This window comes from Reichenbachiella sp., from assembly GCF_039944555.1.
GTDB lineage: Bacteria > Bacteroidota > Bacteroidia > Cytophagales > Cyclobacteriaceae > Reichenbachiella.
This window is the reverse complement of record NZ_JBDUYN010000015.1, coordinates 115,344-169,315: the sequence shown is the minus strand read 5'-3', so window position 1 is coordinate 169,315 and position 53,972 is coordinate 115,344. Positions and strand designations below refer to the sequence as shown.

Genomic DNA, 53,972 nt, shown 5'->3' with positions numbered 1-53,972 from the left:
TTGAGACCATGCACCGTTACATTTAGGAACTACGCGCCAGCTATAAGTAGCATTGGCTTGTAAGTTTTCAATCAAAACTGGAGTAGAGGTAATCGCATTAAGTGTCACCGTGGTCAATCCTACAGTTGAATATTGCAATTGATACTCTTCACCAATAGCCAGGTCATCCCAGCTTAAGTTGGCAGAAGCCGTCCCTGTCGTTTGATCTACAAAAGGTGATGAAGTATGACCTGTGACCAAACAACTTGCCGCATCTGGAGTGGTGAAATTACCATCCCAAGACGATGGCCAGGATTCCCAGACACCGTTGCACTTAGGTCGCACGCGCCAGCTATAGCTAGCATTGGCCTGTAAATTTTCGATCATTACCGAGGTCGAAGTAAGTGCATTAAGTGTCACTGTTGTCAATCCTGCAGTGGAATATTGCAGTTGATATTCTTCTCCGGTAGCCAGGCCGTCCCAACTTAAATTAGCCGAAGCGGTGCCATTTGTTTGGTCCACAAAAGGTGTGGCCGTGTGTCCGGTCACTACGCACTCCTGGCTAAAAGAAGCCAATGGCAAACTCGCTAAAAGGGCAAATACTAATATTAATCTTGTCATGGTTGACGGTTTATTATTCATTCTAATTCTCATTTACCCTTTACCAGAGGTTCAGGGTTATGTTCTCATTTTTGCACAATTGTTGTGCAACGGCTACAATCAAGTTCGTTTCTTTCATTTACTCTCAATTCACGCAACTTTCAATTTTTTTACTTATTCCAAATTTCGTACTCCTTCACTCAATTGAGTATCTTTTAATCACGGATTTTTGGGTAAGTCGGCGCCTGCTGAAAATACGATAATACCAACAATCAAAATTAAAATCGTAAATATTAGATCGTACACATTCTTACCTTCATGGTCACTGATAAAAACTAGGTCACAAAGCCTTCCACTATTATCAAAACAAAGTTTGTTTAACCCCCAATTAAGAAGCAACAGGATAAGTGTTATTGAATGAGTAAATAAAAAAGCAAATTCTTGTTCTCCAGATTCGTAGTTTAAATATGATATTACCACAAAGCTTGAAATTGAAAAACTCAAAAAGACCAAGGTTCTGTGAAAATAAGTTAATGTCTCTCTGAATGGGAACACGATTAGAGTCAAGTGACAAAATAATGTAGTGCGCCACACTATTATCTCTACCTCATTGCTTGAATCAAAAAAATTTAAAAGATCATGGTAGAAAGAAATTTCAGCACCTAAGACCGAGATTAAATTCAATAGTAACATCGAGACAATCAATATGGCGTATATATTATAGCCCAAATCTGATATTGTTGTTTTTTTATTCATTGCAAATCAATCTCAATTAAAGTGTAATCGATACAGCTCTATCATACGTTGATATATGGATTTATCTGTCCAAATATCCAGAGCTTCATTACTGTCAGAGACTCCATCATATATTTCCAATCCTTTGTAGAGTTTTGTAGCTCTTACACCTTTACCGCCCGGCAAAGGAGTTGTAACAATATCAATCGTTGGTGCAACGACTCTATCCCAAGCATCCTTCTTTTCATTCCCATTAAAATCTTCCCCTTCGATAATAATGTAACCTGATTCAACAGCCGATGAAGGTCCATAATTGTGGATAGTTCGTACCAATTTTTCCTGCCAATGATTTTCAAGGTTTTTTTCATGAATTTGTCTTCCCCAGAAATTCATGAAGTCATTAAATCCTTTATATTCGTAAGCAAGCCCGATTGGAATTGTATTCAATAGAGCTGAAGTCGAAACAACAACTTCATCAAGTCTTTGAAAAACACCCAACCCATCACTTGTTGTCATGTCATATACTAAATCTGGATCATAGCCCCAACTTGCACTAGATTGCCTATAAAAATCATATCTAGGATCATCTGGACAGCCTTTGCATTCACCACCATCGGGATCTATACCAATTACAGGATTATTACCCATTCCAATATAAGGTGAAGCGTATTGTCTATATGGGTCAATCACCATCCACCTACCCAATATGGCTTCATAGTCCCTTAGCTGAAAATGATTAAACCCAGTCTCCTCATCTTTTTCTGAAAACTCTGCCTGGTAACCTCTGGTGTAGCCATTGGTCGGGCTTGTGGGCAGCGTCATTCCGAAAGGATAGTAATCCAAAGACTCATCCAGTGCCAACTCCTCAGAAGGGAGGGCATTGCAGTCGCCTAGTGTTACAATTACTCTTGTAGAAACCGGATGCCATTGGTGCTTGTCTACATGACCTATTGGTAAATTGTTGTCCGTGATGCGTAGACGTAAGTACCACGTATCGCTCCTTGTGGCCCTAAAAAATTCGTCCTTTACCAGCAGCGCTTCACCATCCTCATGGTCCTGCCAGTAGTATCGATAAGAGTGACTTTCATCTCCATCATGCACGGTATAATCATTCTCTCTTCTCAGGATTACTTCCTTACACGATTGTGCTCCAACGCGAGTCACATTGTTATCTATATCTCCCCCAGTTGGGTTCAATATCTGAATAGACGCAGTGGAGGGTTGCTCCTCAGTTTCCGGTTTTGATATCAGTCCCCTTACGTTGCCCAAGTGGTCTTTGATTTCGAATTTGGCCAAGCCCTCATCCCAATTGAACTCACCTACTCGATTGGCTCCATAAAGTGTAAATCCTTGAAGTTCTGGTGGGTCATATTCAGATTCTCTTTTGTAAGTAGTCATAATATTTCCGGCCGCGTCCCGAACATAATATTCACCAACCAACTCTCCATACATCTCCTGAAGCTTGCGGTCTCTAAATCCTAGCGTGTTATAGGTAAAGTAGGTCGACATATCTTCATCCTGATTGGTGAAGGATTTCATTTTTCCAGTCACATCATAAGCCATACTATAACTGGTTCCCAGTTGAATTTGATCTGTGAGTTGCCCAATGCTATTGTATTCATTTTCCTGAAAAATGTCACCTCCCGACATAACCACCTGTGACAATTGATTTGGGCCGCTGGCTTCATATTTATAATCAAAATCATGCGTAAGGCTTGGTCCTCCCATATCTGACTCCAGCACAGCACCATCAATATCTTCACGTCTAAGTGTTTTGATATTGCCATTCAGGTCATAGGTCAGGTTTCGAACACCAAATGAGCCTGCATGGTCGATGTTGGTGCCGTCAAGGTTGCCAAATACTGCCTGACGCAACTGCCCCATTTCATCATAGTTGTACATAAATGCCTGCGCATTGTCAAAGGTGCTTTCTCCATCTAAATTGTGCGCCCAAACCATGGCCTTGATATTGCCAGTGTAGTCAGTTTCCAGGTCCAGGTTGGCCATATCCGCAGTTTGCGTTCCTCCACTGGCGGTACCTTTGCTGAAGGCACCTATGTTGTCATTGGCATTCAGGTAGTCTCCATTGAAATACTGAAGCTGCATGGCAAACGCGTCATCCAGTGCACCTTGTTGTGTAGCATCCGTGATGTCGTTTATACTCTTGAGCCCTCCGGTAATTGAATACACATAATCCAACTGCTGAAGATATACCTCATCTCCGGGGTTTTCAGAGCCTTCCGAGGCCAACCCTCCTAATTTTACGGACTTGAGTGGTCCATGTTTGTAATAGTCATACTCTGCAATCAGATGCTTAAACAAGTATTCATCTTTTCGCCACTCATCAATTTTAAGATAACGATAGTTGAGTAATGGGATCTCTGAAGCATAGGCTCTGGCCAACTGCCCGTTGTTGTTGTACTCATAGGTATGAAAGAATTTGTCTTCAACGTCCAGACCAGGTTGATAAGCCACTTCGATGATATTGTCCATTGGCCCGTAGATGTATCGAATGCGCTTCATACCAAGATCCGGAACATATTGGCTCAACCAGGCCACCCGTCCTCGCTCATCATAACTGTAAACGGTACGACTATTGGGTAATTCTTCGTCGGTATTGCTCTCGAACGTCTCCGACCAGGAAACGGCTCCACCCAAAAAGGACTGATGCTCCAAAAACAAAGGGATAGCCATCAATGCTTCGGTGAGGTCATCGGCTTCTTCTCCATTGATATAGAGGATTACGTCGCCATCGCCGCCGCCTTCACCTCCACCCAAGTCTCCTCCGACCTCAATAGTAGAAATATCCCCTTCATAGAAATGAGTGTACTCAGTATCATAATAGGTCCTAAGCATATCAAATCTGTCCGGGTCATTGGCTTGTTCGGAATAGCCGTCAGTTCTATCATTGGCCGCAAAGATCAATGCGGCGTCTGTAAAACCAGAGACACCATAGGCACTGTAGTTGGCCACGCCCGATTCAATGGGCCTGTTCAGATGATCATAATTCGTATAGGAAAACTGTCCATTCTCCAATTGCTTGGCATTTTGGGAGAAGCGAATCAAACCATCTCTACGGTATATATATCTGGAAGTACCTGCGTCAGGTTCTTCCATGCTCAGGAGCCATCCGCGACTGTTATAGTTGTACGTAGTTTGTTCTGCCGTGCTCGCTGTAGCTGCAGAGCTCAATAGGTCAGCGGTCCCTTTTGGCGTAAAGGCCACTCGCAGACGATTGGCATTGTCATAGACAGTGAAAGTAGTTATCTCACTGGTGCTTGCTCCACCACCCAATTGCAGGGGTTCAATATATATTTGACGGCTTACCAAAAGGTTATCATTAGCATCAAAATATGCGATATTTTGATTGCCTTTGTAATCGTAAGCTCGTCTCTTGTAACCATTTCGGTTGTAGCTAAAACTACCCCCATGCAGTGCATACTGGGTGTTGAGATTATCACCGGCAAAGACACTATTTCTTACTTGAAGATATTTAGTCATCAAAGTATGGTCCTGACCTTGATCCAGAATAGGTTCTTTTTGACCTCGGAGTCCCATGATCGGTGATTTGGTTCCCTCGGTGAAAGCTCCATCGCTGTAGCCACCATTTGCCGGAAGGGGTGCCGACTCATAGTCTTCACTATGGTTTACATAATTTTGTTGTGCATAGGTCAGTTGGTTGCTGTTGTTTCTCTTCGAACCATTCTTATCCTTCCAAACATAATCTCCTGCCGGCACTTGTGTCAAAGTCTCCCCGGAAGCGTCGTCATAATAGATTGTTCGTGAATATGGATACTGCGTTTGTGGTACATGATCCTCGCCCAATTCATGGCTGCTTCCTGCATTGGCTGAAGAGTAGTACCAACCTAAATATCCATTGATCAGACTGCTTTCAGCCGTAGCGTCAGTCACTGGTGACCTTGTGTCTACATAGGCGTCTGGATTGAACAATTTGTTCCCAGCAAAATCAGTGGCATTCAGCTTATTCCTATCCACAAAGGTAGGGGCGTATTCAAAGAAGGTATCGAATCCCGGAATCACTTCAGCATCCTCATTGTCATAGGTGGCACTTTCTAGTACTTCCTCTGGCACGTCTCGATGTCCATATCTGACTGGCGCGGGGAGTGTTTGCCCTACAGGGCGACCAAATTCATCTTTGATTACCTCAGAGGCCAGCACCAAATGATGATCAAAGTTTTTGGTTTGAGTTTGTAGAAGTTCTCCTGACTCTTCAAAATATGCCTTGCTGTCTTGTCGTATCTGTCCATAATCATCTCGAGCGATTGACCTTACGGTATTCAGGTTTTCAACATATTCCAATCCTTCATAAAAGATGTCGTTCGTGATTTCGTTGACAACTAGAACCGAGCCTTTTTCAAATCGAATTCCGGGTAGAACAATGATGGGCTGTGTGGTATTAACCTGAATCTTCTGTCCGACGATGTCATGATTAAAAAAGTGATCATTAAGTATTAATGGCTTTTCTACGACAGTTGGCACGGATAAGTCCGCCGGATCGTGATCATAGGTAAAGTTCACAAAGGCATAAGTATAGAGGCCTGAAAACCCATCGACCTTAAACTTTAACTTGAGATGACTCAAGTAAGAATGATCGTATTCTATTTTTACTTCGGAAATAGTGCCAACTCCTTCTTTCTCAATAGCCTCAATCACAATATCCTCAGGCTTTAGCCTACGCACTTCTGAGTTGGAAAGTCCAAGTAGGTTCAAATCGACACTTGCATAACCAGAAGTACGAGCTTCTTCATCCTCAATGTTAAAAATGGTTTTGACTACAGATACGTCCTCACTTGGGCTTTCATCAAACCGGATCGCGTCCTCTTTGTAGTTGATAGTAAGTTTAAGATGATCCAGAATGTCCTGAATGGGTTGGAATTCATTACTAGCCGGTGCCGTATACTCTAAGAAGTTTATGGTATAAGTCTTGTTATTACCTAATCTAAACTGGAATGATGGCGTGTTGAACGTAAGATTTTCAATATCAATCACGTACTTATACAACTTGCCATAGGTAACATCTGCCTCGTTGACTCTTAGTTCTCCGAGTCCGTCGTAATCAAAAAAGCCATCTATGGTGAGACCTTCAGGAATCGGTCGTGTTACCGTTATCCAATTGCGATTGCTCCCCCCACCTGTTAATATTTCACTATCGAAAGTAATATCAGTGTCTACTTGTGTAATATAGTCGGGTGTGTAAAAGTGAAGTTTAGTAGTCTCTGCTGAATTGATATTGAACGTCACATTATTGGGTTCCACATATATTTCCTGATTATTCGCAGGATCTATAACGATGGCGCGTGTATTGCTCGAGAAGAAGTATTTAGGTCCCAACTCTACCATATTGCCACCGCATCCTAATGTACTGTAGGAATACCTATGCAATCCTTCTTCCAAAGATTCATCACTTGGAATTTGGGCACCATTAGTAAGTGTGTTGAGCCAGGCCTCTACGGTAAACCAGTCCTGTTGTCCAACATTATATCTTTGTATCACGTCTTCTCTGAAAATTGTGGATTCGGATTCATACGTAACTGCAGTCACCTTACCGGTTTCATCATCATAAGATGGTTCTCCAGCCACATCAATCACATATTCTTCGGGCAATGTGGCTTTATAAATGATGTCATCATCTCCCATCTCGAACTTTAAATAACCACCAATGTTCAAATTATTAAATACCAGTTTTCCATTGACTATACTTACCTCTGGTTGGAATTGGCTGCTGAACTTATCCTGCTCTCTACACAAAACATGCGAATACAAGGCTACATAGTTCTTATCGTTGATCTTGGACGTATTGGCCATGACCCAGATACTCAAGTCTGTGTCTGTGCTATTCAAATTTTGATCTAGCACAATTCCAGGAGCTCCAAGTTCACAGTCAAACGGCAATTCTCGCTCTTCCAATCGATAAAATTCCAATACGTTGCCGTAGAAGGTGGTTAGATCTTCAGGAACATGCGTGCCTCCATGAAAAAAAGGTATAGACCCCGGAACCCTATCTATGTTATTGGCTTCATCGTGCATGTCAAAATCGTAAAAAGGTTTAGATACCCAATATTTTGTTACATGACTACTAAATATGTCGTTTAATCTAGCTGAGTGTTCATTGAAATTGAAGTTGGGGTGCATGAGCTCTCCCATCCAAAGAGAAGGGTATTCCTTCGTCAAGGAAATAGTAACGGGCACCATATACTCCTTAACTTCCATTTTGTGGAGATAGCCGAGATCATAGGATCGGAAGGCATCATCACAACTGAGATCACTTGTGCCGTATAGAAGCGGATCATCCAGATATGATCTCCAACCTCCATTGAGTTCTATGCCATTGGCCAAATCCTTTGGTATTGGATTTTTAAAACCTGCCTGAGTTCTGTAAAAATCCTCAACATGAAATGAACCGCTCATATCGCTGTTGAAAATATTGTTTAGATTAGGCATAATGGTATGATCTAGCACTTTACTACCGTCTAAAGGCTCATCATAATAGTTGCCGGTATTAGCTGTATGATAAAACCTGAAAAGTCGACTTTTAGGACTATAGCTATAGGTATCCAGTTCTTCATAGAACGTTCCTTTCGCTCTAAACAAGGATAGTCTGGCGTCAGTTAAAAACCTTGTCCCACCATGTGGCCACGCCGTCCAATGATCATAGGTTTCCTCGGGTTCGTAATCGTCGTAGCAATTCTCTTTGTAATAACTAGTAACTGTAACCTCATTGGCTCCATTTGGGTGGGCAATAATCTCAGGCGGATTGTCGTGTGGGGCGAATGCATCCGATCCGGTCTCATTGTACAGTCGGAACTTAATAAACCTCAGCTGATTGATCGGCACTATTTTGCTCGATTCTCCTGGGTTGATGTATAGTATTGACACCCCGTTGCCTGGCTGTCCATAATAAGGAGCTGTTTGAGCCATGGAAGCAGTGTACTGGGCATAGAACAAAAAGATAAATATTATCGCCTTTTTCATCCGATTGATCATTATTTTTTGTTTTGAGAGAATTTATTCCAATACCTGTAACTCGATTCATACCGCGGTACAGGTCCATTGATTTCCTTCACAATATCTGATAGTCTACCCATCGGGTCGTACTTGTATTGTGTATAAAAATTATTATTATCCAGGGTATAAGTTAGTCGCCCTGTAGTCTGGTCGTACACATAAGCCACCATCTGTGAGGCGAATGGTTGTAATCTGAAATCATCAAATTTCACCGCCCAGGCTGAACCCGTTTGATTAACGCACTTGACCGTAACTATTTCTCCGACCTCTGCATCAAAGACCAGCTCTATGGGTTGCCAGCTTCCGTAAGTTTTGATCGTGGTATTTAGTGTGGCCTCATGTGTCCCACCTGCTACTTCGGCTATCAACTTTATTTGTTCGTAGTTGACTTCAGCAGCTTGTGGCACATAGCACCAAACCATTGCTTTGTACCGCGATTCACCTAAACCACCTGGTTGTTCGGGCACGGTGAAGGAGTATAAGAATGTTTCGTCTCCGTCAAAAGTCTGCACGAAACAGTTGCCAGAATGACTGAAAAGTACGTCATCTACAATTTTCCCATCACCCAGCGCTACCCCATTGATATCTGTTGTTTCATATTTGTGCATCTCTTCTCCTCCAGAATATGCACTTTCTTCGTATTGACTATTGTTGGTAACACTTAAGACCCTGATCTGATCAGCCGTCATTTTTGTTGAAACATAGGTGCCAGAAACTTCATTTTTAGCTTCTAGCGCATGAGAATTCACATCGTATAGTGTGATTTCTCCATTTTTCTGCCATGGACTTGTTTCATCAACAAGCATCTCCTCATCATACCAATTGTTATCATTACCAACAAGAGTAGTCATGTCGGCCAGAAACTGGCTCAGCGGTGTTCCAAATGCGGTGGTTTCCTGCTGCAAATCGCCTAAATAAGTATAGGTTGCTTTTTTCCTCCATATTCCATGCGTGCTGGGTTGCTGGCCATGTAAGGGGTCAATCTTGGTGACCAATCCATTAATTCCATCTGACTTGTCTAGGTGTAACGCATCAAACTCATCATCCCAGGTCGTAATGGAAGCTTCTAGCACTTGATCTTCGCCTGGGTTGACCAAGTAAGATATCTGCGCGGCAGGTTGAGTGAGCATATTTTTGCCTCCGTTGATCTTTAGTCCCATGCCACCATAGTACCAGTAGGCCGGATCAGATTCAATCAGGATTGTTCTTCCATTTCCATCCTTAGTCTCAGTTGCAATGACATCTCCTGAATAGAAATCAAATGCATTATTTTTCATTTGCTTCATGGAACCAGTTCGATAATTGATGTGCGTCTCTCCAGTTTGGATCACAGGATATTCATCCAGCATCCCTATATTGTTTAGATATAGGGACTTATAGTAGTTTTCACCACGCTGAAAAATTCCTCTAGAATCACTGCCTACGAACTCCTGATGCATGACACTTCTGGAGCTTCCAAAAGTCTCATTCACAATGCCTTGCCCCTCGTAGTCACTCACTACCAGACCTTTGTATTGATCTATGTACGACTTCCCTTCAAAACCAGCCAAAGATTCATCCTCATGCAGGTAGTTATATATACTTTTTGAAATCGGAGTATGGTTTATGGGATCGACAGCACCAGTGGAAATTGAACTAGTCGGCATCTCATAGCTAGTAATAGATTTCAAGACACCCATTTGCGACAGCATCGAACTTACGGTTACTTCGTTTTTCTGCACCTCATATTGTCGAACCGAAGCATAGCCGAAAACAGGTGGGTTTCTAGTATCCCATTCTTCGGTATCCACTGCTCCAATCTCATGGTTCAGCATACGCTCATCGTACATCTGAAAATTGTAGGTAGCATAATTTGGAAGATATTTTTTAGCTCCTCCGGCAGGTCTTACATATGCCTTCTTCGTCACGTATTCATATAAAACTTCAGGTGCAGGCAATAGCCTGGCATTTTTTAACACCTTGGCATATGATTTCGTAATTGAGTTCAGGAAGCGGGCCCGAACATCATCGTCCAAATCCACCAGCTCTTTAGATGTGAAAGGGTACATGGCTCCCTCCTCATGCAACAATGTACCTGAGCTTAAATTTTTATCATTAAAGTCCACACGATATGGGTGTGTATAGTCATATTCCGTTACTTTTTCAAAGCCTGTAACCGGATTCTGGTTGATAACTTGTTGTACTCGTACACCACCACCGAACTTATCCATACTTACCATTTGATCACTGCCATTTTTAGGAATTGGCGTCAGGTCCAATTTGAACATGCCTAGGGTGAATTCGATCTTTAAGTGTTTGATTGAATTTAAATTTGGCGGTGGATCCGGAAAGAGAGGTGAACTCGATACCAATTCATAGTTGTCATATTCGGCAAGTGCATCAGTAATAAACGTGGGTATGTTCGCTATTCCTGCTCCAAAAGTTTCTTCGGTTTTGCCATCCTTGAATTCCATCAAGCTGATCAAATCTTGGGAATAGATTTTCAAGGTTTCGTCATTCAGGGTTCTCGCCGCCGAAACAGGAATTGCTTTTATTACACCACCTTCTTCATATCCCTGGAATTTGAATAGTACATAAGATTCTTTATAGGCCAATGAGCCAGTGAAGGGAAGATTGGTAATTAAGTTAACTTTGCCCAAAATGTTGAATTCTGCAATTGCACCTTTCTTCAGGTATTCCAAAACTTGAGTATTGCCAGAGCTTTCGATGATTGCGTTTACAGCATTATTATCTTCAGGAATAGTGTTAATATCTTTTAGCTTATAAAAGTTTTGATGTAAATCAACTTTACTGTAAACATCTGATTCATAGCCTATTTTAATGACTTGTCCTGTGGTACTGATGATCTTGTCTAATGACCACATGTCCACGTCTTCAGCAGACTCAATAGACGTTAGACGACCAATATTCGGGTTATCATACTCATCTTCATAGTCAGATTTGTACATTTGCCATGAGTCGTAGGCTTCTGAATTGTAAGCCCTACGTGAGCCTTTAGGAATGTCATCATTCAGTTCTTTGTATTTAAAAATTGTTGGAGGTATGATGTCAGCTCCACCTAGCCCTTTGCTCAAGAGTTGATCCAATCTCAACCGTCGATCGTTTCCATCAAAAGCTCCATAAGTAAATTCATATGTCTTTAACGCGTTTTTTTCAAGTGCTTTTAGGAGTTCCGGATCTACATTTTTTAGTCTATATCTTGGGCTAAACATTTTTTTATCTGTATAAAAAGCATCGTTGACATTTTCGAGAGTAAGGTTATCCATCAGGTAGATGGCATCCAATTGTGCCTTATCTTTTGGATCAAAAATCCGGGATGACTTCGCAAATAGAGCGGTATGTGATGCTGTCGTTACTTTATCCAGATAGTATCGCTCACTTGTACCTTGCGTGTAAAATTTAATGCCCGGCTCTATATCCTCATTGTATCCTTCTTCCGGGCTTCTCCAGCTTTCAGATCTCCATTTATTGTAATCAAAAGCCACCCAATAACCAAAATCTTTCTCGTCGAGTCCATCTCCTCCTCTTTCTACATAGTCGGGGCCGGTTATGGCAGTCAGCAACCAGGTATAGGCATATGGTGCCTTATAAACATCATATTTATTATCACCTTCTATTTCTAAATTGACCGAATGAATTTGTTCCCCTTTAGAGTAAACAGGCAACATAAAATGATAAGTGATCCCATTACTATTGGTAATTTCAAATCCACCCACTTGATTATCTGGTAGTGGGCTCCTATTTATAGCATCTCCAGAAACTACCTGATTGCCCAGGTCCATTATTTCGGCATTGGTATAATACTCAATATGCTTAGACCCAGCTACTTGATTGGTCTCCTCGTTATATCCTTCAGCTCGGTAATCATAGAATTCGGTAGTTGCCTTATTCTTGCCTGTCCATTCTGAAATAATTAACCCATCTTCCAGAGGATAAAGACATGGGCAGTCAGGGCTTGGAGGAAATTTCGTCATAGGATCCAAAAAGGACGGAACCTGCTTTCTGATCATGCTATTAGAAAAGTCTCCGATAAACCTGAACCCTACCTTGTTTCGATCCTCGGTTGAAACCCAGTTGGTGACGATTCGTTCCCCGTGTTTCATGGGTCTCAGAAGTGCGTGCTGAACCATATAAGGTTGAAATGCTCCTCCCAGACCTTGCGTGGCTACACTATAATTATCATAATCTGGAAAGGTTCCCCCTAGTTGTTTTACAGGTGAATCGTCCTCACTAAACATACCATGTGAGTCATCATCCAAATCATCAGACAGGGCAAATAACTCATAAACGTCTGCCTCAAAATCTTTCTCATAAGAAATAGTAGGATGGTTATTTTTTTGAAAAAGAGAACCATAGAGATTGACATCGTTCTTTTCGTCTATCCAGTACCTTGTACTTGATTTACCAAACGAAATGGATATACCATAGTATACCGGAATCGAAAATGAGGAACTACTTGAACTTGTACTCACATGATTGGCTTGAGCAGAAGTGGATGAGGTCCTGCCTCCCCCAGCGCTTGCTTGAACTCCCACATGATCGGTTGATATATCTGCTCCAAGTAATGAAAGGTTGTTGCTCTTTAATCTACTTTGGTCGTTTGGGTTTCCCTTGGCTATACCAATACCTACACCCGCTCCAGCACTGGTACCATTATTGGTACTGGTTGATATTCCGAGGTTTCCAGCAGCAAACAGACCAGATTCTCCAATCGCTACACCATAACCAGCACTTAGACCAGCTGATGCGTAAGCACCGCCATAAGGACTTATGCCTACCACTGCACTCCCTCCAATACTAAAACTTCCTGCACTTATACTGGCAGTGGGCCCAATGTAACCACCCACACTTCTGCCTTTATACGTATCATCTGCAATTTGAATACCCGCCGTGATTCCAACGGAACCGGGACCTACGGCAAACCCAATAGTAATTCCGAAGCTCCTTGATGTGGTTTCTCCGCCTTCCCAGTAATTTTCATGGACGTCAGGATCTCCATTCATGTCATCCGCAATGCCATTGACTTTTCTATTGATCGCTCCAGGGGAGATGTTCCATCCTAATCCGACCCAGGAAGGCTCTTGACGCACTTTTATTCCGGCATGGTAAGAAAGCGCCATAGGATAATTTCCGGCTGGACCTGGTACGTTTAACAAGGGAATTGTATAGGCCAGATCACCCGTGAGGAGATTCACCATATCACTTGCATCAACAGGTTCGAAACTAGTGGCTTCAGGAGCAGTTGGACCAGCTGTAGAAGCACTTACACCAGACCCTGAAGAAGCTTGAACAAATGTCGGAATACCGATCTGAGCTACAATAGTCAAGATAAAGAAGCAGGCTATTTTTTTCCGATGGAGAAATAATTTTTGCATATGTGAATGATTCTATTCTTTTGTTTTTATCAGAAGTCTTGGTGTTCTTCGCAAGTCATTGCTATTGAAGGTGAATTTTTGAATTGGCATATTCAGTCCTAAATTTTTAACCCATATGTCAAATTCGTTACAAGCCAATAAATGTTGATTTTCAAAGACGAGCAAAATGTCAGTGCTCGTGCTATCAAAATTTCTAAAAAAGTTTGCTTGCAGTGTTGTAATGGTATCGCGGCAAGAAGTAATAATTCCGGTATATTCTTCCATTTTAAAAGACAGACCCTGCAAAACTTCGTAGTACCGTGGGTCCTGTGACCCCAGGGCAGTCAATAAGTCATTGTTATTACTGGCAATGGACAAGTTGAAATAGACTTGATCTTCATACTTAGCTGACAGGCTATCCCACATTTTTTTATTTTCAATTCGATCCGAAAAACCATATTCTTGCCATACTAAAGCATCAGTCGGTCGGTATTCAAGGGTCAACTCAAGGCCTCCCCACTCTTTATTTTTACGCAGTCCATTCTCCTCGTCCTGAAGATAGGCTCTCCAATCCTCAAGAATGAGGGGTTTATCAGCACATGCCGACAAAAAGAGTAGATGTATGGCGAAGATTATGGTTATTCTCACTGTCCCAGGTATTGTAAATTAAGTGCATCAATTACTTGCGATGTAATGTCCAGGCTCTCTTCGGCATAAACAATGTTTCCCGCGCTTGTTGCAGAGAGAATGATTTTATAGTCATTGGCCTTACCAAATTCCACCAAAAAATCATTCACCTCGTTCAGGACATTTTGTGTCATTTTTTCGTCCTCCGCCGCAGCATTGTTACGAATAGCCTCTTGGTATTTCATCAGCTCCCTCTGCTTTGCTTCAATGCCGGCTTTTGAGGCTACTACTTCCTTTTTAGTCATAGCCGGCATCCTTTTTTCATGAATTACGATCAGGTTTTCAATATCACTCACCAAAGAGTCAATGTTGCTCTGCCATTTTTTGCTTTTTATTTGGAATGCCTGTCTTGCCTTCTGCATGCCCTTGTACTCATTAAGGAGCTGAGCTGAATTAATGTATACCAGTTTTTCTTTCGAATCTTGTCTGACCAAAAAGCCAATAATTCCCAACTGAACAATGAAGGCGGATATAGATAATATGGTTGTTATTTTATTCATGATGCTACTTTTAATCGGGGTTAATCAAAGTGTATTGTCCACTATCGTCAGCCAGCCTTGCTCTCCCTGATCTACGAGTTCGACTCCCTTATATTCTTTTACCTCTAACTTGACAACGGCATTTTCTTGGTCATCAATTTTGCCAGATTCTGCCATCAAATATTCTGTTCTTTTTTTCTCTCGAAATTCTCCGTTCTCATAATAGACTTCATATTCAAGCACCTCATAGTAGTAGTTTGTTAGATCAACATCTACAACCTCACTCCTATAGGAGTACTCCATTTGTTCAACATTTTTCCAAGAACTATCATTGTTAGGCCCATAAGATTCTTCCTGAAGACCATAAACTGTCAAATGGGCTATTCGACCTTGGTCGTCAAATTCCTCAAGCGATTTTTTAATGCCCCTTAACTCTCCAACAGAAGGGTCATAGGCAAATAATCGTTCTATGATAGTGTTGGCAATCGAATAATCATAGCTATTATACACAATCTCAAACCACTCATCAGACCCTTCATCAGCTGTACCTTTATATTCTCTATATTCTACCAAATTCTCACCCTCATACACTGACTCTGTTCTCTTTTGCTTAAGCCACTCAAAATCATTACCAATGAAATACTCCTCAACTACAGAGTTGGCATTATAGATATTTACTACTCGTGAAACATATATCCATTTGCCGAAGTCAGCTGAGGACTCGTCAGCTTCTCTTATCAATTTGGTTTGTTCTACCAATCGATCAGAAAGATCATATCTTTTAAAAACACTATCCGTTTTTGTAAGCTCGCCTGAAATAATTCTGGATGTAACAGTGGTAGTATCCTTATATTCAGCCCCTAATTCTGAATGATTCTGAATGTGCCATCCTTTGAGTTGAAACCAGTCTAAGGACAATGTATCCCACGCATATTCAATATAGGACTCTTGCTGTCCTTCAGCAGAATATTCATTGGCAATTTTGGAGATTCCTGCCCATATTGAATGATCAAAATCGTATTGATAACTCTCGTCAAGGAGCAGCTTCTCATTAACATCATAGTGTTTATTGTGCTTTGCTACTGAATCCCATAAAACGGTCGTGCCAAGTTCAAAATTACGGTTCAAAAACTCATAAGTGTTCCAATATGTTAAATCTCGATAATGATGCTCCTTGTACTCTGCTATAAACTGGTCTTCGTTTAATTGAAATACTACAAGGCTGTCCAGTTGTTCTATATTTTCATAATAGAGATCGGCGTAAGCAGTTGTTTTCTCCAATTCATCAATAATTTCAACCTGATAAATAGTGGAATCCGGAGTTTGTCCAAATAAATTTGAAACACCGCTGCTTGTAAGAATTAGTAGTAATAAAAACGTGGATGTTCTAATCACCTTCGGATTCATAATAATTTTTTTAATAATCAAGTCCATGTAAATTGATCGAGGTTTCATTTTATTTATACTAATTAGCACCTTCTACTATCTCCACTTTACCCCCTGGTGAAATAAATAAATTGTTCATCTCTCCAGTACCAACAGGTTGCTCAGCCACTTCCAGGAATTCATTTACCATGAGATACCCTCCCTTATTAACAAAAAGTTCGCCTACCTGAGAATCTCCTGATTGCTCAATTAGGACAGAATTACATAAGGTTTCAGAATTAAGCTGGACAGAATATCCAGATATCACGACATCAAACTGTTCAAGAGGAGCTATTCCATAATTCCAAATTTCCCCATCTTCCCAATTCCCACTTTTGATAGGAAAGAAAGTTTTAGATAATCCACTTCCCGAACCCTGATAGGCACCAATGTTACTTTCATCTTGTGCCGCTCCAATGCACGGAGAATCAGGCAGTAACAGAGTGTCGAAGACCACCTGAGCACCTGTTTCACTAAAATTATCTAAATCGAGTATAAGTGTATTATCTCCAATATTATCGAATGCCCCATTGTATGAGGAGGATGGTATGGAAATATCCAAACTTGAGTAGGCAAATAGAAGTAGACTATTAGAAATGATAGCCCCCGCAGTTATCTTTATGTGGTTCTCCGCACTCAGATTGGGGTTTGTATTAAACACCGTAACATGATCAGCAAGACCCATCCCTTCATTGGCCGTTAAATTATTTGGATTGGTTGAAACGCTGTTCACGTTGTCATAAAGAAAGGAGTATTCTATCGTCCCATTGCCGCTGATAGATACTCCTCCACCAACAGTATTCTCAAATATTTTGCTCTTCGATACAAGTCCTCCCTCCAAAATAGTAATTGCCGCATCGTCCGGTCCTTGAGACGCATTGTTGTTAACAGAACAATGTCGCAAAACGCCGCCTGATGCAACTGCTAAATTAAAATCCTCATTATCGTAGATGTCTGTGTCATATATTTCAGAAGACTCCAATACTATGCTTATAATGTTCCCGTAAATCTGACTGTTCAATACTGAGCTTCCTTCTCCTATTGACATTTTTCCTTGATTATTATAGAAATTGCAGCCATCAAAGGTGGTATTAGATGCCCATACGAATGATCCTGTATTTGACTGATTTTGACTAAAAGAACTGTTTACTGCGGTCGAATTTTCTAGATTAACTACACCTCCAACAATTGAGTTATTATCAACAAAATTAGAATCTTCAATCAATAGATCAGTACCACTTATTGCTCCTCCTTGAGTACTGGCTTCATTTTCTTCAAATATGCAGTTGACTATATTACCTGATCCTGAAATGGCTCCGCCAAATTTTCCATAATTATTGTAGAAATAACAATTAGAAATGCTCAACTTATTTCCAACTATGGCTCCAGAAGTATTTACATCTCTCCCCATAACGAATGAAATTCCATCTATTACTGTCTCATTGGTAGATCCAACTATGACCATCAATGTTTTAGACAGTTCGGGCGGTACATCGAATAGTGAGCCATCAAGAATGGTTTCATTTGATCCTCCTTCACCGAAGTCTGTCCTGTCGTTGGCATTTGATTCATTTCCCGAAAACCCTCCATATAGCTCAATACCAGATTGTAATGAGATCGACTCACCACCTGATTGAGGCGAGACTAAATTTTGATTAGCATAATAAACCCCCTTTTTTACCCAAATCTGGTCCTCATCATCTGCAGCAGCTGCAGCTGATAGCAGATTGTTAAAAGCAGTTCCCCAGGTCAACCCGTCACCATCTAATTGCAACTCAGCGTCAACAAAAAATATCCCTGGTATCGGTATTTCCCCTGTAATCTGCAGTGTAGAATTACGCAAGGCAGCAATGGCGCTAAAATTTTTGTCTGTGAAAATACTAAAGCCATCAATGACGTTAGTAAGTACTTCACTCGGTTCAAAATTTAAATGCCCGATGACTATAGTTTCATTTTCACCCGACTCATCAAAGTTCATTCGCTCATCAATTGAGACCTCAGTGCCTTGAAATCCGCCATACAACCGCACTCCAGCAGCTATTGAATACATGCCAAAACTCCCTTCACCTAGGATATACCTACCATATCTCACCCAAATCTCTTGGCCCTCTGTGGCATTGACCAGGGCCTCGTCCAAAGACACATAGGCCTGTGCCCAACTGGTTCCGTTCCCCGGCTGAGAAACTTGTTGGTCAACAAAAATGGTCTGTCCTTTAGCCGTATTGAAGCCCATAGAGAGGCTTATCATGAGCCAGATTGAAACCAAAAGTTTTTTTCCGTAAAATTCCGACTGGAAAATATTTTTTTCAGCTTGCATATATTATTGAGAATAAGGCGAGTCTAACCAACCGTGAGGACATGATTAGGTAATGATTTTAGTAAAAAGTAGTACTTATGGCTATTTATATTCATTTAGTCTGCTCAGTTGCAGATGCTTAACAAATCGCTATGCATGATCAGCTAAGACCAAGCTCAGAATTAAGGCAGTTACAGGTGGGACTTTACTGCTCACTTTGCTAAGAATTCCGCAATGTTAAAAGATGTTTTTGACAACTAAAAATTTTTTCTCCGGTTGTGTAGGTAGTAAATATTTCTTCATTATTCTAATAAGGTTAATAGTTTAAAAACATATAAATTAGTCCTGATTCTTCAGATTTAATTATTCATTAAATCTTCTATCAGTCAGGTAGAAGAGGTAAGAATACACAAGATATTTATTGGTCAATCACATCAATCCACGTCTAAGACTGATGGAGCATTCTACTTCTTTTCTATTTAATGTCATTTATTGATTTAGGTCAACACTTAATATTAATTTTTTTCTGTGCTCTATGTTTTATTGTTGCTGTAAGTATCACAATGCAGAAACAGGAATAGAACTCGTCTTGCTGAAGATCTTTCAAAGTGAGAGCAAAAGGCTGTCCGAGTGGAAAATCGTTATACTCTATGAGGCTTAACCCTCTTGATCACGTAGTCTATTGTCTTTTCTTAATTCTAAAATAAATTTTGTTGATAGTATTCTTAAGCACCGAATGTTGAAAATTGAAGCGTTCACTCAAATTGCACAAAAGTCGAAAGAGCTTCGGAATATGATTTGATTAGGTTAATTTGGAATATGAGTAACTCCATTATTTGTACCGAAATCAAAAACCATGTACTGCACATCATTCTGAATCGTGTTGAGAAGATGAATGCTTTCACTTACTCTATGCTTCAGAAATTATCTGCAGCATATACCAAATTGGAAGCCGATCCTAACATCCGCTGTGGCCTTCTCTATGCCAATGGCACTCACTTCACCGCAGGGTTGGATTTAGCCGATGTATCCAAGCATATCCAACGAGGTGCTAATCTCTTTGAAAAAGGAAAAATTGACCCTTTGCAGATTTTTGACAAAAAAAGAACCAAACCAGTAGTGGTTGCCGTGCAGGGTACTTGCCTGACTATTGGTATTGAAATGATATTAGCCAATGATATTTGCATTGCAGGAGTTGATACAAAATTTGGTCAGATAGAAGTAAAAAGAGGCATTTTCCCTTTTGGAGGTGCTACCATACGGTTTCACCAGCGCTGTGGTTGGGGCAATGCAATGAAGTATCTGCTATCTGGAGACTTATTCAACGTCGAGGAGGCACTTAGAATCGGCCTGGTACAACAAGTAAGTACTACTCCAATAACCGAAGCCGCACAATTGGCAGAGCGAATTGCTCTGCAAGCACCATTGGCTGTACAGGCTACATTCAGTAATGCCAGAACGGCTATTCTGAAAGGACAAGAAAGTGCTGAACTACAACTGATGCCTACGCTCCACGATCTTATGCGGACGAAAGATGCAAAAGAGGGATTAACGTCTTTCCTAGAGCGACGAGAGGCTAAATTTGAAGGCAAATAATATTCCCTTTAAATTGCCTCTCTTATTGAAATGTTTGTAAGTGGTCATCAAATACGCATAACTTCCTTTATCAAGGGTTTTTCATTATTCACCCCATTAATAGTTTTCATACCTCCCCTCAATTTGAACTTATTCACCTTCCTTCTCAAATCCTCCACAATAGTCGATACCTGTTCCGTCCTTTGGGTGTACTGATCCATTCCACTAGACAGTTCTGCGGACGAACTTGCCACTTGTTCTGTTCCTGCTGCAGTTTGTTCAGCGATTACAACCACTCCGTTGATAGAGGATACAATATTTCCAATATCTCCGGTTTGCTGAATCGTTGCATTCAGGATTTGTTTTGAAAGATCAAGAGTTTCTGCATAAGAATTAGAAATTTCCTCAAAAGCAGTCGAGGCTTTTCTAGACGATTCATCCCCTCCTTCTATGCTAACATTCATTTCACTGATTAGGCTAGCTGTGGAGTGCGTGTGCTTTTGTACGTCTCCAATAAGCAAGTCAATCTCCTTTGCTGAGCTTTTGGAACTCTCGGCCAACTTTCGTATTTCCTCAGCTACAACAGCAAAGCCACGACCAGCCTCTCCAGCTTGGGCCGCCTCAATAGCTGCATTCAAAGCAAGCATATTAGTTTGTGTGGCTATTTCTTTAATTATTCTCAACACACGACTAATTTCATTTGCCTTTTGTTTCAAAGCAACCGTTGACTCATCAGTCATTTTAGAGGTTGTCAGAATTTCTTGCATTCGACCCTCCAAGTCCTGAACTAAAGCCAAACCCGACTTACTTTTTTCAACACCCATACTTGCAGTCTCGTTGATAGTCTCAGCCTGACCTCCCATTACTCGTGAAAACTCTGATACTCCTTCTATATAATTCGATGAGGTGTCAATATTAATAACCTGATTCTGAGCTCCAGAGCTCATTTCTGAAATAGTTGTTGCTATTTCCCCAGTACTAATAGACATTTCCTGACTAGTCAGCATCATTTCCTGTGCTGACTGATCTATAGTATCTACTCGGCCGGTAATATCTTCTAACAAATCGGACAAGCTATCCAATGCAATATTCAAATTATTAGCCAATACTCTAACATCGCCCTTGGCCTCGTCTTCATATCTCAGTGTGAGGTCACCTTCAGCCATAGCAGTTACTATTTTATTGATGACTCCAAAAGGAGTCACTACCGATTCAAACAATTGATTAATCGAAGCACCCAAAGCCTTCCATTCTCCCGTTTTGGACTCTACATCGATTCGAGCGCTGAAATTACCAGATTCCACTGCTTCCCCGATTACATAATTTGTGTCCTCAATAGCAGCTTCTAGGTGTCTACTCTGCTCAAGCAGTTCGTCATTCTGCTTTTGAATGTCTCTTGTTGCATCTTGAATTTTCAGCTCCAATCTTTTTTGTTCTTTTTTTAGCAGATTGACCCTCATTTTGTATAACGAAAAAGCAATCGTAATAATTGCTAGAGCTGCAGAAACTCTAAACCACAAGGTGGCCCACCATGGAGGGTGAACAACAAAATTGTACTCAAATACATCACCCCATTTCTGAGAATATCCCATCGCCTTAATTTTGAATTTAAAATTTCCATGCGGGAGATTTCTATAATCGGCCTTGTTGTCGGTTGAAGGTGTACTCCAAGTGGAGTTGAGGCCTTCTATCATATAACTATATTTTAATTTGGAGGGAATCTCCCAATCGCTTGCCGAAAAATGAAACGTAAGATGGTTATTGTCAAACGACACTTCCAAATCTTGAGGATAGTTGTAAAAATTTTGAACAGACGAAAAATTAATGCTTTTATTCTGTCCTTCAAATTGCCGATAATCAATGAGCTGTTCGTTAATATCAATCCGTTTCAAGTTAACCGTTGCTGACAGATCTGACGCACTAAATTGACTTATGTCTAGTGTTGTTAAACTTTTGTTAGTCCCCCACCAAATCCGGTTTTTACTATCAACATAAGCACTGTTTTCACTAAAGAGAACTCCTTCCAAGCCTTCCTGTCTTGTATAACTAAATGCCTTATATTGAGAATCTGAGTTAGTTTCCGACGTAAGACGTGCCAGCCCATTTTCAGTACCTAGCCAGATGGCTCCGCTATGATCCTCAACAATTGAAACAATAGAATTGTTGGGTAACCCCTGATGCTCTGTATAGTACTCAAAAGTTTCACCATCAAATAAACAAACACCATTTTTGGTGCCTATCCAAATATTACCTTTTTTGTCTTCAAGGATGGATTTGACCGAGTTATCATTAAGTCCTTCTTTTTCTGTTAAATGAGTTATGCTCGAACCATCAAATCGACTCAGACCACCAGATTCACTGCCAATCCATAACATACCTTTCTTGTCAAAACAAAGCGTATTTACTCTATTGTCACTAAGTCCATTTTTTTCATTATAATGTGCGAAATTGCTACCATCAAATTTGCTTACGCCATTGTCCCAAGTACCAAACCAAAGATTACCCCTTCGATCCTCCTGAATTGACAACACGATGTTGCCGCTCAAACCTTGATTTGTTGTAAAATTAGTAAAGGTTCGTCCATCAAACTTGCTAACGCCATGTCCCCAGGTACCAAACCATAGGTCTCCGTGTTTATCTTGCAATATGGACATTACCTTATTTCCTGCCAATCCATCCTTTTGTGAGTAATGAACAAATTCCGTTCCGGTGAACTTGGTAATTCCCCGTCGGGTAGTTCCAAACCAAAGGTTTCCATCTCGATCTTCAAGAATAGATCGAACTTTTTGACCACTTAATCCTTCTTTCTCTGTAAAATGTGTAAAACTATTGTGATCGTAAAGACCCACACCTCCAGACCATGTCCCAAACCATAGCTTTCCGCTCTTATCCTCAAAAATGGAGCGTACTGCATTACCATTTAAGCCCTCCTTAGTAGTCAATCGGGTGAAACTATTACCATCGAACAAATTTACTCCTCCGTCATAAGTTCCAAACCATAGATTTCTTCTGCTATCCTCAAGAATTGACAAAACGCTATTGCTGCTCAAGCCTTCATTTGTAGTGTAGTGAGTAAACTTTTTGCCATCATATTTGTTCACACCACCTCTGAAAGTACCGAACCATAGATTTCCTGCCGAATCTTCGAAAATGGAGCGTACGGTACTATCACTTAATCCATCCGCAGAAGTGAAATGGGTAAAATACTTCCCATCATAACGGCACACTCCTCCACGATTCGTTCCGAACCAAAGGTTACCAGCACGATCTTCTAATATAGACCAGATATACAAATCCGATAATCCTTCTTTTGTGGTAAAATGGGTGAAATGCTCTCCATCGAATCGGCTCACTCCGGCATCCTCCGTACCTATCCAGATGTTTCCCCGTTTGTCCTCGATGATTGTTCTGACATTATTACTACTTAATCCTTGCTCTTCTGTATAATAAGTAAAAGCCTCCCCATCATATTTACATATGCCACCTCCACTAATTCCGAACCAAATGTTACCCTTTTTGTCTTCTAATATTGAAAATACTTTATTACCCTTCAACCCATGCTTTGTATTATAATGAGCAAAAGTTGCTCCATCATACTTGCTAACACCATCCCAAGTCCCGAACCATAAATTTCCTCTTGAATCCTCCATTATGGCTCGCACATCTGAGGATATCATTCCTTGCTCCATATCGAGATACTGTATGTTACTGGTGGCAGCATCCTTATAGCGAGGGGCAAGTGCAACAATAGTTTCTGGCTCATGGAGTTTCGCTCGCTTTCCTTTACTTTCAATAGGTATTCCAGTTTGAATGCGACTGCCCGATGAGTTAGTCAATTCAAATGATGAATTTGCTCTACTCTGATTTAAAACTCTTAGAGATAACCGGTCAACTTCTTTAACAATTGGTGTCTCTACAATTCTATGCACAGTATTGATCTTGCTGATCACCTTCGGTTTTGTCGAGGGAAATATCCGGAAATCTTCTCCCTTTTGAATAACCTTTCCACCGATCCGATATGGTTGCCCTGACTTTATAAGTCTTCCAGCAGAATTACGAATTTGGACTACCGAATCACTATTAGCTTGATTGGCTAAATACCCACCCTCTCTATTCAATTTAATCTTTAATGTGGTGTTATCAGCTAAATTATCATTGCTAATAGTTGAACTGTTACTGCTACAATGGCACATTGTACAAACCAAACTCATATACGCAAAATACCTTTTCATCTTTTATCTACTTTAGGTTAATGAAAAAATTAAGGTGCCTTCAAACTCTCAGCTAGTATAACAAGCACCATAGGTATATGGTTGGTCATGCACAGTGAAGTGTGCCACGCAGCAAGCAAGTTTATCCATGCCAATTGCAGCTTCAATCGCCATGGGAAATAATAAAAGGATGCCATACATACATCCTTTCATACTATTCAATAATCACTCAAACACAACATGACAACTTTCACCTTTTAAAAGGTTCAGGTCATCATGAAAAGCAAAATTGTCTCTGGAAATTTGAACCATTTCCACAAAATTTGATTTCAACTTTCGCTTCTTTATCACATTTACAAATCTTCGAACGTCGTCAACAGTTTCAAGCACCAACTCAGGTACCTCCACAGCCTCATCTTTCTCTCCCTTGGCAACCATAGTAAAAAAGCTACTGTTGGTATGTTTTTCTATCCCTGTCTTTAGATTTTCTGCAATGACTTTAATGCCGATCACAAGAGATGTTTTTTTCACATAGTTCACGGAAGCATGCAATGTAACTAAGTCTCCTAACTCAGCTGGTTCATGAAAATTGACCGCATCAACGGAAACAGTAACACAGTAGGTTCCCGCATGTTTGCTTGCACAAGCATATGCCACTTTATCCATGAGCGACAATATGATGCCGCCATGGACCTTACCTCCAAAATTGGCGTAAGAAGGTACCATGAGTTCTGCAATTGAAACTCTTGAGTAGGATATCGATCTTTTATCTCTAACTTTGGTTACTGTCATTGTTATTACTTTTCATTTTATAGCTAACTCACAAAGTCTGCCTGAAGCGTCGGCTGACCGGCAATTATTTCTTCATCACAACTCGACTCATATCTATTAAAGTTCTCATGAAATGCCGACACAAGTTTCTCAGCACTTTTTCTATAAGCCTCCTGATCATCCCAACATTTTTCCGGAAGCAGAATTTCAGATGGAACCCCAGGGCATTCTAATGGTATTTCCGTACCAAAATACGGACCAGTTGCCGAGGCAACCATTTCTAAACTACCTGTCAGTGCATTAGATATTAAAGCCCTTGTATATGTTAAACTTATTCTTTCCCCCTTGCCGTAAGCTCCTTTTATCCAGCCTGTATTTACCAACCAAACTTTGGCTCCCGCTTGTTTGATTCTATCCCCTAGCATTTGTGCATATTTGATGGGAGAAAGTGGTAAAAAAGGTTCGCCGAAACAGGCAGAAAAAGCAGCCTTAGGCTCCGTTATGCCCAGTTCTGTTCCAGCTATTTTGGCTGTATACCCAGATAAAAAATGATACATGGCTTGACCATAGTTCAATTTCGAAATTGGAGGAAGTACCCCAGAAGCATCACATGTCAAAAAGAAAATGTGATTTGGACTTTCGTTGGAAACAGAAGGAATTTTTACATTTGAAAGATTAGTCAAAGGATATGAAACCCTTGTATTCTCAGTAATTGAGGTATCATCGTAATCAACTATATTGCTTTTATTGAAGAACGGTGTATTTTCCAAAATAGCTCTTGATCCTATTGCTTCGAAAATTTCTGGTTCTTTGTCTTTGCTCAGACCTGCAGTCTTTGCATAACATCCGCCCTCAAAATTGAAAATACCATCATCGGACCAGCCATGCTCATCGTCTCCAATCAACGCTCTTTTCTTCTGAGAAGATAATGTTGTTTTTCCAGTTCCCGATAATCCAAAAAACAAAGCGCAATCTCCATTCTTTCCCTCATTTGATGAGCAATGCATAGGCAGTACATTGTGTTCTACCGGTAGTTTATAATTCAAATAAGAAAAGACTCCTTTTTTTATTTCTCCAGAATACCCTGTGCCTCCTATAAGTAGGATATTTTTGCTCATATTCAAAATCGAAAAATTGGCGCTGTTGGTTCCATGAATATCTGGAATTGCCTTAAAATCGGGAACACAAATCACCTCCAAATCAGGACTTCCGTTCAGCGATTCATCTTTTGGAATATCAATGAACATGTTCATGCAAAACAAATCATGCCATGCCAGAGTATTATAGAATCTGACGCTAATTTGATATTTTTTGCTAGCACCGGCGTAGGCATTGCGTATATAAACTCTTTTAGACTGCAAATGGTCCTTCATGTGCATGTACAACTTTTCAAAGTTTTCAGGATCAAACGCTTGATTAACCTTTCCCCAATCAACTTGGTCCTTGGTGAAATTATCTTTTACAATAAAGCGATCTTTTGGCGACCTTCCCGTAAATTCTCCTGTGTTACATACAATGGCTCCGTTGTCAGCAAGTCTTCCATCCTGGTCTGATTGAATAATTTTCAGCAATCGCTCTGGGGTTGCATTTTTTAGTTGATTCTCAAATTTCAAATCCAAACTCATTATTTATTATGTGTTTTGAGTAATAGTTAAAAGATATTGTTACACCATTTTGGGCTATAGATAGCAAATGCAATAGGGCAGAGAGTTTACCCCATATCGAAACAAAAAAATGAAATTTGAATAGTAAACTATTTGGCCCAGTCCGGAACAGTTGAACTTATATCAAATAAGGGAATTACAACGAAGTACATCACCAGCGTGAGTAGAAAAACGCAAATGAGATTTAGCCAAAATCCCGCTCTACTCATTTCCTTAATGCTAATCATATCACTTCCAAAAATTACAGCATTAGTGCCTGTTCCAGAAGGTAGCATGAATGCAAAAGAGCAAGCGATAGTAGCCGGTATCATAAGAAGCATTGGATTAGTTCCTCCAGCCACCGCCATGGTTGCCAATACAGGCAAGAATATGTTCGCAGTGGCAGTATTCGAATTTATTTCAGTTATGAAAATCATTAAAAAAACAATGATAAGGAGAAGTAATATTTGCGGTAAACCACCAATAAAAGCCAGTTCATTACCTATCCAGCTGGCCAAGCCTGTGGTAGCAAATGCTTCTGCGATAGAATAACCAGCGCCGACGATCAAAACAACTCCCCAAGGTACCGACTCAGCTTCCTTCCAGGTAAGAAGCTTTCTTTGCTGTGGGTACCTTCCATTATTGTTTTTTCCGGTAGATACTAGAAAAAGAATCATACACGCAATGAGAGCCACAGTGGCATCATGAACAAAATCTTTTACCCCTAGCAAGCTAGCCCAACCATGAATCACAAAATTGTCCAAAACAATATCTTTCCTAAACATCCATCCCAAGCCTGTAAGTACGAAAATGGCGAGAACTCTTTTTTCTGCTGATGTCATAATGCCCAAACTGTCTATTTCTTTGTTGATAACATCACCGCTACCTGAAAACGTGCCTTTGACTCGATAATACCTAGTCAGGTAAAACCAAATAACGGGTAGAAAAATAATTATTAGCGGTACACCTACACTCATCCATTTGATGAAGCTAATGTCTGGCGCAAGAGGGTAGAGTTTTTCCATAATACCTACAAGTACCATATTTGGGGGGGTGCCAATTAAGCTCCCTGTTCCCCCAACACTCGCCGAATAGGCGATACCTAAAAGTAATGCAAGCCCAAATTTGCTCTTTTGCACATCTTCCTGATCCGATTGCTCTTGAAAAATTATGGCCATTGCTATTGGAAGCATGATTAATGTTACTGCGACATTAGCAATCCACATAGAAAGCAATGCTGTGGCTATCATAAAACTGATGATAATTTTTCTTCTACTGGTTCCAATATTCCGAATTATATGTAAAGCCAGCCTTTTGTGCACATGATGTACCTCAAATGCTTTGGCAATAAAAAAACCACCTAATAACATCAAGACATAGTTGTGCCCATAATTTCCTGCTGTTTGGCTAGCCTTTAGAATACCAAGCATTGGAAACAAAACCAGTGGAACCAAGGCAGTAGCTGAAATGTAAGTGGCCTCAGTAATCCACCAAACGGCCATTAAGAGAGTTATTGCTGCTGCTCTTTGTGCAGTAATTGTCATCCCCTCAGGGGTCGGCATGATTAGAATTGATAAAAATATGAAGATCCCACCAACTAGGCCTATGAGTTTTTTATTATCCATACATAGAATATTTCGTTCTTTGTATGGTCAAATGCCCGACCCCCAGTGTTTTCAGCCAAAAAATTTGAGTTTATTCAAAAAGCCAGATCTCATCATCCAAAAGTGCAGTGCCATTTCCTTGATTTTTGATAGCAGATTCCAGGTTTTGTCTATTGGTAAGTGCTTCCTCAGAAGGATATAAGAATCTTCTTGGTACTATCCGAGTCGGATTAGCTCCATTCCCATCTGAATTCACTGGAATAAGCCCTGGATAACCAGTTCTTCTATAATCTACCCAGATTTCAGGTTCTGCTTGAGCGAAAAGTGCAATATATTTTTCATTAATTATTCTCTCAAATTTCGAATCGAAAGTCGAAAGTCCGTTGAAACTAGCATGTTGATTAAGGTAGTCTGAGTATTCCTCAGGTCTCAAATTCATTTGTTCCATACTCAATTCTATGGCCTCATAGAATCTCGTTTCGGCAATGGCCTCATTAACAAACAACCAAGCTTCTGCTTCAATAAACTTAAGTTCTACTGTAGATATGAGCGGAACGCTAGCATCATTCCTACCCCATATTGGTCCGCTAACACCGTCTTTATAGAAAGAATATAGCTCGTTTACTGGATCATAATAGACATATTTGTCCTTTCTGGGATCGTCTTTCGCTTCCAATAAGTTAATGAAATTTTCATGAATAAACAGCGTTCCAGCCCTACCTCCACCTCCAAACAGCGCAAGTGGATTCGCGCCAATTAAAGAGGAAGAAAATACAAAATTAGGTTCCCAATTTACTTCTAACTCACTTTTGGATAAGACATCAAGAACATTGTTATAGTAATTAACATCTCGTTTGCTCAGCCATGAATAATACCTAGCTTTAAGGGCTAAGGTTGCCCCTATCCATTGCTCTATATTTCCATTAAAAATTAGATCATCTTCCTTGGGGGGGGTATCACTAAAGTCTACTCCCGTTTCTTCAAAGTTAACAAGTGCGGCATCCAGCAAAAGCTGAATAGTATCTATTAGATCTTTTTGAAGATCATATTTAGGAGAAAGGTTGTCTAGCGAAAAAGCTTCGCTAAAGGGAGCGTCTCCCCAAAAACTGGTCACCAAAGCCAGATTTTGGGCCAATAAAACCTGACCAATACCTGTGTAATAGGGCCTTCTGCGTTCAATGCCCATTTCTATCAAGAGTTTACAATCTTTCATTGAACCGGCATATAGTCCCTCTGACCATAACTCATTAAAATCAATTGCCCTGACATCATAATTGGTCCAATCTCTTACCTGATCATCTATTCCTCTGAACTGCTGAACAAAAGCTCCAATCATTCTTGCTGGCAATGCCAGTCGGGTGTGCGCCAACTGAGTTTGTGCAGATGGTAATAATTGACTGAGTAGTGCTGTTGTCTCTCTAGTTGGGTCTCTATTAGCTTCTCCAAAATCACAACTATTGAATAAGCTCAATACGATATAAAATTTCCAGATTTTTGGCATAGGGAATTTCCTTATCAAAAAATGAAATTCATTTTTATGCCAAAACTACGAGTGTTAGGATTATTAAAGAAATCCAATCCAAAGCCATTTGAATCACCTAACAAATTAGTTTCAGGGTCAATACCCTTGTATTTAGTAATTAGCAAAAGATTGTGGGCACTGGCCGTCACTGTGACGGACTCAAAGGGCATTTTTGCAAACTGCGTTTTGCTGATCATATAGGAGAGATTGACATTCCTGAGTCGAATCCAAGAGGCATCCTGAACATATTCCTCACCTACTCCTACCAATCCATATTGTTGCCATCTGTATGATCCAAGGCCAAGTTCTGGGTTTGCAAAGTCAACCGGTATGTCATTTTCCGAATAGGTACCATCGCTATTCAATCTTACCCCGTCATATATATATCCTCTTACATTTCTCAATTCAGCTGTATTCTTTGAAACACCAAAATTATCTAATACAGCTTGTGTACCATTCCATATGTCTCCGCCTCGTCTGAAGTCGAACAAAAAGTTCAGAGACAGGTTTTTATATTTCAGGGTGTTGGAAACACCTAATAACCAATCAGGATTAGGATTGCCTATGACACCTAGTTCTTGATCTACAAGTGGATAACCTCCATCTCCAATAATTAATCTACCAGATTCAGTTCTCTGAAATTTGCTGCCATAAATTACACCATATGGCTCTCCTTCAACAAGTCTGGATTGGGTGGATATTGTTCCTCCCAAAACAAAACTTTCACTGCCTGGATATAACCGCAGAACCCTATTATCATTTTTGTGAAAATTAAGTTGTGATACCCATGAAAATAATTCTTTTTTTATCAGCCCCACTTCCATATCGATTTCAATCCCGCGATTTCTGATTTCACCGGAGTTAACTATCCAACTGGTAAATCCGGTAACTCCTGTTACCTGTACTGGCAAGATTTGATCAACAGAGTTTTTCTGATATAGCGTCACATTTAGAGATACTCGCTTCTCTATCTCTGCGTCTACTCCAATCTCCAAACTCGTAGTTTTCTCTGCCCTTAAGTCTGGGTTCGAAGCGGTGGAACTCAACTCTCTAGCCGTTACATTGAAAGTTGGGAAACTGTATGCTCGTACAAAAGGGTCGCCTGATATGCGGGTTGGCTCATAATAATTGATTGTGGAAAAAGCTGGAGCGTCATTACCAAGAATACCAGCAGACCCTCTAATTTTTAAATAGGAGAAAAATATCTTGTCCAGTTTCACTAAATTGGAGATAATTAGAGCAACACCAACGGAAGGATAAAAAAAAGAAGAATGGTCTTTAGGTAAGGTTGAAGACCAATCATTTCTACCAGACAAATTCAAAATCAAGGCTTCCTTATAAATGATATTCATGTCAGTGTAAAGACCTGCAATTTTTCTCGTTTGGGCAGTACTTGTCGCCTGGACATTACCTGCATTGCTTATGTCATAGAAACCAGGTACGCGAAGTGCAGTACCTCTTAATATGTCAGTTGTACCACGTTGCGTAAAATAATTATGTCCAAGTACCCCTGATACTTCTAGTTCCTTAGTTGGCTGGAAATCAAAAGAGAAAAAGTTTTCTGAATTAATATGATCATATTGAGAAAAGGTATCAATTATTTCACCAACTTTTCCCTCAGGTTTATTAGAATATACATCAAATGCGGAGTTTCTAGATTCACTAAAATGATCCATACCTACCTTGCAGGTAAAACTCAACCATTTAGTAAATTCAACCTTCCACCATGCACCGCCAAGTGTCCGGTTGACCTCGTCGGTCGTCGGATTTTTTGCAATGCTCCATAGTGGGCTATCATAGGAATTTGGTCTGTACGCTCTTTGAGTGCCATCGTTCAAGACGAAACTAGACTCATTCTTTAAGGCTTCATCACTCCTGAGACCATCACCAACATCGAAGGTTGGAGAGTTTCTTAATAACCCCAGAATTACCCCTGAAGTATTGGATCCCTTTTGAACCCGGTAGGCTTGAGAGTTCGAATAATATAAAGAAGAGCCTACAGTTACTTTAGAATTTATCTTTATGTTCACAGTTCCTTTCAGTGATGATCTTATAAAACTCGATCTAGGAATAACTCCATTCTGATTAAGCCTGTTGGCGGAAAAATAATAATCCATACCCCCTTTCCCTCCTGAAATTGACACATGATTTTCAGTAGTTATGCCAGTTTTAAAGAACTTCCCTAAGTTGTCATATGCTCGCGCAGGAACGCCATTTCCCGTTCCTTTTGACACCAATCTACCATTTTTGTCATAGGGATAGGGCGATCCATCAAACTCAAGGCTCGAAATTCTAGGTCCCCAACTATTTCTTTCATTCTTATCCGCCCCCCTCCATTTCAATACACCATTAACAGGCCTTCCCTGAGCAAATTCACTTTGCAATTCGGGAAGCTTATTAACCGAGTCGAAGGTTATTCCTGTCGTAAAGCGTACAACAGTTGGTCCTTCATGTCCCTGCTTAGTTGTTATTATGACTGCTCCATTTGAAGCTCTGGTTCCATACAGCACAGATGCCGAAGGTCCTTTTAGAACAACAATTTCATCTATGTCTGAAGGATTTATATCTAAGAGGCGATTAGAGGCATCTACTCCTTCTGCTAAATCATGCGAAAACGAGGTAGTTGAATTGTCGACTGGAAAGCCATCAATTACAATCAAAGGGGCATTATTAGAAAAAAATGACGAATTCCCTCGTAATCTTAACATAACAGCCGCACCTGGTGAGCCTGACGTAGCATTGACGAATACACCTGAAACTTTGGAGGATAATAGGTTCAATGCATTTGCGGAATGATTTCTTTCCTCCTCTCTCACCTCAATCCTATTGTATGAATGTGTCAAATAATTTTTCCTCTTTTTAATACCAACCGCCGTGACCACAACTTCATTTAAAGTAGACGCAATCTCCTCCATAGCTAATGTTATATCCGAAGTATTTCCAACGATGTATTGGGCATCATCATAGCCAATAAACGAAAAATGGAGAGTATCATCTTCAAAAGCAAATATTTCGAATTCACCATTAATATTGGAAACCGTTCCCCGCAGAACATCTTCATTTACTCTTACATTGACGCCTACCAAGGGTACGTCATCTCCGTCAGATAAAATCCTACCTATTACCTTTTTTTTTTGTACTCCCTTATTCGAACACTAATGTAGTTGTCAATTCTAGAGAATTTCAATTCAGAGACTCTAGATATTTCATCTAACAGTTCACTAATCATCCATGTTTTTTCAATCTCCAAATCGAACTCCAGAGTCGGGTCTATATCCGATGCATTGTACGCAAATTTCAGATTGGTCTGTCTTTCAACTTGTTCAAATATACCCAGAACCGTTGTATCAAAACTTAAAGAAATTGTATCCTCTGGGTTTGTAAATTCTTGCGCGCTCTCCGCATAAGTGTAAAAAAAAAGCACACTAAATACGGTGATCAATATCGTTCTTAATAATATGACTTTTAGATTTAGAGAACTAAGCATACATTTCAGTTGTGCCTACCTATTTTCAGTTTTCCTCACTCAAAAAATCAATCTCGACTCTTTTTCCTTCAACCTCAAAATCAAAGCCTAATGTTGAACCGATTGTTTTGAGCACCTTATCAAAAGGCTCCTTAACGAATTCTGCATTTAGCCTTGTCTCAGAACTTGGCTGATTGAGATAATTAATCTCCACATCATACCATTTTTCCAATTGACTCTTAATCACATTCAAATCCGCCTCACGAAAAACAATTTTTCTATCCATCCACGCAGTTGCATATTCTTCTTCAAAAGGAGTTTTTTCAAATGTAGAACTGTGTTTTGCAAAAATCGCACGCTCGGATGGAGATAATACCAATTGATTATCACTATTGTCATTTTCGATAACTTTTACTTTTCCTTCAGTAAGAGACACCTCAATATCCTCCCCGACATAGGCTTTTACATTGAACTTGGTCCCTAACACTTCTGTTAGCACTTCTCCTGAACTAACAATAAATGGTCGGTTAGGATCCGGCACAACGTTAAAAAAGGCCTCACCAATCAATGTGACTTCTCTCTTTGTCTTGTCAAAATTATCAAGATACTGCAATGTACTTGAAGTAGATAATAATACTTCGCTTCCATCTGAGAGACTGATCTTTGTTACATCTCCTGCTGCATTAGATTGTACAATAAGACTTGCATTAGAGGAATCAGTATCCACATTTAGAACCCTCAAAGCTAGGACTGATGCGATAATCACAACACTGGCGGCAGCATACCAGACCATTTTATTCCAAGGTATCATTGATCTAATGTTCTTGTCATCAGAAGAAGAGGTCGATCGATTTTGGCCAATTTGCCCTAAAATCTTTGATCTCAACAACTCCTTACTCGAAACATCCATTGGTTTTACAGGGCTATTGAGGAGTGTTAAGTAGTTTTTTGCCTCGCTAACCAGAACTTGCTTGTCTGGATTTTGTTCTAGCCATATATCCCATTCTTCAGCAATGGCTGTGTTCTCATTTCCATATCTAACCCAATTCACGAACGAATCATCAGACAAGAAATCCGTCAGATTGGACAGGTTTTTCTTTTTCATATTATTAGTAATTATAGCAACTTATACTATACCTAATGCCTACGACCAAGAGTTTTCACCCTACTCTCCTCATTTTTTTTAAAATTTATTTTAGAGTTTCTCCTAACGCACCTTGTAACCGCTCGATGGCTTTACTCACCACGCGATAGGTTGACTTCATGCCAATTCCCATCACTTTAGACACTTCCTGGAATGAAAGCTCTCTATAAAACCTTAAATAAATGGCCTCCTTCTGTCGCACTGAAAGGTTTTCGATTGCATCTCCCAGCATTTTTTTCGTCTGACTATCAGATTCAGCGGCTATCATTACACCTTCCTGCGAAGCTTGCAGGTTAAAATTTAAATCTGACTTAATTTCATCTGAAACAAAAAAATTAGATTCCTTTCTAATTCTTCGATAAATTTTTCGTCTAAGTGCCTTAAAAAGGTAAAACTTAATGGAATCCGTATCGCTTAACCGTTCTTTTTTTGACCATATCTCAACAAATGTGTCTTGAATACAATCCTCTATCAATTGACGATCACTACACAAATTACGGCCATAATCAAACAACACGTCTGCGTATTTGTCAAACATCAAATTGAAAGCGTCTAAATCTCCCGACTTAAAGCTTACCCAAATTTCTTTATCAGAAAGTTGTTTACCAAGAACTTCGTTCACCATCCAAATTCAAAAAAATACTGCTATACAAAAGCTACCAAATAATTCTGATATTTACCCATAAATCTTAGAGTTATATCCATCTCCAGTATTTTTTTTGAATTCAGTTTTTTGTAGTTGCATGAAATTAGCTATATAAGTGTTGAAAATTAATCGATCGCAATATCGCTACAACAAGATAATTTATCAACTTCTTCGGATAATTAAGAATATAATTTCAACACACATACATTTTTCATGATTTAATTTTGCGAACTACTAGCTTTAACGTGTTGAATTGAAGCCGTAGGCCAGCGGTTTCCTGAATCATGTCAACTAACATGTTTACTTAAAAATGCATAGCCGCTATTGAAATCATGTGGAAACTTACCCTATTCCCACATTGTACTAACCCTATCTCTTGTACACTCTATTAATAGTTGATTTTGTCTTTACATAAAATATGCCACGTCTTAAGTTTGACAAGTCAAGGAGTAGTTCTGATTTATTCCTTTCAAGTATTTCGATATTCCCTGTCACTTCTTGCCCTAAAGCATTATACACCTCAATTTTTTCTATCTCCTTATTATTTCCTCTTAAAATAGTCTTATTTTCTACCGGGTTGGGAAAGATACGTATGTGTGATTCTCTCAAAATATCTAAAGCAATCTTCCTTACATCAAAATATTTATATTGTCCATCAAAATCAGTTTGCTTTAAACGATAGTATGTGACTCCGTTGTATGGAAAAGAATCGATTGTACTATAACTTGTTTGTTGCTCTGAATTACCAGCTCCCTTTACTTTGTCAAATATCTCCCAGGATGTGCGGTCGACAGAACGCTCTATGGTAAAATAGTCGTTATTAATTTCTGAGGATGTTATCCATGTTAGTTCGACGGTTTCATCTTTTAATAATTCCGCCTGAAAGCTTATTAACTCAATGGGTAATGGATTGTCTCCACCTGTCGCAAGTATATACTCAGTACCTGTTTGTCCTGTCAGCGTTAAGGTATTCGCAGTTGTATTCAATACCGCGATCTCTTGTGACCATGTTAGGTCAGAATTATCATCTCTTTTTTGCCAGTTCCAATGTATTTTCGTTGGTAATACCAATATGACCATCGTAATTAAAAACAATAGAATATACAACACCTGTTCCTCCAAATACTTTTACACCGTAATAATGTGTTTCGGATAATTGATTTTGAGTTCCTGGTGGAGTTAAAAGATTTGGAGGGGAGTCCACCCTATATAAGTGGATTGAATTAGGAGTTGAGGTAATTGAAGTAACATTAGCCTCAAAATTATCTCCATCAGGGCTAGTAAGGTTGAGTGAAGTTGAGCTAGTCACCGAATAACTATAGGCACTTTCATCTCCCAATGAAGCCCCAGATGTTTCCCAAGAAGCATAAGGTGCCGATAAGTTAGGATGAGTGAGTGACCCATCAATGGATGGTGTTGACATGGAGGCATCTGTTACAACCGTCCCAGAAGTTTGATCCAAACGGTAATATACTTCAAGCCTTGAATGGTTACCACTTAACTTTTTAGTCATATTGCTGCGTATTGAAGATATTGGTCTGCTTGTTGACCAAAGCCTAACCTCATCAATGCGTCCACCAAACGGCTGGCTAAAATTTCCAGTAGCGTAACAGCACTGTACCTGTGCACCAACCCCAGCTTCAATTGCTTCTGCATTAGTTGGACGCACATAATCAAAGTTAGTGGCATCAGCCACACCATCGATATACAACGTGGTTGAATTTCCATTGCCTACCAGGGCAACATGATGCCACGTACCATCAAAAACAGTAGTAGTACTTGTGACGTTGTTAACCAAAATGGTTGTTGATGGCACATAATACAGCACCAATTTTCCACTGCCGTTGCCAGCAAGTCTAAACTGTCCTTTGTAATTACTTACTGTATTTGCTTCGCTATAAATTGCCCCTGTTTCACTTGATGAGCTATTTACCCACATTTCAATAGTATGTGAGGAATTACTTTTAACTAGGGTAAACGGTACTTTAATATAATCGTTTACACCATCAAACTGCAGACAATTTCCCGAGCCCTGACTCAACGAAATTGTTGAATTCAATAATATGACATGATAGAGCGATATTATTTTCTTCATAATAATAGAACTTGAATGTTGCAACAACTAAATGCAACTAGTCTACCAAATTCAACCAGATTTTCTTCTAATTCTTCGGAACGTTAATATTCTTTAGCTTTGTGTTTTAAAAATTTAATGATCATGTCTATTAGGACTCGGACAAAAAAATATCTTTACTGGGTTGTCTCTTTTACAGCTTTATTCGTTATTCTTCTAACTGTATATTTTAATCTCGGCGGATTCAAGAAAATACAAACGGCTGTCTCAAAAAATAACAAATACAGCCTGGCAGGAAAGGAAGTTCATGGGCGATTGACTTCTAAAGAGGAGCATTACCTTTTCGAGGAAATAAAAGGACTAATAGATGACGGGTCCCTAAGTGGTACACTTGCAATTGTTAACTACAAAGACGACACACTTGGTGAGTATGAGAGCCGCAGATTTGTTGGAGTCTTGCTCAATGATGAGATATCGATGATACCCTCCGGGCTAAACGTCCTAGAAATAGAAGGTGAAACGACTTTTCGTGCAGCACTAACTATGCATCCTTTGGTCATGCCAAATACTGGAAAAGTAGAGTCCAAACTTAAATTGTTAGCTGATGAAAGAGGATTAACTCTCAAAAATTACACCTTGGAAAAGCTCTATCAGGACAATTCGGTAATTGTAGAAATGTTTGCCAAGTAACTATTTGTTTGATTTATAAATCACCCCGCTCTTCATCACAAAATGAATTTGTTGTAAGAGCTTAATGTCCTTGGTTGGGTCACCAATTACTGCTACTAAATCAGCACATAAGCCCTTTTTAACACCTCCAATATTTTCTGTTTCCTTCAAAATACTTGCATTCACAGAAGTTGCACATTTAATAGCTTGCATAGCAGTCATTCCTCCTCTTACCATTATCTCAAACTCTTTCCCGTTATCCCCATGCAGAAACACTCCAGCGTCCGTTCCGAAGCCAATGGGCACGTCCAATTTTACAGCCTTTTTATAGGTTTCATAGATTTGTGGGCCTACCATAGCTGCTTTGGGCACTATAATATCCGGATAGTATCCTTCAACTTCGGCCTTTTCTGCAACAAAAGCACCAGCTAGCAGAGTCGGAATGAAATAAGTATTTCTTTCCTTCATCATTTGCATTGTTTCTACACTCATGTATGTGCCATGCTCAATAGTGGTCACACCAGCTCGAACTGCACGCTGCATGCCATCATCACCATGGGCATGAGCAGCCACATGAAAGCCATAATCCTTCGCTGTTTCAACTACAGCCCTAATTTCATCTTCCTGAAAATGTGGCCCCGTACCACTCTTAGCAAGACTCAAAACTCCACCAGTTGCGGTGATTTTTATTAAGTCTGCCCCGTTTTTGTATCTCTGCCTAACGGCTTTCCTGGCATCTTCTACACCATTTACTACTCCATCTTCTGGCCCAGGGTTTCCCATCAATGCTCTACTATAGCCATTGGTTGGATCCGCATGTCCACCTGTGACTCCGAGGGACTTGCCAGCAGTGAATATTCTTGGCCCATCAATTAATCCCTTATTAATGGCATTCCTTAAAGCAATATTTACACCGCTTCCGCCCAAATCTCGAACCGTTGTAAATCCAGCCAATAGCGTTCGCTCAGCGTACACCACAGATTCAAAAGCCTTATCTTCAGGGTTTTGTGTAAATTTATTCATGTACTTATTCTTCCCGGTTTCATGCTCCAAGTGAACATGCATATCGATAAAGCCCGGCATAACCGTATAATTTCTCAAATCAATCAACCGGACATCATCGTCTGATTTCACGTAACCTTTAACTACATCACTTATGCGATCTCCATCGATGAGTATTGAGTATTCATTCAATACTCGATCAGAATATCCGTCAATAAGCTTACCACAATAAACAACGGTTTCTTGAGATCTAGCAGATAGTGAAATTAGAAAGCAAAAAAGTAATAAATGTACGTGCATAACATTGATTGTTTGACTGTAAGAATAGTCAATCAAAAGCAACGATCAAAATCTGACTTAAGCAATTGGATTTGTGAGTTCTTCCCCATGTATTTGCTTGTCATAGAGAGATTTATAGGTACCGTCAAAGTTCATTAGCTCATCATGAGAGCCCTGTTCCACTATGCTGCCGTCGTCCAACACAATGATCTTATCAGCTAATTGAGCCGAGGAAACACGATGAGAGATAATTATTGTGGTACGTCCGACCATAATCTTTTTCATGCTGTTGAGAATGCTGTTCTCAGTCTTAGTATCTACTGCAGACAAGCAATCATCCATAATTAATATTTTAGGTTCACGTACAATGGCCCTGGCAATTGACACACGTTGTTTTTGACCACCGGACAGGGTAATCCCTCTTTCTCCAAGCATGGTTTGAAACCCTTCTGGGAACCTATCAATATTCTCAGTTAAATCAGCATGATTAGCTGCCTCCCTAATTTGTTCATCAGAAAGGTTTTGATTGCCGAAAGCAATATTATCTGCTATAGTCTCAGAAAACAGAAAAACATCCTGAGGCACATAACCAATATTTCCTCTGACAGTTGAAAGCGCAAAATCTTTGATTGATAAGCCATCAATTTTTACCGCCCCATTGGTAGGATCGTACATTCTGCAAATCAAATTAGCTATCGTGCTTTTACCCGAACCAGTGGTACCGATGATGGCAATAGACTCTCCGGCCTTCACTTCAAAAGAAATGTCTCTTAAAGCTTCAATTCCTGCATCAGGATAGGTGAACCCTACTTTCTCAAAAACCAGCTCACCCGATATTTCTTTTTCAATATTCCTTTCTGAAACAATATCGTTGTTGGTATGAAGAAATTCATTAACTCGTTTTTGTGATGCTGCTGCTCTTTGAATAATACTTGTAATCCAACCCAAAGCTGTAACGGGCCAAGTCAACATATTTACGTAAATTATGAATTCGGCGATGTTTCCAGTACTGAGTTCTCCCTGCAAAATACCAACAGAACCCACGTATACTGTCAAAATTACGCTCAATCCAATCAAGCTCATGATCAGCGGGAAAAAGAGCGACTGAACAAAAGCCAATCGAAGTGATTTTTTCTTATAATCGTTGCTCGCTACAGAAAACTTGGCATTATAGTCCTTCTCCCTAACAAACGCCTTTATTACTCGAATACCGGAAAAGGCTTCTTGAACAAATGTCGATAAATCTGAAAGACTTTCCTGAATCTCTTCTGAACGTTTATTTATAATATTGTTGACATAGTATATACTAAACGACAAAAAAGGAAGTGGCAATAAAGAGTATAGAGTCAGTTCTACATTGATGGAAAGCATAAAAGGAATGACGATTAAAAACATTGTGAACAAGTTGATTCCATACATGATTGCAGGACCAACATACATTCTCACTCTACTCACGTCTTCTGAGATTCTGTTCATCAAATCCCCTGTATTATTTCTTCTATAGAAGCTTAGTGAAAGGGTTTGATAATGTTGATAAATTTCATTCTTTAGATCATATTCGATAAGTCTGGACATTACAATTATTGTCTGACGCATAAAGAACATGAATATGCCTTTGAGTATTGCTGAAATCAAGATCACTACTCCAAAAATCAAAATGCTAGAAGCAAAAAGATCATATGTGCCTTTCTGTAATACAAAGCCTTCAAAGCCATTATAAATTTGAAAACTACTCTGTATCAAATCAAATGAATGACGAACTACAACGGCCGGCACGATCCCAAAAAGATTGGAAATGATAATAAAAACTGTACCTAGTATCAGACGGTACTTATACTTATATAGATATTTATTAAGATGAGCAAGGTCTTTCATTCAGAATGGCCAATTGTGTGTTTTCAAAAATGCAATGATACAAAGTTCAAACGGCATTGTTTTTTGAAAGTTGACATTATATAATATTAAAAATTGCCAGGATTGCGAACTCTCAAATTTTTAATTAATCAATACCTAATTTCTTGATGTGATTAAAAATATTCTACCTTTGCGCTTATTTTCAGTACCCACAACATTATCAATCATAAACCCAAAAATATGATAGAGGTGAATGAACCAGTCAAAAAAGAGGAAGTGTCATTGTTCTCAGGAATAGAAGAAATGAATCATGAGCAGGTAGTCTTTTGTCATGACAAGGCTACAGGGCTTAAGGCCATCATAGCCATACACAACACCGTTCTTGGTCCTGCCATGGGCGGTACGCGTATGTGGCATTATACGTCTGATCAAGAAGCTCTTACAGATGTGCTTAGATTATCTCGTGGAATGACATTGAAAAACTCGATTGCCGGATTAAATATAGGCGGTGGTAAGGCTGTTCTAATAGGAGATGCAAGAAAACTGAAAAATGAAGCTCTAATGAGACGTTTTGGGAAGTTTGTTGATAGCTTAGGAGGCAAGTACTGGACAGCTGAAGACGTCAATATGAGTACCAAGGATATGGAATATGTGCGGATGGAGACTCCATATGTAACGGGCCTGCCAGGTTTTATGGGAGGTTCAGGGGATCCCTCGCCGGTAACTGCCTACGGTGTGTACATGGGCATGAAGGCAGCAGCTAAAAAAGCTTATGGTTCGGAAAAATTGGAGGGGAAAAAAGTCTTGGTACAAGGAACAGGAAATGTAGGCACCTACCTGATTGAAAATCTGATCAAAGAAAATGCCCAGGTTATGATCTCTGATATTTTTGAAGAAAAAATTAAAAAGGTAACAGATCGATTCCCAGTAGAAGTTATTGCTGCCGACCATATATTTGACGCTAATTTCGACATCTACGCTCCGTGTGCGCTTGGAGGAACACTGAACGATAAAAATATTGAAAGCCTCAATTGCGATATTGTTGCAGGAGGAGCAAATAATCAATTGCTGGATGAAAAAATTCATGGCAAAGCTCTAGTTGACAAAGGAATTTTATATGCACCCGATTTCTTAATCAATGGTGGTGGCATTACCAATGTTTATTACGAGTACGAAGGAAATTACAACAGAGAAAGAGTGATGTCTCAAACTGAACGTATATATGACACGACGCTAGAAGTCTTCGATCTATGTGCCAAGTTAGGGTCAACACCGCAGGCAGCTGCTATTCAAATTGCTGAAAATAGAATTTTAGCGATTGGAAATAATAAATTGCCGCTTTAAATTACCTGAGTGGCTAAGTCACTCACAACTTATATTTGATGCTAAATAGACGTTCTTTACGTATTAAAGGTATGCAGGCAATATTCGCCTATCACACCGCTAGAGAGGCCGAGTTCAACATTTGCAAACAAGAAGCTCAGGATAATTTTCTCCCTGATCTTAATTCCATGGAAGTACAGGACAAGGAAGAGCTTGCAAAGGACCGAGAGCAAACAGGATTAGCTTTTGAAGCCTTGGTTCACAATGGTTTGAACACTGTCTCAGACGATATTAAACCTGAAATTGTGAAGATCATCAAGGCGGAACAAAAGAGTTATATAAATAGGCTCAATGCCAACAAGGATCACTTCAAGAAGCGATTACTTACTGGAATTACGTCTATTTATGATGACTATATCAAGTTTATATACATAGTGGTTGAGATTCAGACGCTAATCAGTCAGGAAAAGCGCAAGAAAAATAACTCACATGACAATTTCGCCAAGAATATTGTAATCAATAAATTAAAGAGTAGCGAAGCGATTGAGGAAGAACGAATAAGAAAAAAAGTGGCATGGGATACCGATTTGATCAGGGCTTGGTATAGGGAATATCTCAAACCCCAGGAGTTCTTCATTGAATATGATAATTTAGCCAAAACCACGCTTGAAGATGATCAAGAATTCGTGCAGACATTGTACAAAACCATCATATTTAAGAATGAAAATATCAATGACTACTTTGAAGCTTTAGACCTTGGATGGAGTGAAAACAAGCCCATTCTAAAAAGTATGGTTTTAAAAACTGCCAAATCCATTGAAACAGAAGAGAGCGAACCATTATTGATGGAACTTTCTAAAAACTGGGAGGAGGATTTATTATTTTTGAAGCAATTATATGATTTAGCCATTGATCAGGAAGAAGAATATGAAAAACTTATTGATCAAAAATCTAAAAATTGGGAAATAGATCGAGTGGCCCTAACAGATAGGATTATACTCGAAATGGCCATTGCCGAGATGATTCATTTTGCGTCTATTCCTGTTAAAGTAACAATTAATGAATATATCGAGTTGTCGAAACTTTATAGCACACCAAAGAGTAAACAATTCGTAAATGGGCTTCTTGACGTACTTTCGGAAGATTTGCAAAAGAATGGCCAAATTAAAAAAAGTGGACGAGGACTGTTAGACAATAAATAACATGAGTAAAAATTCAAATTCTTTCTTAGCATTTTTAACTGGCGCAGCAACTGGCGCTATTCTGGGTATACTCTACGCACCCGACAAAGGGGAAAACACTAGGGACAAACTTTCTTATCAACTAGATAAGTACAGCAAAAAATTAGATGAATTAGTCAAAGAATTTATTGATGGGAAGGAAATGACTAACAATGAAGCCAAATCCGAAGGTGAAAAAATTGTCAGTGATGCAAAGGAAAAAGCTGAGCGACTGCTGGACGATGTCAACGGTTTGATTACCAAAATCAAAGGAGAAGAGGCCTAAAGGATCAATTGTTAAATAGTTGTTAAGGACTGATTTGCGAAGGTTCTTGTGAACTCACTTAGCTAAATTTACACTCATTTATTTTTTAGAAAAATTATCAATTAAACATACTAGTTATGAAAAGTATAAAAATGATTCCAGCGTTCGCGGCACTAATGGCAATGATCATTACAGGGTGCTCCAACGCTGACGTAGAAAGTAGAATCGCAAGGCTAGAAGGTCGTGTAGCCGAGCTGGAAGGCTCTGGAACTGCATCTGCGAGATCTGCCAGTACGACTCAGCCCGCTGCAACCAACCAACCAGAAACTAAGCCTGAAGGACCTCTTCCTGTATTTGCATTCAGCGAAGAGTTACATGATTTTGGTACGATTAACGAAGGTGATGAAGTGGAACACGTCTTTGAATTCACTAATACAGGAGACGCACCATTGATCATTTCAAGCGCTACAGGCTCATGCGGATGTACAGTACCCGAGTGGCCAAAAGAACCAATAGGTGTAGGTGAAAAAGGAGAAATCAAAGTCAAATTCAACAGCAGGAAAAAACCTGGAATTCAAAACAAAACTGTGACGATTACTTCAAACACCTATCCTAAACAACAAAGGATAAAAATTAAGGCTAACGTTACGCCAGCACCAAAGGATGCTGATAGTCCTTCTTAAGACCGTAGTTCATTTATAACAATTAACGAAGCATGTTAAACTTCATAATATTACAAGCAGCGGCCGGCGGTGCCAGCTATTCAAATTTGATCATGATTGGCGTCATGGTTGTTATTTTCTATTTCTTCTTTATTCGCCCACAGCAAAAAAAACAGAAGGCTCAAAAGAGCTTTTCTGAAAGTGTGGCTAAAGGAGAGAATATAGTAACCATTGGAGGAATCCACGGCAAAGTTTTGTCAGTAGATGACACTACCGTAACTTTAGAAATTGATAAAGGTGCAAAAATGAAGATTGAAAAGTCTTCCATTTCTATGGAGGCAACCAAGCGAATAGCAAGCTAATTGTTTTTATGAACAATCAATTGAATGGGAATATTTAGGTTTTTATTACCTGGATTAAAAGATAACTGGAAGGTAGTTGTACTCTCAATTTTAGGGGCGGCTACCTTTTGGTTTTTCAATGCTATGAATAAGTCATACGACACCCGGGTGGACTACCCTTTGTCATATACCTTTGTAGAAGATAGCGTAGTAGTGATTGAGCCACTAGCCGGACAAATCAAAATTGACGTAACGAGTGGTGGATGGAATCTTATACGAAAAACTCTTAGAATTAATGCTACTCCGATAAATATTCCACTTGATAATCCTACAGAAATAAAATTTCTTACCCGATCGAGCCTCATTCCAATGATCTCTGATCAATTGGATGGACTTAGACTAATCTATGTAGTCACTGATACTCTTTTTTTTAATATTGAAAAGAAAGTAACAAGAAGGCTTCCGGTTTATATTGATAGCATCTCAATTCCGCTATCACAATCCTTCAGGATGATAAGCCCTATTACATGCAATATAGATAGTGCTGTTGTATCTGGTCCGAAATCTACCATGGAACAAATGACGCCTTTCGTGCAGTTAGACTTCAGCAACATGAGTATTGATGGAAATTTTGATGATGAACTAGGCTATTTTGTTGGTGAACATGTCATGGTTGAGCCTGCAGAGGCAACAGTAAAATTTCAAGTAGCCAAATATCTAGCGCGAGAAATAAGCATACCCATCGAACTGTTAGACTTTCCTCAGGATTCGTCCGCGTTTCTTGCCGATAACGAAATTACTTTGTATTACACCATAAAAGAGGTAGACGAAGACGAAGTATCGGCATCAGACTTCAGCGTAACCGTGGATTATTCCATGCGAAACATGAGAGACTCTTCAGTAGGCCCTATTCTTATGTATGCTCATGAGAAGGCATTAGATATTGTGTTGGCTTCAGACAGAATCAAATTGAGTTTTCCGGAGGATCAATGAAAATCATCGGAATTACAGGAGGAATAGGGTCTGGAAAATCCACCGTTTGTGAAATTTTTAAGACGTTAGGAATTCCTGTCTATCAATCCGATGATCGTGCCAAATTCCTAATGGAAAATGATCTGGAATTAGTAAACCAAGTCAAAGCAACCTTTGGCCAAGAATCTTACGATGGCTCTCGGCTTAACCGACCATACCTCGCCAAGAAGGTTTTTACTGATCCTGAGGCGACAGTCAAGATCAACTCCATGGTTCATCCAGCTGTTCGAAGAGATTTTGATAATTGGGTTGTACGACAAAGCTCGCCTTATGTCATCAAGGAAGCCGCATTATTAATAGAATCCGGTTCCTATAAAAATCTAGATTTCCTTATTAATGTATCTGCCCCTGTCCAGATAAGAATTGCCAGAATTCAAAAAAGAGACCCTCAGCGTTCTATTGAAGAAATAAATGGGATTATTGACAAACAGGTAAGTGAAGAAAAAAGAATCGAATTGGCTCAAAAAACAATCAACAACGACGGTAATAGTTTACTTATTCCTCAAGTATTGGTTATTCATAAAAAATTTATAAAAGGCACATCACAATAGATAGCGCGCCCAACAAGTCCAAGGGTTTTAAGCTCATTTCTAAAGAATAAAATTATCTAACAATAACTGAATTATAACATCATAATTTTGGCACTTTAAATAATTGGCTTATCTTCAAATAACTTTTTTTTAACCTAACCTATTTTTCATGATACCTTCTAAAGTTGGTGAAAGTTGGCCCATTCGGCTAGTTTCACTCGTAGCCCTTTACCTATTTCTAACAAGCTGTAGTAAGCAGCAAAGTATTCCTGTTCAATCCGAGCAGTCAAGTATAAGCGAGTCAATTATTCCTGTTCCATTACCTGATACGGGTATTACTGGCTTCAATTTTCCTGAAGATTCTCTTTTGATCTATGATTGGTTGGCAAAACAGGATACTTCTACCATTTATTCACATGCCTGGGGTTTATGGTCAGGGCTTACTTCAACTACTGACCAAATCTACCAAGGAAAGCCACTGCTCGTATTTGAGACATGGCTGGGGCTTGGTGAGATACAATCACTAATGAAAGAAAATAGCCTGCAACCTATTAAAACTGGCCGCACACCACTACAACAACCAAAACAGTTTGAACACTCCGCCACATTGGCCATGCAAGCCGGAGTAGATACAACGGCAGGTGCTAACTTTGGTACTAATTTTTGGGTAACGGTATCGTACAATCCCAGCGCAACTAACTACGCCCTACAAAATCAAATATTTAAAAAATCAGTATTAGACTCATACAAAAAACCAGGTGAAATCGGTGCAATTCCACAGTTTCCAAGCGATGCAATTACCATCAAGCCCACTTACTATGTAGGGAATGTATCAGACAGCTACATTAGGATTCCAGCCTGGCCAGGACCTCCTGATACTCCAAAGCCGTTCGGTCCTAACCTTTGGGATAGTTACATTTTTGTTGATGTAAGCAATGGCCAGCTTGCCGGCAAGCCACTAGTGCCGGTAGGTGAGGGTGTAGGCCCTACACCGGAGTCCACATGTAACCTGAGTGATTTTATCAATTTCGAAGTGGATGCTGAAATGGCCGCCTATCTGAACAAACAGCAAAGTGCTGTGCAAGGTGATACGGCTAAAACTGGAGACATAGCTCTTTTGGTTGCTATGCATGTCACTACCAAAGAGATCAGCAATTGGACATGGCAAACTTTCTACTGGGCTCCTAATCCTGACGATCCTGATGCGCCAAGCTCGATGACGGCAGCCGCTACGCGCCCCACTCAACTATCCGCAGCTGCTGCCCACTATGGTGTGACTACTAGTTATGCGATGGTCTGGCCGAATCAGCCTATTACTGGAGGTACCAATACCAACGTCACACCAATTTTTGGCTACAATCCCTTTTTAGAAGCAGGATTTGGTAAAGGGACATTCAATAAGCGTGTTAATCAGTTGAATCCGAATTATCAATATGGTGTACAAACAAATTGTATGAGTTGCCATGCTTTGGCTACCAGTGACCAAACTGTGGTTTATACAGCAGATGAATACATTAGTATGGATGATCCTTATTTTGTTGACAAAGTACAGGTCGATTTTGCTTGGTCGATTCAATCTGCTATTATTAGCGACCAATAATTCGAAAATTCAATAATAACACATAGGAAGGGGAGTCGCTTGACTCCCCTTCCTATGTGTTATTCCGCTTCCTTATAGATTAATATTTTGTAAAAATGGTTTGTTAATCAGGTTTCACAAAAATACTTGAAGGCGCTCCTTGACCAAAGACAATATTGTCAACTATCACATCAGAACCTGATCTACCGATCCTATTTTCAAACCCAAATGGTATTGAAAAACCTCCAAGGTTTTTGTAGTTCTTAAAAATTATTTCCTTTTCTACCTTATTGACGTCGTCCTCTCTATATATCCTTGCCAAATGAATTAGGTGGTCTTTTTTATCCAGCAAATAGTCTACATAAAAACCTGACGGCATAGTTGACCTAATAACATAATGATTATCACCTTGGATGCTTTCTGAGCCAATTAATTCCAACTTATTTCCCAGCCCTTTATAATCGAACAATGGTGATCCAATACCTACACTCATTACGAGTAAATCGCGTTCCCGATCTGTCATCCATTGCGCAATATGAACTCCAGTCCATGGCGCAATAGTCCAAGCCTTTTCACCGTCGTAAGCATTGATAAAGACCTGCCCTTGCCATTGACCTTCAATACGAATTTTATTCGGTGACTTTTTTGTAATTTGATACCTCTTACCTCCTCCAAAACCATCTACTTCACGTACCTCCATGAAAATTGAGCGCAAGGACATAATTTGCTCCTGGCCCATGGCCACAAAGTGAGCCTCAAGAATTTTATCAAGATTTTGTGCGTTAGTAAATACGGGTATCGCCATCAAAAGACCTAAGTAATAATTGCCCAATCTAATTTTATTCATTTTGTCTTAAATAGCTTTTAGAAGTAAGTTAATTGGTAATAAACATTTTTTCACGGAAATTACAGCTATGCCAACGATGCAAAATTACCAGTGGATGAAATTTACGCTAACAATGCTTCTTCTAGTTGGGAGTCATAACTATGTCATGTCTCAAAAGCCTAATATTAAACAAGCTCATGAGCTGTTAGTAGAAGGATATCTTGAAGAGGCCTTAGATATGTTTAATGAACTCGAGAAAAATAATGAAAACAATGCCGAGTTTTATTTCCTGAGAGGTTCGTGTCTGTCAGAATTGGGGGAAAATGATCGGGCTATCACTGATCTCAACATCTCCATATCTCTAGATAATAAAAATGCCAATGCTTATTATCAGCGTGGGTTTGCCTACTTCACAATTGGTGACAGCCCAGCCGCATTAGAAAATTTCAATCAAGCAATCCAAATAAGTCCAGACTATGGCGAAGCTTATCTTAACCGAGGTACAGTACAATACGATTTAGGAAACACTGAGGAAGCATGCCAAGATTGGAGGTCCGCATTGAATACCGGCCTTACGCTGGCACAAGCACTTCTAAACCAATTATGCAAGGATTAATCCATTGCTTCGTCTAATAGTTCAGCAATATCTTTGACTTGTACGTCTGATTCCTTCTCCTTGCTTTTGACACCATCTGACAACATCGTCATACAAAACGGGCACCCTGAGGCTATCACTTTCGCGCCAGTATCCAAAGCTTCCTCAGTCCTTTCAATATTAATTTCCTTGTCACCTGGCTCAGCATCTTTAAACATCTGACCACCTCCTGCACCGCAGCACAACCCTTTCGTTTTGCATCGCTTCATTTCCACCAAATCAGCATCTAAAGACTTTAGAACATTTCGTGGCGCTTCATAGATATCATTGGCTCTCCCCAAATAGCAGGAATCGTGATAAGTAATTTTTTTTCCCTTGAATGAACCTCCGCTTACTTTCAACTTGCCATTATCCAATAATTCTTGTAAAAAGGTGGTGTGGTGGATGACCTCATAATTGCCTCCCAAATCTGGATATTCATTTTTAAGGGTGTTGAAACAATGAGGACAGGCCGTCACAATTTTTTTAACCTGATACATATCCAGCAGCTGAATATTCGCCATAGCCTGCATCTGAAACAGAAACTCATTTCCGGCACGACGGGCTGGATCCCCAGTGCATGACTCCTCCGGTCCTAAGACAGCAAAGTTGACATTCAGCTTATTCAATATTTTGGTGAATGCAACAGTAACTCGTTTGTATCTATCGTCAAAAGAACCCGCACATCCTACCCAAAATAAAATCTCTGGTGTCTCGCCCTTAGCTTGTAGTTCCGCTACAGTTGGTGCTTTTATAGTCTCGCTCATCTGCTTAATTTTTGTCGTTTAAATCCTGTGCCCAATTGAATCTGTCTGTAGGTGAAAATTTCCAAGGCGCAAAGTTCGTTTCAATATTAGAAAACATGGAATTCCACGAAGCTGGTGAACCAGATTCCTCCATGGCTACATATCGCTTCATTTCCAAAATAATGGACAGTGGATCAATATTAATCGGACATGCTTCCGTACACGCATTGCAACTCGTACAGGCATTTATTTCTTCCTTTGTAATGAAATCTCCGAGCAAAGTTTTCCCCTCTCCTTTACCAGCACCAATATCCTCTATCCGATCCCTGGTATCCATCATGACCTTTCGAGGAGAAAGCAATTTACCAGTCTGATTAGCTGGACACTCAGCAGTACAACGCCCGCATTCTGTACACGAGTAAGATTCCATCAAACTTTTCCAACTTAGATCAGTTGCGTCTTTTGCTCCGAAGGTGCCCACTTCAGCAGGTGGCTCACTGGAACCCTCCACTGGCATACCCAACATTGACTTCACTTCCGTGGTAACTGCATCCATATTTTGAATTTTTCCTTTTGGTTCCAAATTCGAATAATAAGTATTCGGAAAAGCCAAGAAGATATGTAGATGCTTGGAATAGGTCACGTACACTGCGAAAGCAAAAATTCCTACGATGTGAAACCACCAGGCTCCCCGTTCTACAATCACCAGTAGACCATCGGAGAAATTTTGAAGCAAAGGGATAAATAAACTTGAAATCATCAGGTTGCCCGTATCCACATATCCGGAAACGCCTCTAGTTTGTAGTATCTGATCTGCAGCATTCATTTTCAGAATGGCAAGCATCAGAATACACTCAATGATGAGAATCAAGTTTCCATCCAATGTAGGCCAACCCTTCATTTCAGGCTTGGTAAATCGAGAGACTTTCATGACATTTCGTCTAATCAAAAAAGCCACACAGGAAATCAAAACACCGAGTGCCAAGAACTCAAAGAAGTTCATAGCCAGATTGTAAAATGAACCCAGATAGGGCGCAAAAATTCTATGTGTACCCATGAGACCATCTATCATAAACTCGAGCACTTCCAGGTTTATCACTAGAAAGCCCACGTAGATCAAAAGATGCAAAAAGGCTGGAACGGGCTTCTTAAACATCTTCTTTTGTCCGAAAGCAATAAGGAACATTGCTTTCCATCGATCACCAGATTGGTCACTTCGATCGGTGTCTTTTCCAAGTAAAATATTACCTCTTATTTGCTTGATTCGACGTACCAAAAAATAGATTGGTACAGCCACAACTGCCACAAAAACTACTTGTAAAATCCAACTCATATTGTCCTTCGTTTTTTATTTCAAATATCTACTAAAATGTTTGTAGCATTAACAATTATTTTTACTTTTGTGCCTCGTTAACGCGGTGATGTAGCTCAGTTGGTAGAGCATCGGACTGAAAATCCGTGAGTCGGTGGTTCGAGCCCACTCATCACCACCAGATAACGAAAGGGTTTCTGATTCAGAGACCCTTTTTTTATACCCAAAATCGACACATCGAAGATTGACTACCATATTTTGTTTAGGTACGCACTGTAATGAAGTTATGGTTTTTGGGTTAGCTTCCATGCCCACTAAAATAATGAAGATTTAATTAAATTTAGTATGCATGCATAATATTTTGAACTCAAAGATATTGCCAGATGTTTTCAAGAGCCTAGCATCATAAATCCACATTTTTTTTGTCGAAGCCGTCTTAAAGACTAACTATCTTCGGCACAAGAGTGGATCAAATACCGGACAAACAAAAAGACCTTGGCGGATGCCAAGGTCTTTAAGGTCATTTGTTGAATTATCTTTTGTTTTATTGCTGGAAAGGTGAGGAATTAAATTGCATTACATCCAATGGTTCTATAGTTGCTCCAAATTCCGTTTCCAGTACCTTAATAATTTCATTTGCAAGAATTGCACTTCCTCTTGAATTAGGATGAACTCCGTCGTTAGAGAAAATACCATTCGGTGAAAAATCAGGTAATAAAGTGAAGCTTCCTGTGTTGTATCCTCCCCCAACTGCTATTGTTTGAAGGACCGTTAAAGCATCAAAGTGAACCAAGCCATCTGTGGTAGCTGCCACTGTAGCTATCTTTGTATTAATCTCAGTGAGGTTTGCTACAATTTTTGCTAACTCATCGTCTCTAAGCGAATATGCATCATCCAACGGTACGCCAACTCCAATTACTGAAGTAGCATCATTTGGATCCGCCAAAGTTCCCAAGATGGTACTTGCAGGTAGTGTTACTATTTCATCTGCCGCAAGTTGTCTGTATTTTGGAATTGGTATCGCTCCTCCAGACAATGTAGCTACGTCTGTCAGATCAGGATCTTCAATAACAATCGCGTTTCCTCCAATAGCGTAAGATATCGTCCTCTCTGCAGCCTCATCAGCATCGATGATCATATTGGCTAAAGCCCCCTGAACCCCTGCATTATAGGCCTCATAAGCGGTATTAGCAGCAGTTACGGAAGCCTCATCGGTCATTGGAATTGCATTGTAAGGTACAGCCTGAAAAAATGGAAGTGCCAAAATATTAGGGACATTTATAATCACACCTTTAGCTCCACCTGCCATAAGTCCTGCGAGTAGAGCATCTATCGAACCTGAGACAGTCGCCGGAGCAGTCAAAATCGCTTCGTTCACACCACCTCCAGTGGCATATCCCAATACATCATTGCCTCCAGGCCATAAGGTAAAAAATGTAGGGTTTCTGGCTACTGCATCACCTAAGATGGTTGACACACCTGGCTCAGAGGCAAATCTTGCATAAAGAGCATTGTAAGCTGGATTTGCTACATCATCTGGCCCACCAGTCAAAGGTGTCAGCATCTGGGCAGTTTGAATACCAGGAACCCCAAAATTATTTAGCGTTTCCTTATCTCCCGTATATGCACCTGGCACTTCTCCTTCTGAGGTTACGATACCTGCATCGCCCAGTACTCCATCGTTATTCAAATCCAAGTCTAGGATCAACTTTCCTCCAATGGTAGTACCATCAACACCTGAAAATCCATTGACAGAATTAATATCCGGCTGATTGAAAGCTCCTCCTCCTTCAGCAGCAAACTGTCTCGCCAACAGTGCTGGAAATGAATTGGCCTGTCCATGGGAATACAGCGCATTGTCCATCGTACCTCCTGTAATAGAAGCTCCCAAAGAAACATACACGCTAAGGTCTAAACTTCCCGCATCTCCTGCAAAGTCGGTCTCACCGGGAAGCGGGTTTTCTGTAAGAATGTCTGTAATCAGCTTATCCTCCTCATCACATGAGAATGCGACGAATGCAGAGACAAGTAGTAAAGTATATATTTTTAAATTTTTCATCTTGCTCTCTTTATTAGTTTAAGAATTCATCGAAAGTAATCGCCACATAGTAGATGGCTCCCATACGTGGGTTACCGAATGACGTGGTATAGCGTCTGTTCAATACGTTGGTACCGCCTAATTTCACCACAGATTTAATACTAGGTATTTTGTAGCTCACCTGAGCATCCAGCGTAGCAAAAGCCGGGATAACGCCCGCCCCAAACGAAGATTCCCAGAAGAAGGCTTGTTGCCATCTCCAAGCTACATTGAAGCCAACGTTCTCAACTACATTTCTATTTCCTAAAGAAAGATTACCCCTATACTTCGGCGTATTGTATGCTGATCTAAAACCCTGAAAGATCAATGCATCATCGTCTAATAATTCGTTGTAAGCCATGTTTCCGCTCAAGGTATATCCTC

36 protein-coding genes and 1 tRNA gene (1 of these 37 only partly in view) are annotated in these 53,972 nt (G+C 39.9%); 12 read left to right on the top strand and 25 right to left on the bottom strand.

Annotation, left to right across the window (positions count from 1 at the left end; genetic code table 11):
- The 7 genes from ABJD64_RS22445 to ABJD64_RS22415 form a co-directional block, all read right to left on the bottom strand.
- Nucleotides 1–600, bottom strand: a 600-nt coding sequence (locus ABJD64_RS22445) for a hypothetical protein (protein ID WP_348181610.1), incomplete at its 3' end; no start/stop codon positions are given.
- Between the two features lie 747 nt (nt 601–1,347).
- The gene (locus ABJD64_RS22440) at nt 1,348–8,307 is read right to left on the bottom strand and encodes an RHS repeat-associated core domain-containing protein (protein ID WP_348181609.1); all 6,960 of its coding nucleotides are present in this window, start codon (nt 8,305–8,307) and stop codon (nt 1,348–1,350) included.
- An 11-nt stretch (nt 8,308–8,318) separates the two neighbouring features.
- A complete protein-coding gene (locus tag ABJD64_RS22435) occupies nt 8,319–13,715 on the bottom strand; it encodes a hypothetical protein (protein ID WP_348181608.1) in 5,397 nt (1,798 codons plus the stop codon).
- Nucleotides 13,716–13,727: 12 nt separating this feature from the next.
- A complete protein-coding gene (locus tag ABJD64_RS22430; protein WP_348181607.1) occupies nt 13,728–14,342 on the bottom strand; it encodes a hypothetical protein in 615 nt (204 codons plus the stop codon).
- A complete protein-coding gene (locus ABJD64_RS22425; RefSeq protein ID WP_348181606.1) occupies nt 14,339–14,881 on the bottom strand; it encodes an OmpH family outer membrane protein in 543 nt (180 codons plus the stop codon). Before ABJD64_RS22425 ends, ABJD64_RS22430 begins: the two co-directional genes overlap by 4 nt.
- Nucleotides 14,882–14,905: 24 nt before the next feature.
- A complete protein-coding gene (locus ABJD64_RS22420) occupies nt 14,906–16,267 on the bottom strand; it encodes a hypothetical protein (RefSeq protein WP_348181605.1) in 1,362 nt (453 codons plus the stop codon).
- Between the two features lie 58 nt (nt 16,268–16,325).
- Complete coding sequence (locus ABJD64_RS22415; protein WP_348181604.1) at nt 16,326–18,533, bottom strand: hypothetical protein; 2,208 nt, start codon at nt 18,531–18,533, stop codon at nt 16,326–16,328.
- A gap of 867 nt (nt 18,534–19,400) precedes the next feature.
- Here ABJD64_RS22415 and ABJD64_RS22410 point away from each other — a divergent pair.
- Nucleotides 19,401–20,177: a crotonase/enoyl-CoA hydratase family protein gene (locus ABJD64_RS22410; RefSeq protein WP_348181603.1), complete on the top strand. Its 777-nt coding sequence runs from the start codon at nt 19,401–19,403 to the stop codon at nt 20,175–20,177.
- A 47-nt stretch (nt 20,178–20,224) separates the two neighbouring features.
- Here ABJD64_RS22410 and ABJD64_RS22405 read toward each other — a convergent pair whose 3' ends face one another.
- The 11 genes from ABJD64_RS22405 to ABJD64_RS22355 all read right to left on the bottom strand — a co-directional run bounded on the left by ABJD64_RS22405 (nt 20,225) and on the right by ABJD64_RS22355 (nt 37,258).
- Complete coding sequence (locus ABJD64_RS22405; RefSeq protein WP_348181602.1) at nt 20,225–24,388, bottom strand: two-component regulator propeller domain-containing protein; 4,164 nt, start codon at nt 24,386–24,388, stop codon at nt 20,225–20,227.
- Nucleotides 24,389–24,592: 204 nt separating this feature from the next.
- A complete protein-coding gene (locus ABJD64_RS22400; protein ID WP_348181601.1) occupies nt 24,593–25,159 on the bottom strand; it encodes an acyl-CoA thioesterase in 567 nt (188 codons plus the stop codon).
- Nucleotides 25,160–25,182: 23 nt separating this feature from the next.
- Nucleotides 25,183–26,763 (bottom strand): phosphoenolpyruvate carboxykinase (ATP), encoded by a 1,581-nt coding sequence (pckA, locus tag ABJD64_RS22395; protein ID WP_348181600.1) that lies wholly within the window; start codon nt 26,761–26,763, stop codon nt 25,183–25,185.
- A 128-nt stretch (nt 26,764–26,891) separates the two neighbouring features.
- Nucleotides 26,892–28,406 carry a DASS family sodium-coupled anion symporter gene (locus ABJD64_RS22390; protein WP_348181599.1) on the bottom strand — a complete coding sequence of 505 codons (1,515 nt, stop codon included), beginning with the start codon at nt 28,404–28,406 and terminating at the stop codon, nt 26,892–26,894.
- A 70-nt stretch (nt 28,407–28,476) separates the two neighbouring features.
- Entirely contained in the window at nt 28,477–29,886 is a 1,410-nt protein-coding gene (locus ABJD64_RS22385; protein ID WP_348181598.1) for a SusD/RagB family nutrient-binding outer membrane lipoprotein, read from the bottom strand.
- 14 nt (nt 29,887–29,900) lie between these two features.
- Nucleotides 29,901–33,020, bottom strand: a complete 3,120-nt coding sequence (locus tag ABJD64_RS22380) for a SusC/RagA family TonB-linked outer membrane protein (RefSeq protein ID WP_348181611.1) — start codon at nt 33,018–33,020, stop codon at nt 29,901–29,903.
- Between the two features lie 8 nt (nt 33,021–33,028).
- Entirely contained in the window at nt 33,029–33,394 is a 366-nt protein-coding gene (locus ABJD64_RS22375) for a hypothetical protein (RefSeq protein WP_348181597.1), read from the bottom strand.
- 25 nt (nt 33,395–33,419) lie between these two features.
- The gene (locus tag ABJD64_RS22370) at nt 33,420–34,478 is read right to left on the bottom strand and encodes a FecR domain-containing protein (protein WP_348181596.1); all 1,059 of its coding nucleotides are present in this window, start codon (nt 34,476–34,478) and stop codon (nt 33,420–33,422) included.
- A gap of 85 nt (nt 34,479–34,563) precedes the next feature.
- The gene (locus ABJD64_RS22365; RefSeq protein ID WP_348181595.1) at nt 34,564–35,142 is read right to left on the bottom strand and encodes a sigma-70 family RNA polymerase sigma factor; all 579 of its coding nucleotides are present in this window, start codon (nt 35,140–35,142) and stop codon (nt 34,564–34,566) included.
- Between the two features lie 390 nt (nt 35,143–35,532).
- Nucleotides 35,533–36,150, bottom strand: a complete 618-nt coding sequence (locus ABJD64_RS22360; RefSeq protein WP_348181594.1) for a T9SS type A sorting domain-containing protein — start codon at nt 36,148–36,150, stop codon at nt 35,533–35,535.
- Nucleotides 36,151–36,187: 37 nt separating this feature from the next.
- Entirely contained in the window at nt 36,188–37,258 is a 1,071-nt protein-coding gene (locus ABJD64_RS22355) for a LamG domain-containing protein (protein ID WP_348181593.1), read from the bottom strand.
- Nucleotides 37,259–37,381: 123 nt separating this feature from the next.
- Between ABJD64_RS22355 and ABJD64_RS22350 the strand changes: the two genes are divergently transcribed.
- Complete coding sequence (locus tag ABJD64_RS22350) at nt 37,382–37,927, top strand: hypothetical protein (protein ID WP_348181592.1); 546 nt, start codon at nt 37,382–37,384, stop codon at nt 37,925–37,927.
- On the opposite strand, the gene ABJD64_RS22345 is transcribed toward ABJD64_RS22350, so the two are convergent.
- Nucleotides 37,928–39,208 (bottom strand): amidohydrolase family protein, encoded by a 1,281-nt coding sequence (locus ABJD64_RS22345; protein ID WP_348181591.1) that lies wholly within the window; start codon nt 39,206–39,208, stop codon nt 37,928–37,930. It lies immediately after the preceding gene.
- A 57-nt stretch (nt 39,209–39,265) separates the two neighbouring features.
- On the bottom strand, nt 39,266–41,062 hold the full coding sequence (locus ABJD64_RS22340; protein WP_348181590.1) for an ABC transporter ATP-binding protein: 1,797 nt from the start codon (nt 41,060–41,062) through the stop codon (nt 39,266–39,268).
- A 219-nt stretch (nt 41,063–41,281) separates the two neighbouring features.
- Here ABJD64_RS22340 and ABJD64_RS22335 point away from each other — a divergent pair, with 219 nt between their 5' ends.
- The 8 genes from ABJD64_RS22335 (at nt 41,282) to ABJD64_RS22300 (ending at nt 48,014) form a co-directional block, all read left to right on the top strand.
- A complete protein-coding gene (locus ABJD64_RS22335) occupies nt 41,282–42,385 on the top strand; it encodes a Glu/Leu/Phe/Val dehydrogenase dimerization domain-containing protein (protein WP_348181589.1) in 1,104 nt (367 codons plus the stop codon).
- A 71-nt stretch (nt 42,386–42,456) separates the two neighbouring features.
- Nucleotides 42,457–43,566 (top strand): transcription antitermination factor NusB, encoded by a 1,110-nt coding sequence (gene nusB, locus ABJD64_RS22330; RefSeq protein ID WP_348181588.1) that lies wholly within the window; start codon nt 42,457–42,459, stop codon nt 43,564–43,566.
- 1 nt (nt 43,567) lies between these two features.
- The gene (locus tag ABJD64_RS22325) at nt 43,568–43,870 is read left to right on the top strand and encodes a YtxH domain-containing protein (protein ID WP_348181586.1); all 303 of its coding nucleotides are present in this window, start codon (nt 43,568–43,570) and stop codon (nt 43,868–43,870) included.
- 116 nt (nt 43,871–43,986) lie between these two features.
- Nucleotides 43,987–44,532, top strand: coding sequence for a DUF1573 domain-containing protein (locus ABJD64_RS22320; RefSeq protein ID WP_348181585.1), 546 nt, complete (start codon nt 43,987–43,989; stop codon nt 44,530–44,532).
- A gap of 32 nt (nt 44,533–44,564) precedes the next feature.
- The gene (gene yajC, locus ABJD64_RS22315) at nt 44,565–44,873 is read left to right on the top strand and encodes a preprotein translocase subunit YajC (RefSeq protein ID WP_348181584.1); all 309 of its coding nucleotides are present in this window, start codon (nt 44,565–44,567) and stop codon (nt 44,871–44,873) included.
- 24 nt (nt 44,874–44,897) lie between these two features.
- Nucleotides 44,898–45,845 carry a hypothetical protein gene (locus ABJD64_RS22310; RefSeq protein ID WP_348181583.1) on the top strand — a complete coding sequence of 316 codons (948 nt, stop codon included), beginning with the start codon at nt 44,898–44,900 and terminating at the stop codon, nt 45,843–45,845.
- Nucleotides 45,842–46,435 carry a dephospho-CoA kinase gene (gene coaE, locus ABJD64_RS22305; protein WP_348181582.1) on the top strand — a complete coding sequence of 198 codons (594 nt, stop codon included), beginning with the start codon at nt 45,842–45,844 and terminating at the stop codon, nt 46,433–46,435. The genes ABJD64_RS22310 and coaE overlap by 4 nt, the downstream gene beginning before the upstream one ends.
- Before the next feature lie 148 nt (nt 46,436–46,583).
- Nucleotides 46,584–48,014 (top strand): hypothetical protein, encoded by a 1,431-nt coding sequence (locus ABJD64_RS22300; RefSeq protein WP_348181581.1) that lies wholly within the window; start codon nt 46,584–46,586, stop codon nt 48,012–48,014.
- A gap of 103 nt (nt 48,015–48,117) precedes the next feature.
- On the opposite strand, the gene ABJD64_RS22295 is transcribed toward ABJD64_RS22300, so the two are convergent.
- Nucleotides 48,118–48,840, bottom strand: coding sequence for a hypothetical protein (locus ABJD64_RS22295; protein WP_348181580.1), 723 nt, complete (start codon nt 48,838–48,840; stop codon nt 48,118–48,120).
- 94 nt (nt 48,841–48,934) lie between these two features.
- On the opposite strand from ABJD64_RS22295, the gene ABJD64_RS22290 reads away from it, so the two are divergent.
- Nucleotides 48,935–49,435 (top strand): tetratricopeptide repeat protein, encoded by a 501-nt coding sequence (locus tag ABJD64_RS22290; RefSeq protein WP_348181579.1) that lies wholly within the window; start codon nt 48,935–48,937, stop codon nt 49,433–49,435.
- Here ABJD64_RS22290 and ABJD64_RS22285 read toward each other — a convergent pair.
- Both ABJD64_RS22285 and ABJD64_RS22280 read right to left on the bottom strand, forming a co-directional pair.
- A complete protein-coding gene (locus ABJD64_RS22285) occupies nt 49,432–50,220 on the bottom strand; it encodes a (Fe-S)-binding protein (protein ID WP_348181578.1) in 789 nt (262 codons plus the stop codon). The genes ABJD64_RS22290 and ABJD64_RS22285 overlap by 4 nt on opposite strands.
- 4 nt (nt 50,221–50,224) lie before the next feature.
- A complete protein-coding gene (locus ABJD64_RS22280) occupies nt 50,225–51,532 on the bottom strand; it encodes a (Fe-S)-binding protein (RefSeq protein ID WP_348181577.1) in 1,308 nt (435 codons plus the stop codon).
- Nucleotides 51,533–51,616: 84 nt separating this feature from the next.
- Here ABJD64_RS22280 and ABJD64_RS22275 point away from each other — a divergent pair.
- Nucleotides 51,617–51,692: transfer RNA gene (locus tag ABJD64_RS22275), tRNA-Phe, on the top strand.
- Between the two features lie 363 nt (nt 51,693–52,055).
- On the opposite strand, the gene ABJD64_RS22270 is transcribed toward ABJD64_RS22275, so the two are convergent.
- Together ABJD64_RS22270 and ABJD64_RS22265 are read right to left on the bottom strand one after the other, a co-directional pair.
- Nucleotides 52,056–53,570, bottom strand: coding sequence for a hypothetical protein (locus ABJD64_RS22270; protein ID WP_348181576.1), 1,515 nt, complete (start codon nt 53,568–53,570; stop codon nt 52,056–52,058).
- Between the two features lie 13 nt (nt 53,571–53,583).
- Nucleotides 53,584–53,972: the 3' end of a TonB-dependent receptor gene (locus ABJD64_RS22265; RefSeq protein WP_348181575.1), read on the bottom strand. Its footprint extends 2,476 nt past the window's final position; 389 of the gene's 2,865 nt are visible here — the last part of the coding sequence; its start codon lies off the right edge, out of view; it ends in the stop codon at nt 53,584–53,586.

Coding starts and splice junctions, on each gene's coding strand:
- ABJD64_RS22355 (WP_348181593.1), bottom strand. CDS start 37,258: ATGAAGAAAATAATATCGCTCTATCATGTCATATTATTGAATTCAACA.
- ABJD64_RS22300 (WP_348181581.1), top strand. CDS start 46,584: ATGATACCTTCTAAAGTTGGTGAAAGTTGGCCCATTCGGCTAGTTTCA.
- ABJD64_RS22415 (WP_348181604.1), bottom strand. CDS start 18,533: ATGATAAGCCTCTCTATGGGCTTCAATACGGCTAAAGGACAGACCATT.
- ABJD64_RS22370 (WP_348181596.1), bottom strand. CDS start 34,478: ATGAAAAAGAAAAACCTGTCCAATCTGACGGATTTCTTGTCTGATGAT.
- ABJD64_RS22335 (WP_348181589.1), top strand. CDS start 41,282: ATGATAGAGGTGAATGAACCAGTCAAAAAAGAGGAAGTGTCATTGTTC.
- ABJD64_RS22325 (WP_348181586.1), top strand. CDS start 43,568: ATGAGTAAAAATTCAAATTCTTTCTTAGCATTTTTAACTGGCGCAGCA.
- ABJD64_RS22435 (WP_348181608.1), bottom strand. CDS start 13,715: ATGCAAAAATTATTTCTCCATCGGAAAAAAATAGCCTGCTTCTTTATC.
- nusB (WP_348181588.1), top strand. CDS start 42,457: ATGCAGGCAATATTCGCCTATCACACCGCTAGAGAGGCCGAGTTCAAC.
- yajC (WP_348181584.1), top strand. CDS start 44,565: ATGTTAAACTTCATAATATTACAAGCAGCGGCCGGCGGTGCCAGCTAT.
- ABJD64_RS22270 (WP_348181576.1), bottom strand. CDS start 53,570: ATGAAAAATTTAAAAATATATACTTTACTACTTGTCTCTGCATTCGTC.
- ABJD64_RS22320 (WP_348181585.1), top strand. CDS start 43,987: ATGAAAAGTATAAAAATGATTCCAGCGTTCGCGGCACTAATGGCAATG.
- ABJD64_RS22410 (WP_348181603.1), top strand. CDS start 19,401: ATGAGTAACTCCATTATTTGTACCGAAATCAAAAACCATGTACTGCAC.
- ABJD64_RS22425 (WP_348181606.1), bottom strand. CDS start 14,881: ATGAATAAAATAACAACCATATTATCTATATCCGCCTTCATTGTTCAG.
- ABJD64_RS22290 (WP_348181579.1), top strand. CDS start 48,935: ATGAAATTTACGCTAACAATGCTTCTTCTAGTTGGGAGTCATAACTAT.
- ABJD64_RS22390 (WP_348181599.1), bottom strand. CDS start 28,406: ATGGATAATAAAAAACTCATAGGCCTAGTTGGTGGGATCTTCATATTT.
- ABJD64_RS22440 (WP_348181609.1), bottom strand. CDS start 8,307: ATGAAAAAGGCGATAATATTTATCTTTTTGTTCTATGCCCAGTACACT.
- coaE (WP_348181582.1), top strand. CDS start 45,842: ATGAAAATCATCGGAATTACAGGAGGAATAGGGTCTGGAAAATCCACC.
- ABJD64_RS22280 (WP_348181577.1), bottom strand. CDS start 51,532: ATGAGTTGGATTTTACAAGTAGTTTTTGTGGCAGTTGTGGCTGTACCA.
- ABJD64_RS22310 (WP_348181583.1), top strand. CDS start 44,898: ATGGGAATATTTAGGTTTTTATTACCTGGATTAAAAGATAACTGGAAG.
- ABJD64_RS22345 (WP_348181591.1), bottom strand. CDS start 39,208: ATGCACGTACATTTATTACTTTTTTGCTTTCTAATTTCACTATCTGCT.
- ABJD64_RS22420 (WP_348181605.1), bottom strand. CDS start 16,267: ATGAATCCGAAGGTGATTAGAACATCCACGTTTTTATTACTACTAATT.
- ABJD64_RS22400 (WP_348181601.1), bottom strand. CDS start 25,159: ATGACAGTAACCAAAGTTAGAGATAAAAGATCGATATCCTACTCAAGA.
- ABJD64_RS22375 (WP_348181597.1), bottom strand. CDS start 33,394: ATGCTTAGTTCTCTAAATCTAAAAGTCATATTATTAAGAACGATATTG.
- ABJD64_RS22365 (WP_348181595.1), bottom strand. CDS start 35,142: ATGGTGAACGAAGTTCTTGGTAAACAACTTTCTGATAAAGAAATTTGG.
- ABJD64_RS22350 (WP_348181592.1), top strand. CDS start 37,382: ATGTCTATTAGGACTCGGACAAAAAAATATCTTTACTGGGTTGTCTCT.
- ABJD64_RS22340 (WP_348181590.1), bottom strand. CDS start 41,062: ATGAAAGACCTTGCTCATCTTAATAAATATCTATATAAGTATAAGTAC.
- pckA (WP_348181600.1), bottom strand. CDS start 26,763: ATGAGTTTGGATTTGAAATTTGAGAATCAACTAAAAAATGCAACCCCA.
- ABJD64_RS22285 (WP_348181578.1), bottom strand. CDS start 50,220: ATGAGCGAGACTATAAAAGCACCAACTGTAGCGGAACTACAAGCTAAG.
- ABJD64_RS22385 (WP_348181598.1), bottom strand. CDS start 29,886: ATGCCAAAAATCTGGAAATTTTATATCGTATTGAGCTTATTCAATAGT.
- ABJD64_RS22295 (WP_348181580.1), bottom strand. CDS start 48,840: ATGAATAAAATTAGATTGGGCAATTATTACTTAGGTCTTTTGATGGCG.
- ABJD64_RS22405 (WP_348181602.1), bottom strand. CDS start 24,388: ATGAAAAGGTATTTTGCGTATATGAGTTTGGTTTGTACAATGTGCCAT.